Origin of the sequence: Streptomyces globisporus, from assembly GCF_003501885.1 — a bacterium.
Lineage (GTDB): Bacteria > Actinomycetota > Actinomycetes > Streptomycetales > Streptomycetaceae > Streptomyces > Streptomyces globisporus_D.
Window position 1 is genome coordinate 1 of the sequence record NZ_QWFA01000026.1, and the last position, 42,391, is coordinate 42,391.

The 42,391-nt window shown below is 72.8% G+C and carries 40 protein-coding genes and 1 pseudogene; 9 read left to right on the forward strand and 32 right to left on the reverse strand.

What is annotated here, in order from left to right:
* The 3 genes and pseudogenes from D3105_RS06715 to D3105_RS06725 form a co-directional block, all read right to left on the reverse strand.
* Positions 1-678, reverse strand: a pseudogene (locus tag D3105_RS06715) (helix-turn-helix transcriptional regulator); the annotation flags it as partial.
* A 53-nt stretch (positions 679-731) separates the two neighbouring features.
* The gene (locus tag D3105_RS06720; RefSeq protein WP_118900943.1) at positions 732-1,568 is read right to left on the reverse strand and encodes a transferase; all 837 of its coding nucleotides are present in this window, start codon (positions 1,566-1,568) and stop codon (positions 732-734) included.
* On the reverse strand, positions 1,565-2,848 hold the full coding sequence (locus tag D3105_RS06725) for a glycosyltransferase family 4 protein (RefSeq protein ID WP_118900945.1): 1,284 nt from the start codon (positions 2,846-2,848) through the stop codon (positions 1,565-1,567). The genes D3105_RS06720 and D3105_RS06725 overlap by 4 nt, the downstream gene beginning before the upstream one ends.
* A 505-nt stretch (positions 2,849-3,353) precedes the next feature.
* Here D3105_RS06725 and D3105_RS06730 point away from each other — a divergent pair.
* Both D3105_RS06730 and D3105_RS06735 read left to right on the forward strand, forming a co-directional pair.
* Positions 3,354-4,136 carry a hypothetical protein gene (locus tag D3105_RS06730; RefSeq protein WP_118900947.1) on the forward strand — a complete coding sequence of 261 codons (783 nt, stop codon included), beginning with the start codon at positions 3,354-3,356 and terminating at the stop codon, positions 4,134-4,136.
* Positions 4,137-4,273: 137 nt separating this feature from the next.
* The gene (locus tag D3105_RS06735; RefSeq protein WP_118901005.1) at positions 4,274-4,609 is read left to right on the forward strand and encodes a hypothetical protein; all 336 of its coding nucleotides are present in this window, start codon (positions 4,274-4,276) and stop codon (positions 4,607-4,609) included.
* Between the two features lie 82 nt (positions 4,610-4,691).
* On the opposite strand, the gene der is transcribed toward D3105_RS06735, so the two are convergent.
* The 5 genes from der to aroH form a co-directional block, all read right to left on the reverse strand.
* Positions 4,692-6,161, reverse strand: a complete 1,470-nt coding sequence (gene der / locus D3105_RS06740; RefSeq protein WP_118900949.1) for a ribosome biogenesis GTPase Der — start codon at positions 6,159-6,161, stop codon at positions 4,692-4,694.
* 78 nt (positions 6,162-6,239) lie between these two features.
* Positions 6,240-6,896 carry a lysophospholipid acyltransferase family protein gene (locus D3105_RS06745; RefSeq protein ID WP_118900951.1) on the reverse strand — a complete coding sequence of 219 codons (657 nt, stop codon included), beginning with the start codon at positions 6,894-6,896 and terminating at the stop codon, positions 6,240-6,242.
* Positions 6,893-7,588: a (d)CMP kinase gene (gene cmk / locus D3105_RS06750; protein WP_029181954.1), complete on the reverse strand. Its 696-nt coding sequence runs from the start codon at positions 7,586-7,588 to the stop codon at positions 6,893-6,895. Before cmk ends, D3105_RS06745 begins: the two co-directional genes overlap by 4 nt.
* 145 nt (positions 7,589-7,733) lie before the next feature.
* Positions 7,734-8,819 (reverse strand): prephenate dehydrogenase, encoded by a 1,086-nt coding sequence (locus D3105_RS06755; protein WP_118900953.1) that lies wholly within the window; start codon positions 8,817-8,819, stop codon positions 7,734-7,736.
* On the reverse strand, positions 8,816-9,178 hold the full coding sequence (aroH, locus tag D3105_RS06760; RefSeq protein WP_010056956.1) for a chorismate mutase: 363 nt from the start codon (positions 9,176-9,178) through the stop codon (positions 8,816-8,818). The genes D3105_RS06755 and aroH overlap by 4 nt, the downstream gene beginning before the upstream one ends.
* Positions 9,179-9,429: 251 nt before the next feature.
* Here aroH and D3105_RS06765 point away from each other — a divergent pair, with 251 nt between their 5' ends.
* Entirely contained in the window at positions 9,430-9,852 is a 423-nt protein-coding gene (locus tag D3105_RS06765) for a Rieske (2Fe-2S) protein (RefSeq protein ID WP_118900956.1), read from the forward strand.
* A gap of 55 nt (positions 9,853-9,907) precedes the next feature.
* Positions 9,908-10,603 (forward strand): nucleotidyltransferase domain-containing protein, encoded by a 696-nt coding sequence (locus D3105_RS06770; protein ID WP_118900958.1) that lies wholly within the window; start codon positions 9,908-9,910, stop codon positions 10,601-10,603.
* A gap of 78 nt (positions 10,604-10,681) precedes the next feature.
* Here D3105_RS06770 and D3105_RS06775 read toward each other — a convergent pair whose 3' ends face one another.
* The 14 genes from D3105_RS06775 to D3105_RS06840 all read right to left on the reverse strand — a co-directional run bounded on the left by D3105_RS06775 (position 10,682) and on the right by D3105_RS06840 (position 25,843).
* Positions 10,682-11,125: an SRPBCC family protein gene (locus D3105_RS06775; RefSeq protein WP_118900960.1), complete on the reverse strand. Its 444-nt coding sequence runs from the start codon at positions 11,123-11,125 to the stop codon at positions 10,682-10,684.
* Between the two features lie 62 nt (positions 11,126-11,187).
* Entirely contained in the window at positions 11,188-12,213 is a 1,026-nt protein-coding gene (locus D3105_RS06780; RefSeq protein ID WP_118900962.1) for an ADP-ribosylglycohydrolase family protein, read from the reverse strand.
* Complete coding sequence (locus tag D3105_RS06785) at positions 12,210-12,974, reverse strand: NUDIX hydrolase (RefSeq protein WP_118900964.1); 765 nt, start codon at positions 12,972-12,974, stop codon at positions 12,210-12,212. Before D3105_RS06785 ends, D3105_RS06780 begins: the two co-directional genes overlap by 4 nt.
* Positions 12,971-14,050: an AAA family ATPase gene (locus tag D3105_RS06790; RefSeq protein ID WP_118900966.1), complete on the reverse strand. Its 1,080-nt coding sequence runs from the start codon at positions 14,048-14,050 to the stop codon at positions 12,971-12,973. The genes D3105_RS06785 and D3105_RS06790 overlap by 4 nt, the downstream gene beginning before the upstream one ends.
* Positions 14,047-14,703, reverse strand: coding sequence for a nicotinamide riboside transporter PnuC (gene pnuC / locus D3105_RS06795; RefSeq protein WP_118900968.1), 657 nt, complete (start codon positions 14,701-14,703; stop codon positions 14,047-14,049). The genes D3105_RS06790 and pnuC overlap by 4 nt, the downstream gene beginning before the upstream one ends.
* 125 nt (positions 14,704-14,828) lie before the next feature.
* Positions 14,829-16,121, reverse strand: coding sequence for a pseudouridine synthase (locus tag D3105_RS06800; RefSeq protein ID WP_118900970.1), 1,293 nt, complete (start codon positions 16,119-16,121; stop codon positions 14,829-14,831).
* Positions 16,121-16,777: an SMC-Scp complex subunit ScpB gene (gene scpB / locus D3105_RS06805; RefSeq protein ID WP_118900972.1), complete on the reverse strand. Its 657-nt coding sequence runs from the start codon at positions 16,775-16,777 to the stop codon at positions 16,121-16,123. The genes D3105_RS06800 and scpB overlap by 1 nt, the downstream gene beginning before the upstream one ends.
* Positions 16,774-17,796 carry a segregation and condensation protein A gene (locus tag D3105_RS06810; protein ID WP_118900974.1) on the reverse strand — a complete coding sequence of 341 codons (1,023 nt, stop codon included), beginning with the start codon at positions 17,794-17,796 and terminating at the stop codon, positions 16,774-16,776. Before D3105_RS06810 ends, scpB begins: the two co-directional genes overlap by 4 nt.
* 66 nt (positions 17,797-17,862) lie before the next feature.
* The gene (locus D3105_RS06815; RefSeq protein WP_206272670.1) at positions 17,863-18,417 is read right to left on the reverse strand and encodes a hypothetical protein; all 555 of its coding nucleotides are present in this window, start codon (positions 18,415-18,417) and stop codon (positions 17,863-17,865) included.
* Entirely contained in the window at positions 18,414-19,532 is a 1,119-nt protein-coding gene (locus D3105_RS06820; RefSeq protein ID WP_010056937.1) for a ParA family protein, read from the reverse strand. The genes D3105_RS06815 and D3105_RS06820 overlap by 4 nt, the downstream gene beginning before the upstream one ends.
* 368 nt (positions 19,533-19,900) lie before the next feature.
* Positions 19,901-21,016, reverse strand: a complete 1,116-nt coding sequence (ald, locus tag D3105_RS06825; protein ID WP_118901007.1) for an alanine dehydrogenase — start codon at positions 21,014-21,016, stop codon at positions 19,901-19,903.
* A 143-nt stretch (positions 21,017-21,159) separates the two neighbouring features.
* Entirely contained in the window at positions 21,160-23,292 is a 2,133-nt protein-coding gene (locus D3105_RS06830; protein ID WP_118900978.1) for an ATP-binding protein, read from the reverse strand.
* Between the two features lie 178 nt (positions 23,293-23,470).
* The gene (locus D3105_RS06835; protein WP_118900980.1) at positions 23,471-24,097 is read right to left on the reverse strand and encodes an NUDIX domain-containing protein; all 627 of its coding nucleotides are present in this window, start codon (positions 24,095-24,097) and stop codon (positions 23,471-23,473) included.
* A 90-nt stretch (positions 24,098-24,187) separates the two neighbouring features.
* Positions 24,188-25,843, reverse strand: coding sequence for a CTP synthase (locus D3105_RS06840; RefSeq protein WP_093441571.1), 1,656 nt, complete (start codon positions 25,841-25,843; stop codon positions 24,188-24,190).
* Positions 25,844-26,260: 417 nt separating this feature from the next.
* Here D3105_RS06840 and D3105_RS06845 point away from each other — a divergent pair, with 417 nt between their 5' ends.
* The gene (locus D3105_RS06845) at positions 26,261-28,087 is read left to right on the forward strand and encodes a glycoside hydrolase family 15 protein (RefSeq protein ID WP_006123525.1); all 1,827 of its coding nucleotides are present in this window, start codon (positions 26,261-26,263) and stop codon (positions 28,085-28,087) included.
* A gap of 28 nt (positions 28,088-28,115) precedes the next feature.
* Here D3105_RS06845 and D3105_RS06850 read toward each other — a convergent pair whose 3' ends face one another.
* Positions 28,116-28,922 carry an aminotransferase class IV family protein gene (locus D3105_RS06850; protein ID WP_118900982.1) on the reverse strand — a complete coding sequence of 269 codons (807 nt, stop codon included), beginning with the start codon at positions 28,920-28,922 and terminating at the stop codon, positions 28,116-28,118.
* A gap of 58 nt (positions 28,923-28,980) precedes the next feature.
* On the opposite strand from D3105_RS06850, the gene D3105_RS06855 reads away from it, so the two are divergent.
* Positions 28,981-29,325, forward strand: coding sequence for a MerR family transcriptional regulator (locus D3105_RS06855; protein ID WP_118901009.1), 345 nt, complete (start codon positions 28,981-28,983; stop codon positions 29,323-29,325).
* Positions 29,326-29,449: 124 nt separating this feature from the next.
* The gene (locus D3105_RS06860) at positions 29,450-31,075 is read left to right on the forward strand and encodes a PucR family transcriptional regulator (protein WP_118900985.1); all 1,626 of its coding nucleotides are present in this window, start codon (positions 29,450-29,452) and stop codon (positions 31,073-31,075) included.
* Positions 31,076-31,146: 71 nt separating this feature from the next.
* Here D3105_RS06860 and D3105_RS06865 read toward each other — a convergent pair whose 3' ends face one another.
* The 5 genes from D3105_RS06865 to D3105_RS06885 all read right to left on the reverse strand — a co-directional run bounded on the left by D3105_RS06865 (position 31,147) and on the right by D3105_RS06885 (position 36,489).
* Positions 31,147-32,244 carry a glycosyltransferase family 4 protein gene (locus D3105_RS06865; protein WP_118900987.1) on the reverse strand — a complete coding sequence of 366 codons (1,098 nt, stop codon included), beginning with the start codon at positions 32,242-32,244 and terminating at the stop codon, positions 31,147-31,149.
* 286 nt (positions 32,245-32,530) lie between these two features.
* Positions 32,531-34,276 carry a DNA repair protein RecN gene (gene recN / locus D3105_RS06870; RefSeq protein ID WP_118900989.1) on the reverse strand — a complete coding sequence of 582 codons (1,746 nt, stop codon included), beginning with the start codon at positions 34,274-34,276 and terminating at the stop codon, positions 32,531-32,533.
* A gap of 95 nt (positions 34,277-34,371) precedes the next feature.
* Positions 34,372-35,277: an NAD kinase gene (locus D3105_RS06875; protein WP_118900991.1), complete on the reverse strand. Its 906-nt coding sequence runs from the start codon at positions 35,275-35,277 to the stop codon at positions 34,372-34,374.
* Between the two features lie 8 nt (positions 35,278-35,285).
* A complete protein-coding gene (locus tag D3105_RS06880) occupies positions 35,286-36,101 on the reverse strand; it encodes a TlyA family RNA methyltransferase (RefSeq protein WP_118900993.1) in 816 nt (271 codons plus the stop codon).
* Positions 36,102-36,108: 7 nt separating this feature from the next.
* Positions 36,109-36,489: a hypothetical protein gene (locus tag D3105_RS06885; protein ID WP_118900995.1), complete on the reverse strand. Its 381-nt coding sequence runs from the start codon at positions 36,487-36,489 to the stop codon at positions 36,109-36,111.
* A 42-nt stretch (positions 36,490-36,531) separates the two neighbouring features.
* Between D3105_RS06885 and D3105_RS06890 the strand changes: the two genes are divergently transcribed.
* Positions 36,532-36,879 (forward strand): SCP2 sterol-binding domain-containing protein, encoded by a 348-nt coding sequence (locus D3105_RS06890; protein ID WP_118900997.1) that lies wholly within the window; start codon positions 36,532-36,534, stop codon positions 36,877-36,879.
* Between the two features lie 33 nt (positions 36,880-36,912).
* Here D3105_RS06890 and D3105_RS06895 read toward each other — a convergent pair whose 3' ends face one another.
* Both D3105_RS06895 and D3105_RS06900 read right to left on the reverse strand, forming a co-directional pair.
* Complete coding sequence (locus D3105_RS06895) at positions 36,913-37,713, reverse strand: ABC transporter ATP-binding protein (RefSeq protein ID WP_118900999.1); 801 nt, start codon at positions 37,711-37,713, stop codon at positions 36,913-36,915.
* A gap of 175 nt (positions 37,714-37,888) precedes the next feature.
* Complete coding sequence (locus D3105_RS06900; RefSeq protein WP_118901001.1) at positions 37,889-38,920, reverse strand: HAD-IIA family hydrolase; 1,032 nt, start codon at positions 38,918-38,920, stop codon at positions 37,889-37,891.
* A 72-nt stretch (positions 38,921-38,992) separates the two neighbouring features.
* On the opposite strand from D3105_RS06900, the gene D3105_RS06905 reads away from it, so the two are divergent.
* On the forward strand, positions 38,993-40,273 hold the full coding sequence (locus D3105_RS06905) for a DUF1015 family protein (protein ID WP_118901003.1): 1,281 nt from the start codon (positions 38,993-38,995) through the stop codon (positions 40,271-40,273).
* Positions 40,274-40,344: 71 nt separating this feature from the next.
* Here D3105_RS06905 and D3105_RS35710 read toward each other — a convergent pair whose 3' ends face one another.
* Together D3105_RS35710 and D3105_RS35715 are read right to left on the reverse strand one after the other, a co-directional pair.
* A complete protein-coding gene (locus tag D3105_RS35710) occupies positions 40,345-41,040 on the reverse strand; it encodes a tetratricopeptide repeat protein (RefSeq protein ID WP_206272668.1) in 696 nt (231 codons plus the stop codon).
* Entirely contained in the window at positions 41,037-42,143 is a 1,107-nt protein-coding gene (locus tag D3105_RS35715) for a hypothetical protein (RefSeq protein WP_165890973.1), read from the reverse strand. The genes D3105_RS35710 and D3105_RS35715 overlap by 4 nt, the downstream gene beginning before the upstream one ends.
* Positions 42,144-42,391: the final 248 nt, after the last annotated feature.

The window sequence follows — 42,391 nt, forward strand, 5'->3', positions numbered from 1 at the left end:
AAGCGGGGGCCGTGGGGCGGGGTCGGGGTGATCCGGTCCGCCCGGAAGGTGCGCCAGTCCTCCCGCTCCAGGTCCCAGGCCACCAGATACCAGCGGCGCTCGGTGCAGACGAGCCGGTGCGGCTCGACGGTACGGCGCGAGGCCTCCCCGCTGTGGGTCCGGTAGGCGAACCGGAGCCGTTCGGCGTCCCGGCAGGCCGCGGCCAGCTCGGTGAGCAGACCGGGGTCGACCGCCGAGCCGTCCTGCCCGCGCAGCATCGGCACCGTGAACGCGCCGAGCGCGCCCACCCTGCGGCGCAGCCGGTTCGGCAGCACCTGTTCCAGCTTGGCCAGCGCGCGTACGGAGGACTCGCCGATGCCCTCGATGCCGTGTCCGGCGGCCGTGCGCAGGCCGACGGCGACCGCGACGGCCTCGTCGTCGTCCAGCAGCAGCGGCGGCAGCTCGGCGCCCGCCCCGAGCTGGTAGCCGCCGCCGGTACCCCTGGCGGCGTTCACCGGGTACGCCGCCGGTACCCCTGGCGGCGTTCACCGGGTAGCCCAGTTCGCGCAGCTTGTCGACGTCCCGGCGGACGGTGCGCGGGGTGACGCCGAGCCGGTCGGCCAGATCGGCGCCGGACCAGTCGCGGTGGGTCTGCAGCAGTGACAGCAGGCGCAGCAGGCGTGCCGAGGTCTCCAACATGGGGGCGAGTCTGCCAGGGCTTGCGGACAGCCCCCGTCCGCAAGCCTCCTGCCTCAGCGGTCCGCGGGTGCGGGCTCCAGGCGCAGGCAGAGGTCGTTGTCGGCGGTGTAGCAGGGAGTGGCGAGCACGCCGGGGGCCGCCGGGTGGCCCGGGTAGACGAACGACTTGTTCCGGGACCAGACGTCGTCGAGTATCCGGGAGATCCTGACGCCGTCCGCGCCCGCCGCCGGGACCAGCCACAGCTGCCAGAACTGCGCCTCGATCACCGGTCCGGCGGCAGGCGAGGCGTACGGCAGGGTGAACGCGAAGGACCCGGCCGGACCGTCCGGGTCCGGGGCGGTGAGCGGGACGCTGTGCACCCGCTCCGCCTCGCCCGGCAGCCGGGCCTCCACCGCGGCCCCCTCCCCCGCCTCGACGCCGTACAGCACGCCCTGGACCGTCATGCCGGCCGGGCCCGCGAAGACGTGGCCCGCCTCGGCGTGCGGGGCACGGACCCAGGAGCGCACGGCGAGCCGGCCGTCGAGGGTCGGGTAGGGAACCCGGGCGCTGACGCTCGCGGCCCCGGTGCCCGGGCAGCGGTCGACGAGGGCCCGCAGGTCGCGCAGCCCCGGTTCGACGACGGCCTCGGCGGGCTCGTCCCCGGGCTCCTCGACATAGGCGTCCCATCGGCCCTCGGCCAGTTCGGTGGCGGCCGGGAGCACCGCCCGCAGCCGCCCGGGCGCCGGCCTGCTGAGCGGTATGCGCACCGTGCCGCCGGGCTTCCTGCCCGCCGCGCCCCGGCGCCGCAGGAGCAGCACGGAGTCGGAGGCGGGGGCCGGGGCGGTCAGGTCGAAGGTGAGCGTTCCGGCGCGATCGGCGGCGCAGTCGGCCCGTACTGCGGTGGAGTTCATGAGGTCCTTCCCTTGCGGAGCACGTCGGCGGCCTTGTAGCGCAGGGCGTAGGCCCCGTCGAGGACGCTGCCCCGGGTGCGGTGCAGCGCGGTGCGCAGGGCGCCGTGCCCGTGCCCCTGGGAGCCGCGCGCGACGAGTTCGGTGAACAGGCGCTCGTGCTGCTCGGCGATCCGTGCGGGATCGAAGCGGGCCGAGGCCTTCAGCGCGGCCCCGCCCATCCGGTGGCGCAGCCCGTCGTCCTCGATCAGCTGGAGCAGGGCCGCGGCGACGGCGTCCGGGTCGCCGACCGGCACCAGGCGGCCGTCGACGCCGTCCTCGATGATCTCGGCCGGCCCGTGCGGGCAGTCGGTGGCGACGACCGGCAGTCCGCCGCGCATCGCCTCGACGATCGTCATGCCGAAGGACTCGCGCTCCGATGTGACGGCGGCGATCGACCCCTTGGGCCACTCGGCCTCCATCGGGTTGGCCGAACCCATCAGGAACACGTGGTTGTGCAGGCCGAGTTCGTCGATGAGGGTGCGCAGCGCCGCCTCTTCGTTCCCGGTCGCGTCCCCGCCGCCGTAGATGCGCAGCCGCCAGTCGGGGCGGGCCGCGGACACCTGGGCGAAGGCCCGCACCAGGTGGTCGTAGCGCTTGACCCGGTGCAGCCGGCCCGCCGCGACGACCCACTTCAGGCCGCCGTCCGCGGGCGGGCAGGAGGGCTCGGGGACGGCGTTGGGGATCGCCTCGATGCGTACGCCCGGGAGCTTCAGCCGGCTGCGGTAGTCGTCCGCGTCGGCGCGGGTGACGGTGGTGAGCGCGTCGAGCAGCGTGTAGCGGTGGGCGATCTCGCGGCGCAGCCGGTAGCCGTGGCTGTCCAGCGTCAGGTGCTCCTGCCCGACGCGCACCGGTCCGCGGCGGGTCTGCCGGCTGAGGTGCACGTTGAGTCCGGGGCGGGTGCCGACGACGACGTCCGCCTCGATGCCCTGGAGGTGGGCGGCGATCCGGGCGTCGGTGAGCCGGCTGTACTGCTTGTGCCTGCTGTCGCCGCGCGGGAACACGGTGGCGGGCCGGGCGTGTTCGGCTCTCTCGCCGTCGTAGGTCGCGCTCTTCTTCCGCAGGTCGACGAGGTGGCGCAGCGTCACGCCCTCGGGCGCGCCGAGGACGGGGGCGTCACGGTGCCGGAAGACGGACACGATCTCGACGTCGTGCTGCTCGGCGAGCGTACGGGCGAGCGTGAACGTCGTCCGGATCGTTCCTCCGATTCCGTAGGCATTGTGCAGAAGAAAAGAAATATGCATGGTGTCGCTGTTTCCCCTGTCGACCCGGCCTTGTCAAGACTGCCACTTCCCGGCGGATTCGTGCCCGAAATACGCCGGGAAATCCCGGAGCATCCGCGAGATGGCGCACGGGATCCCCGGTGCCGCCGCCGGACCCCCGCTGACCTGCGGGTTCCGGAAGCTGTCCATCCGTTTTCCTGCGGGCCCGGAAGTGGCGGGACCGCGATTGCGGACCCACCGGTGCGGTAAACCGGCGTCTACCCACCACCCGTTCGCCAATACTTTCCTCCGAGCTTGACGACGGAAAATGCCGGGAGGTTGCCCGCGCCCCGGTAAAAGTTCCGGGCGGGACGCGGGAGCCGCACGCCGGACGCGCGGGAGCCCTACGCCGAACAGTCGATGTACCGATGTGTCGACCCGGCCGCACTTCCGTGCACCCAGGTGCGTGACCCCGGCCACGGATCCCGCGTTGTCTCTTCATGAGCCGGGAACCACCCGGCCCACGCACCGAGTTCGAGGAGCCCCCGTGCCGCGCATGCTCGACGTCAGCCAGGACGTACGCGCCGAGATCGGCGACGACGAAGCCGACCGGCTGCTCGTCGGCGACAACGCCCCGGGCAGTTACGACTGCACCTCCTGCCGGACCCCCGGCGACTCCGACCAGGAACGCACCAGCACGGTGCTGTTCATCGGCGACGAGACCGCGGTCCTCGCGTTCGCCCACGCGACGTGCATCCCCTCGCAGGTCGTCAGGGTCGCGGAGGACCAACTCCAGGGCGCGGTGCGCAGTATCACCGGAAGCGAGCAGAAGGACACGGAGGGGCTCATGCCCGAACAGGCCGTCCTCGGCATCACCAGCGGACTCGTCCTCATCGAGGACGATCTGCGCCCGGCCCTGGTCGTCGAACCGACCGGCCCGGTCGCCCGGCCCGGCACCGACGGCAGCGGGGGCGACGAGTTCCTCCAGCTGCTGCTGGAGCAGGGCTTCCGCCCGGCCCCCGACATGAACCGGCTGCCGGAGGTCCTCCCGGGCTGGTCCGTGCTGCTGGCGGTGGGTCAGCTGCACGCCGTGCTGCAGCCGAGCGCCGGCGGCGGCAACCCGGTCGCCTGGTGGCAGGCCCACCAGCCGCTCCAGGTGACCGAAGGCTGGCGGGCGGCGGTCAACAAGTCGCAGACGGTCCTCGTCTTCGCCGCCCCGGCCGGCACCATCGGCCAGCAGCCGCGCGAGGACCTGCTCCGGGACGCCCTGGAAAAGGCCGCGGTCAACGGGCTCCTGGTCGCCGCCTCGATGCCGCTGGCCGGGACCTGATCATGTCCGGCCGGCTCGGCCACCCCCGCCGAACAGCGATTTCTCCGGCGGGGCCGCATCCGACGGGCCGTGAGGTCGTTGGCACCTACGTGCACTCATACGACTCCCCCCGCCAGCATCAGAGTCAGATCCCTGCCATGCGTCCCTCGCAGGATCCGTCGGGGGGCCTGTCCCCCACCCCGATCTACGACGCGCTGTACTCCGAGTACCGGCGCTCGTTCCGGGCGTTGCCGGGCGACCGGAGCGGCGAGGAGAATCTCTCCTTCTCGGCCTTCGGCGCCGGTCTCTTCGCCTCAAGGGCCCCGCTGAGCGGGCACTCCGCCTCCTCCTCGCACGGCGGACACCACGGCCAGAGCGGGAGCGGCGGGCAGAGCCAGCACACGACCGGCAGTCTCGGCTCCTGGCAGCGGGTCGGGCGGCATGCGGGGCGGCCCCGGCCCGCGGCCCTGCCGCCGGGGTCACGGGACTCCTGAAGCCCGGACGGGCACAGGTGGTACGACGAGGCCCTGGGCCGCTCTCGCGAGAGCGGCCCAGGGCCTCGTCGTGCGCCGGGTGCTACTTGTTGCGGCCGCGCTTCTCGCGGACCCGGACGGAGATGTGGATCGGGGTGCCCTCGAAGCCGAACTCCTCGCGCAGCCGGCGCTCGACGAAGCGGCGGTAGCCGTGCTCCAGGAAGCCGGAGGCGAAGAGCACGAAGCGCGGGGGCTTGGTGCCCGCCTGGGTGCCGAAGAGGATGCGGGGCTGCTTGCCGCCGCGGATCGGGTGCGGGTTGGAGGCGACGATCTCACCGAGGAAGGCGTTGAGCCGCCCGGTGGGAACGCGCGTCTCCCAGCCCTCCAGCGCGGTCTCGATGGCCGGGACCAGCTTCTCCATGTGGCGGCCGGTGACGGCGGAGACGTTGACGCGCGGGGCCCAGGCGATCTGCGCGAGCTCCGTCTCGATCTCGCGCTCCAGGTAGTAGCGGCGCTCCTCGTCGAGGGTGTCCCACTTGTTGAAGGCGACGACGATGGCGCGCCCGGCCTCCACGGCCATGGTGATGATGCGCTGGTCCTGGACGCTGATGGACTCGCTGGAGTCGATCAGGACGACGGCGACCTCGGCCTTCTCGACGGCGGCGGCCGTACGCAGCGAGGCGTAGTAGTCCGCGCCCTCCTGGAGGTGGACGCGGCGGCGGATACCGGCCGTGTCGATGAACTTCCAGGTGATGCCGCCGAGGTTGATCAGCTCGTCGACCGGGTCGCGGGTGGTGCCCGCCAGCTCGTTGACGACGACCCGGTCCTCGCCCGCGACCTTGTTCAGCAGGGAGGACTTGCCGACGTTCGGGCGGCCGATCAGGGCGATCCGGCGGGGCCCGCCGAGCGCCGTGCCGAACTTCTGGGCCGGGGCGTCGGGCAGGGCCTCCAGGACCGCGTCGAGCATGTCGCCGGTGCCGCGGCCGTGCAGCGAGGAGACCGGGTAGGGCTCGCCGAGGCCGAGGGACCACAGGGCGGTGGCGTCGGCCTCACCGCTCTGGCCGTCGACCTTGTTGGCGCAGAGGACGACGGGCTTGCCGGCCCGGCGCAGCAGCTTGACGACGGCCTCGTCGGTGTCGGTGGCGCCGACGGTGGAGTCGACGACGAAGACGACCGCGTCGGCCGTCTCGATGGCGTACTCGGCCTGGGCGGCGACGGAGGCGTCGAGGCCCAGCACGTCCTGCTCCCAGCCGCCGGTGTCGACGACCTTGAAGCGGCGGCCGGCCCATTCGGCCTCGTAGCTGACGCGGTCGCGGGTGACGCCGGGCTTGTCCTGCACGACGGCCTCGCGGCGGCCGATGATCCGGTTCACCAGGGTCGACTTGCCGACATTGGGGCGGCCGACGACGGCGAGCACGGGGAGCGGGCCGTGACCGGCCTCGCCGAGGGCGCCCTCGACCTCCTCGGGGTCGAAGCCCTCCTGCGCGGCGAGCTCCATGAACTCCGCGTACTCGGCATCGCCAAGTTCTCCGTGCTCGTGGCCCGAGCCGTCGGAGTGAATCTGGTCGTTCATGAAGTCCGTTCCTCTTTGCATCATCATCGATGGGCCACGATCAGCGCGGTCCACTACTCAAGTCAGGTCAAGTCTCGCCTATCGCCCGGTGAGGCGCTTGGCGCTTTCCAGGTGGGCGGTCAGCTTCGCCTGGATCCGCAGGGTCGCCTCGTCCAGCGCCCTGCGCGTACGCCGCCCGTCGCCTGCGCTCGCGTCGAACGCGTCGCCGAAGACGACGTCGACCCGGCTGCGCAGCGGGGGCAGCCCCCGTATCAACCGTCCGCGGCGCTCTGTGCTTCCCAGAACCGCCACGGGGACGATCGGGGCCCCGCCCCGTACCGCGAAGTAGGCGAGCCCGGCGCGCAGCGAGGCGAAGTCTCCTTCGCCCCGGGTGCCCTCCGGGAAGATCCCGAGGGCGCCGCCGTCCGCCAGTACGCCGAGGGCGTGGCTGATGGCCGTGCGGTCCACGGTCGTGCGGTCCACCTCGATCTGCCCGATTCCGTGCAGGAACGGGTCGAGGGGGCCGACGAACGCCTCCTTCTTGATCAGGAAGTGCACCGGCCGGGGTGCGGTGCCCATCAGCATCGGTCCGTCGATGTTGTGGGAGTGGTTCACCGCGAGGATGACGGGGCCGGCGGCGGGCACACGCCAGGCGCCGAGCACCCGGGGCTTCCACAGCCCGTACATCAGGCCGATGCCGATGGTGCGCCCGACGGCCGCTCCGCGCAGCGTGGGCGCGCCGGTGGCATCGCTCACGCGGCGACCCGCTTCCCCTCGACGAGGGTGACGACGCACTCGATGACCTGCTGGAGGGTCAGCTCGGTGGTGTCCACCTCGACGGCGTCGTCCGCCTTGGCGAGCGGGGAGGTCTTGCGGCCGGAGTCGGCGGCGTCCCGCTTGATCAGGGCCTCACGCGTGGCGGTCAGGTCGGAGCCCTTGACCTCGCCGCTGCGGCGGGCGGCGCGGGCCTCCGGGGAGGCGGTGAGGAAGATCTTGAGGTCGGCGTCGGGCAGCACGGTGGTGCCGATGTCCCGGCCCTCTACGACGATGCCGCCGGTGGCGGCCGCGGCGATGGAGCGCTGGAGCGCGGTGATGAGCGTGCGCACCTCGGGGACCGCGCTGACGGCGCTGACCTTGGAGGTGACCTCCTGGGTGCGGATCGGTCCCGAGGCGTCCTCGCCGTCGACGGTGATCGTCGGGGCGGCGGGGTCGGTGCCGGAGACGATCACGGGCTTGGCGGCGGCGGTGGCGATCTCCTCCGGGTTGCTCACGTCGATGCCGTTGGTCAGCATCCACCAGGTGATGGCCCGGTACTGCGCGCCCGTGTCCAGGTAGCTCAGACCGAGCGCGGCGGCGACGGCCTTGGAGGTGCTCGACTTGCCGGTGCCCGAGGGCCCGTCGATGGCGACGATCACGGAGGAGCGTGCGGTTTCCACGGTGGTGGACACCTTCCTGGTACACGGGGTGGGGACGGACGGGCCAGGGAACGGCCTCGTACCAGGTTACCGAGTGCGGGACGTGCCCTTGTACCCCGTACGGGGGAGGCGCCCGCCACCCTCGCTCGGGTGGCGGGCGCCCCGTGCGGTCCCGGGCTCAGCCGCGGATGGACCAGCCCCGTTCCTGGAGGGCCGCGCCGAGGACCGGGGCGGCGCTGGGTTCGACCATGATCTGGACGAGCCCCGCCTGCTGGCCGGTGGCGTGCTCGATGCGGACGTCCTCGATGTTGACCCCGGCGCGCCCGGCGTCGGCGAAGATGGCGGCCAGCTCGCCCGGCTTGTCGCCGATGAGGACGGCGACGGTCTCGTACGCGGTGGGGGCGGCGCCGTGCTTGCCGGGGACCCGGACGCGGCCGGCGTTGCCGCGCCGCAGGACGTCCTCGATGGCGTGGGTGCCCGCGCTCCGCCGGTCCGCGTCGGCGGAGCCGATCCCGCGCAGCGCGGTCACGGTCTCCTCCAGGTCGGCGGCGACCCCGGCGAGGACGTCGGCGACCGGGCCGGGGTTGGCCGAGAGGATCTCCACCCACATCCGGGGGTCGGATGCGGCGATCCGGGTGACGTCGCGGATGCCCTGGCCGCACAGGCGTACGGCGGTCTCGTCGGCCTCCTCCAGCCGGGCGGCGACCATCGACGAGATCAGCTGCGGGGTGTGCGAGACCAGGGCGACGGCCCGGTCGTGGGCGTCGGCGTCCATGACGACGGGGACGGCCCGGCACAGGGCGACCAGCTCCAGCGCGAGGTTGAGCACCTCGGTGTCGGTGTCCCGGGTCGGGGTGAGGACCCAGGGGCGCCCCTCGAAGAGGTCGGGGGTGGCGGCCAGCGGACCGGACCGCTCCTTGCCCGCCATCGGATGCGTACCGATGTACGGGGTGAGGTCGAGGCCGAGCGCCTCCAGCTCACGGCGCGGGCCGCCCTTGACGCTGGCGACGTCCAGGTAGCCGCGGGCCACCCCGTCGCGCATGGCGGTGGCGAGGACGGTGGCGGTGTGCGCGGGCGGCACGGCGACGACGGCGAGGTCGACCGGCCCGGCGGGCGGCTCCTCGGTCCCGGCGCCGAGGGCTGCGGCGGTGCGGGCCGACTCGGGGTCGTGGTCGACGAGGTGCACGTGGATGCCGCGGCCGGCCAGTGCGAGGGCGGCGGAGGTGCCGACGAGCCCGGTTCCGATGACGAGGGCGGTTCTCACTGGGCGATGTCCTTGCGCAGGGCGGCGGTGGCGCCGAGGTAGACGTGGCTGATCTCGGCGCGCGAGAGGTAGGTCTCGACATGCACGAGGATACGGACGACCCGGGGCATCGCCCCGTCGATGTCCAGCTCCTGGGCGCAGATCAGGGGTACGTCGACGATCCCGAGGCCGCGCGCGGCGGCGGCCGGGAAGTCGCTGCGCAGGTCCGGGGTGGCGGTGAACCAGATGCTGATCAGGTCGTCGGCGACGAGCTCGTTGCGTTCCAGGACGGCGGTCAACAGCTCCCCGACCCGCTCGTCCATGTGCCCGGCCTCGTCCCGCTCCAGCTGGACGGCGCCCCGGACCGCTCGTACCGCCACGTCGCACTCCTCGTTCTTCGCTGCTCTTCGGTGCCCGGGCCCGGCGCCTTCCGGCGGGACCCGCTGCTCTCCTCAGCGTAGATCGACTGCGGCGGAGCCGGTCACGGCGTTCCGTCCGTGAGACGGGCGGGTCGCAGCCGTCGGAGCACTGTCCGCCACCCGGTCGGGGGCACGGTCCGCCCGGTTGCTTCGCCTGGGGCCCCGCCGCCGCCACGATGGCCCCCACCCACCGCCACCGAAGGAGAGCCCTCATGAACGCACGGCGAAGGACGGTGCTGGCCGCGGGTGCGGCGGGCGCCGCCGCCCTGGCCACCGGCTGCGGATCCTCCGACGGGGACGGCGGCGACGCGAGCCCGACGCCGAGCGCGCCGGGGGACGCCACGGGTGGGGCGGAGCTGGCCGGGACCGGGGACATCCCGGTCGGCGGGGGCACCATCTTCAAGGAGCGGAAGATCGTGGTGACGCAGCCGACGGAGGGGGACTTCAAGGCGTTCTCCGCCGTCTGCACCCATGCGAGCTGTCTCGTCTCGACGGTGAGCGACGGCACCATCAACTGCCCGTGTCACGGAAGCAAGTTCAGCATCACGGACGCGGCGGTCGAGGCCGGACCGGCGACCCGGCCGCTGCCCGCCGAGGAGATCAGCGTCTCGGGCGGGGCGATCCGGCTGGGCTGACAGCGGACCCGAAATGCAAGGGACGCCGCGGCCCGCTCCCCGTACGCTCGCGGCCATGATCTCCGCCACCGACGAGGCACTCGTACGCGACCACACGGTCTACGCCTGTGTGATGGGTTCGCGCGCGTTCGGACTGGCCACGGAGGACAGCGACACGGACCGGCGGGGTGTGTTCCTGGCGCCCACCCCGCTCTTCTGGCGGTTCGAGAAGCCGCCGACGCATGTCGACGGCCCCGCGCCGGAGCAGTTCTCCTGGGAGCTGGAGCGCTTCTGCGAGCTGGCGCTCCGGGCCAACCCGAACGTGCTGGAGTGCCTGCACTCCCCGCTGGTGGAGTCCGTGGACGACACCGGCCGGGAGCTGCTGGCGCTGCGCGGGGCGTTCCTGTCGCGGCTCGCCCACGGCACGTTCGTCCGGTACGCGCTGGGCCAGCGGAGAAAGCTGGAGGCGGACGTACGGGTGCACGGCGCGCCGCGCTGGAAGCACGCGATGCATCTGCTGAGGCTGCTGGCGAGCAGCCGGGATCTGCTGCGTACGGGCGAGCTGCGCGTCGACGTCGGCGATGCGCGTCAGGAGCTGCTGGCGGTGAAGCGGGGCGAGGTGTCCTGGGTGGAGGTGGAGCGCCGGATGGACCGCCTCGGCGAGGAGAACGACGAGGCGGCTGCCCGGTCCTCGCTTCCGGCGGAGCCGGACCGGGCGGCCGTGGAGGACTTCCTCGTCCGGACCCGGCGGGCCTCGGCGGCGCGGGGCTAGGGGGATCCGCCGGACACCCCCTGGGGCACGCGAGCCCGGCCCGATCGGCCAACCACTCCCCCCGGGCCTCCGGCGGGCTCAGAGCGTGCGGGGACCGCCCGCCTCGGCCGTGAGCTCGGCCAGCTTCTGGAACTCGCCCAGGTCGTAGTTGGCCAGCGTGGAGTCGAGGTTGGTCAGCGCCCCGAGGCGCTCGACGAAGCCCTGCGGGTCGTACTCGATCTGCAGGGCGACACGGCTGGACGTGTCGTCGAGCCGGTGGAAGGTGACGACCCCCGCGTGGTGGACCCCTTCGGTCGTCTTCCAGGCGATGCGTTCCTCGGGGATCACCTCCGTCAGTTCGGCGACGAAGTTCTTGTCCGCGCCGGGCAGCGAGAGCTGCCAGGCGAAGCGCCGCTCGTCGATCGGATCGACGCGCTGTACATGGCTCAGGAACCGCGGCCACTGGGTGACGTCGCTCCACAGGGACCAGGTGACGGCCACCGGGGCCTTGATGTCGACGGTCTCGACGAGTGAGGAGGACACGGATACCACCAGACCTTCGTACGGGAACGGGTTCCGCCCTCTCGTACCCGGTCGCCCGCCGCTCAGGCGTCCCAGAGTGCCGCGAGGGACAGCAGGTCGCTGCGGTACTCGATGCGCTCGGACCACTCCTTGGGCCAGGCCGCCGCGCCCAGGTGCGCCCCGGCCAGCGCTCCGGTCAGGCAGGCGATGGAGTCGGAGTCGCCGCGGGTGCAGGCGGCCCGGCGCAGGGCGGTGACGGGCTCCTCGGGGAAGAGCAGGAAGCAGTGCAGGGCGGTGGCGAGGGCCTCCTCGGCGATCCAGCCGTCGCCGGTCCGCTCGCACGGGTCGGTCTCGGGCGAGGGGTCGCGCAGGGCGTCCCGGACGGTCTCCAGGGCCGCCAGGCACTCGTCCCAGCCGCGCTGGATGTACGCCTGCGGGGTGGCGTCGCCCGCGTGGTGCCAGAGGTTGCCGAGCCAGCGGGTGTGGTAGCGGCCCCGGTTCTCGACGGCGTAGCTGCGCAACTGGCCGATCAGACCGAGGGGTTCCGCGCCCTGGGCGAGCAGGAACACCGCACGGGCCAGCAGGTCGGAGGCGGCCAGGGCGGTGGGGTGGCCGTGGGTGAGGGCGGCCTGGAGTTGGGCGGCACCGGCCCGCTGCTCCTCGCTGAGGCCGGGGACCAGGCCGACGGGGGCGACCCGCATGTTGGCGCCGCAGCCCTTGGAGTGCGTTTGGCTGGCCTCCTGCCAGATCCGGGTGTGTTCGAGCAGCCGGCAGGCGGTGAGGCAGGTGTTGCCGGGGGCACGGTTGTTGTCCGGCGCGTGGTACCAGGCGATGAACTCGGCGCCGACCGGGCCCACCATCCGTTCGGGGGTGAGCAGTCCGCTGTCCGTGGCGGTACGGATGCCCCGGCCCAGCGCGATCGTCATCTGGGTGTCGTCGGAGACGACGGCGGGCTCCAGCAGTGGCATCTGCCGCCAGGGGCCGAACTTGGCGAGGATGGAGGGCACGTCGTTGAACTCGGTGGGGAAGCCGAGCGCGTCCCCGAGGGCGAGCCCGGTCAGGACGCCGGTCGCGGCCTGCTTGGTGAGGGGCGGGATGGCGAGGGTCATCGGTCGTGTCCTTCCGTTCCGGAGGAGGAGGCGTCGGTGCGCGGCGGGCGCAGGAGCGGCGGGTGCAGGGCGGTGGCGTCGCCCGCCCGGTAGAGGGCTGCGGGTTTGCCCCGGCCGCCGGTGCGGCGCGGCGGGCCGCCGACCGGCTGGACGAAGCCCGGCGCGCTCAGGACCTTGCGCCGGAAGTTGGGGCGGTCCAGCTCGACGCCCCAGACGGTCTCGTAGACCTGCTGGAGCTCGCCGAGGGTGAACTCCGCGGGGCAGAACGCGGTGGCCAGGCAGCTGTATTCGAGCTTGGCGCCGATCCGGTCACGGGCGTCGGCGAGGATCCGGTCGTGGTCGAAGGCCAGGGGCCCGACGGCGTCCGCGTCCCACCACCGGGCGCTCGCCGCGTCGCCGCCGCCGCGCGGTTCGGGGAGGTCCGGCAGGAGGGCGGCGTAGGCGACGGAGACGACCCGCATCCTCGGGTCGCGGTCCGGGTCGGTGTAAGTGCGCAGCTGTTCGAGGTGGAGGGCGCCGACGGTGCCGGGGCCGAGGCCCGTCTCCTCGGCCAGTTCGCGGCGGGCGGCGTCGCCCGCGGACTCACGGGGCAGCAGGAAGCCGCCGGGCAGCGCCCACCGGCCCCGGAAGGGCTCCTGGCCGCGTTCGACGAGCAGCACGTGCAGCCGGGCGTCACGGACGGTGAAGACCGCGAGGTCGACGGTGACCGCGAACGGGGCGTAGGCGTGCGGGTCGTAGCCCTCGGGGGCAGGGTTGCTCATCGTTTCTCCGGGAGAGGTGCGGCGAAGTCCCAGCCGGTGGCGAGGAGTTCGTCGACGGCGGCGACCGCGGCAGCGAGCCGCGTCCCGGGCGGTCCGGTCATCTCGATGAACCGGCGTCCGGTGCGGGTGAGTTCGGCGCGGAAACGGTCGGTCATCCAGGGCCGCAGCTCCTCGCCGTCGCGCAGTCCGTCGTCCTCGAAGGCGACGCCCTCGTGGTCGGTGAGCAGCCACAGGTGGTGGTCGGCCCGGTCGGCGATCTCCTCGACGAGGGGGTTGCGGCCGCCGACGTACCGCTCGTGCCAGACGGTGGTGGCGAAGGAGTCGGTGTCGCAGAAGAGCACCGGGGACCCGGCGCGGGCGGCGGCCTCCTCGCGCTCGTTCTGGGTCCGCGCGATGAGCGGGAAGTCGTCGGTGGTGAAGGTGACGTCCTCCCAGGCAGCCCCGGGCCATTGTCCGCGCAGCGCGGCGAGCTTGTCCTCGCTGCACTCGCGCCCGTACTCGGCGACGTACCCCGTACGTGCCCACACCCCGCCGCGCGCCCGGTAGTGGGCGGCGAGCGCCCGGGCGAGGGTGGTGGTGCCGGTGGACTCCGCGCCGAGGACGACGACACGGCGGGCGAGGCCGGCCCGTACGGGCGGCTGGAGGAAGTCCCAGCATCCGGCCGGGTCCGCGCGCACGGCGGTGCCGGAGACCGGGAAGAGGGTGCGGTCGGGGTCGACGAGCACGGAGTCCGCGCCGAAGCGGCGGCCCAGTTCCTCCCCGTACGCCTCCGAGGTGAAGACCGCGTCCACGCGCTCGGGCACGGCCGCCCTGAAGACGGCCATGTGCGCGTCCCAGACCGCCGGGTCATTGACATCCATGTGCGTGTCGTCGACCGCGCCCACCACCGTGACGTCCGGGTGCACCTCGCGCATCCAGGCGACCCGGTCCGCGAGGGGGACGGACTCCACGGAGGCGGCGCAGACCAGCACGGTCAGCCGTTCGCAGCGGTCCTGGGCGGTCCGGACGAGGTGGTGGTGGCCGGCGTGCGGCGGGTAGAACTTGCCGAGGACCAGGCCGTGTTCGTAGCGCTTCATACCGCGGCCGCCTCCGGGGTCCGGGCCTCGCGTGCGGTCAGGTCGCGGTGCCAGTTGCGCAGGCCGACCAGGCAGAGCGCGAGGAACCCGGCGTACAGCAGCGAGGTCAGATACAGCCCCTTGTGGGCGTAGAGCGGGATGTAGACCACGTCGGCGGCGATCCACAGCCACCAGGACTCCAGCCGCTTCCGGCACTGCCCGTACGTCGCCATCAGCGAGAGCGAGGTCGTCAGGGCGTCCCAGAACGGGACGGTGGAGTCGGTGGCCCGGGACAGCAGCAGCGTGATCGCGGCGGTCCCCACCACCCCCGCCGCGAGCAGCCAGGACCATTCGGTGCGGGTCGTCCTGCGCACCGGCAGGACCGAGGTCCCTGGTCCACCCCCGTGGGTCCAGGTCCACCAGCCGTACGCGGCGAGGGTGATGAAGACGATCTGGAGACCGGCGTCGGCGTACAGACCGGCCTGGGTGAACAGCAGGATGAAGAAGAGGTTGTTGGTGATGCCGATCGGCCAGTTGGCGATGTGCTGGCGGGCCACGAGCCAGACGCAGAGCGCCCCGCTGCCGAAGCCCAGCACCTCGGTCCAGCTGACCGGGGTGTCCAGGACCGTCACCAGGGGCTGCTGCAGGGGATCGAGTATCTCCGCGAGGCTCACGGGCCCGCCTCCTTCTTTATAGTCACTCTGACTATAAAGGCTGGACGGGGACAGCAAAAGGCCCGCGGCCGGTTCTGTTCGAACTTTCCGAACGGATACCGGCCGCGGGCCTTGGCGGGGAGCCTCTAGAGGCCGACCTCGCGCATCAGCATGCCGACCTCGGTGTTGGTGAGGCGGCGCAGCCAGCCGGACTTCTGGTCGCCCAGCGGGATCGGCCCGAAGGACGTCCGCACGAGCCGCTCGACCGGGAAGCCGGCCTCGGCCAGCATCCGGCGCACGATGTGCTTGCGGCCCTCGTGGAGGGTGACCTCGACCAGGTAGTTCTTGCCTGTGTTCTCGACGACGCGGAAGTGGTCGGCGCGGGCGTACCCGTCCTCCAGCTGGATGCCGTCCTTGAGCCGCTTGCCGAGATCGCGCGGCAGCGGGCCCTGGATGGCGGCCAGGTAGGTCTTCTTCACGCCGTACTTCGGGTGCGTGAGGCGGTGGGCCAGCTCACCGTGGTTGGTGAGCATGATGATGCCCTCCGTCTCGGTGTCGAGCCGGCCGACGTGGAACAGCCGCGTCTCGCGGTTGGTCACGTAGTCGCCGAGGCACTGGCGGCCGTCCGGGTCCTCCATCGAGGACACGACCCCGGCGGGCTTGTTCAGCGCGAAGAAGAGGTACGACTGGGCGGCGACGGTGAGACCGTCGACCTTGATCTCGTCCTTGTGCACGTCGACGCGCATGCCCTGCTCGACGACGATCTCGCCGTTGACCTCGACGCGGGCCTGCTCGATCAGCTCCTCGCACGCGCGGCGCGAGCCCATGCCGGCCCGGGCGAGGACCTTCTGCAGCCGCTCGCCCTCCTGCTCGGCGCCCGGGTGGGTCTTGGGGAGCTTGATGTCGGGCTTGTTCGCGTACCGGTCGCGGTTGCGCTGCTCGATCTTGGCGTCCAGCTCACGGGGGCGCGAAGGGCTGCCGCCTCGCCGGAAGCCGCCGCCGCTGCCGCCCTGCCCGGACTTCGGCCCGCCCTTGGCTCCCCCGCGGGCCGCCGCGCCCCGGCCCTTACGGGGGCCGTCCTGGCCGCCTCGGGCGCCGGGGGCGTCGTTGCCGACGTCGTAGCGGCGCTCCTCCGGGCGGGGGCGGCGGGGACGCTGGTCCTGCTGCTCGTCGCGTCCGCCCTGGAAGCCCTGACGGCCGCCCTGACCGCCGGAACGCCCGCCCTGGCCGCTGCCGCCGCGTCCGCCGCCGCCCTGACCGCCGGAGCGTCCGCCCGGGCCGCCGCCCTGACCCTGGCCCTGGCGGAAGGATCCGCCGCCGCTGCGGCCGCCCTGGCCGCGTCCGCCGCCGCCCTGACCGCCGGGACGACCGCCCTGGCCGCCGCTCCGGCCGCCCTGACCGCCGCTGCCGCTTCCGCTGTTCCTGCCACTGCTTCGCATCAAAATTCCGTCTTGTCGTCTGCGTGAGTATCCGGGGTGTCCGGTGCGTCCGGATCGAACGACGGCACACCCTCTAGCGTCTCAGCCTCGATCGCGTCCGCCTCCGGGAGGAAGGGCGCGAGCTCCGGGAGCTCGTCCAGGCCGCGCAGGCCCATTCGCTCCAGAAAGTAGTTCGTCGTCCTGTACAGGATCGCACCTGTTTCGGGTTCCGCGCCCGCCTCGGCCACCAGGCCCCTCTGGAGGAGGGTCCGCATGACCCCGTCGCAGTTGACTCCGCGCACCGCCGAGACCCGCGAGCGGCTCACCGGCTGCCGGTACGCGACCACCGCCAGGGTCTCCAGCGCGGCCTGGGTGAGCCGGGCGTGCTGGCCGTCCAGGACGAAGCCCTCCACGGCCGCCGCGTACTCGGGCCGGGTGGAGAACCGCCAGCCGCCCGCGACGAGCCGCAGGTCGAAGCCCCGGCGCTGCACGGTGTACTCGTCGGCCAGCTCCCGCAGCGCGTCCGCCACGGCCCTGCGGGGCCGCTGGAGCACCTTGGCGAGGTGGTCGACGGTGGCGGGCTCGTCGACGACCATCAGGACCGCCTCCAGGGCGGGCTTGAGGTCGAGCGAGGCGACCGCGCCCTCGTCCCGCTCCTGATCCGGCTGCTCGCTCATTCCCGTACGCCCTCCTCGTCCTTTCCGCCGTTCAGCTCCTGGTCGAACTCGTCCGTCACCACCGGCTCCGGGCCCTCCCCGCCGCACCAGGCCACCAGCAGGTCGCCCAGCGCCTCGTCCTGGTCCAGGGTGACGGCCTTCTCGCGGTACAGCTCCAGCAGGGCCAGGAACCGGGCCACCACGGTCAGGGTGTCCGGGGCGTCCTCGGTCAGCGTCCGGAAGCTGACCGCCTCCCCGGCCGCGCGCAGCCGCTCCACCACCAGGCCCGCCTGCTCCCGGACGCTGACCAGGGGGGCGTGGATGTGGTCCACGTACACCTGGGGCTTCGGCTTCGGCTGCATCGCCTTCACCGCGAGCTCCGCGAAGCCCTCGGGCCCGATGCTGATGACCACCTCGGGCAACAGCGCGGCGTGCTGGTCCTCCAGGCCGACCGTACGCGGGTGGCGGCGGGCCTCCGACTCCAGGCGACCCTGGAAGATCTCGGCGATCTGCTTGTACGCGCGGTACTGGAGCAGCCGCGCGAAGAGCAGGTCCCGCGCCTCCAGGAGCGCCAGGTCCGCCTCGTCCTCGACCTCGGCGGCGGGCAGCAGCCGGGCGGCCTTCAGGTCGAGGAGGGTGGCGGCGACGACGAGGAACTCGGTGGTCTGGTCGAGGTCCCAGTCGGGGCCCATGGCGCGGATGTACGCCATGAACTCGTCGGTGACCTTGGAGAGGGCGACCTCGGTCACATCCAGCTTGTGCTTGGAGATCAGCTGGAGGAGGAGATCGAAGGGGCCCTCGAAGTTCACGAGCCGGACGGTGAACCGCTTGCCGTCGCCCTCGGGCTCCGGCTCGGTCGCTTCGGGCCCTGGCTCCGGAGCTTCTTCGGCGGCTTCCGCGGGCTCCGGCTCGGCCTCCTGTACGGGCACGGGTACGACTTCCGGCTCCGATACGGCCTCCGGCCCCGGGAACGCCGCCACACCCGGTCCCCGGCCCAGGGCGCGGCGGCGCGGGGCTGCGGGGTCGTCGGGCGTGGGCATGGGGGTCCAGGGGTGGGGCGGCGGCGGTGACGGGTCCTGCGGGGCAGGCTACCCGCGCCGTGCCGCTCAGCGGCCGCGCAGCCGCCGTACGAGGATGCTCGCGTCGCCCCGGGACTCCAGGTCGGCGAGGACCACAGCCACCGCCTCGCGGACGATACGGCCGCGGTCGACGGCGAGGCCGTGTTCGCCGCGCAGGACGAGCCGGGCGTGTTCGAGGTCCATCAGCTCCTCGGCGGAGACGTAGACCGTGATCTTCTCGTCGTGGCGTTCCCGGCCGCTGGGGCGCCGGTTCGCGCCGCGTGCGCCGCCGCGCCGGCGCTGGGGCTGGACCGCCGGTTGCTGCTCGGCCGGCGCGGGGCGCTCACCGGCGGCCTTGGCGGACGGGGCTCGCTCGCCCTCGCCGCCACGGCCGCGCGAGTCGCCGCCGTCGGCGTCGGCCGCGGTGTGCTCCTCATGGTCGGTGGACGACGGGGCCGGGCCGGAGGGATCGCTCTCCCCGGCGGGCGCGGGCACCCGCGGCTCGCCGTTCGCCTTGCGCCGCCGCTCCGCGGGGGAGGACGGCTGGAGGCCCATCCCGCCTCCGGTGGTACGGAACAGTTCGTCGGCCCCCGGCAGACTCACTCGGCGTGACACCGGGCGAGCACCTCCCTGGCGAGCTGGCGATAGGCGGCGGCGCCGACCGAGTTGGAGGCGTAGGTGGTGATGGGCTCACCGGCGACCGTGGTCTCCGGGAAGCGGACCGTGCGCCCGATGACCGTGTGGTAGACGTGCTCGTCGAAGGCCTCGACGACACGCGCCAGGACCTCGCGGCTGTGCACCGTACGGGAGTCGTACATGGTGGCGAGGATGCCGTCGAGCTCCAGTTCCGGGTTGAGCCGCTCCTGGACCTTCTCGATGGTCTCGGTGAGCAGCGCCACCCCGCGCAGCGCGAAGAACTCGCACTCCAGCGGCACTATGACCTTGTGAGCGGCCGTCAGGGCGTTCACGGTGAGCAGGCCGAGCGAGGGCTGACAGTCGATCACGATGTAGTCGTAGTCGGCCATCAGCGGCTTCAGGGCGCGCTGGAGCGTGGACTCGCGGGCCACCTCGCTGACGAGCTGCACCTCGGCCGCGGAGAGGTCGATGTTGCTGGGCAGCAGGTCCATGTTGGGGACCGCTGTCTTGAGCAGGACGTCGTCGGCCGCCATGCCCCGCTCCATGAGCAGGTTGTAGACGGTGAGGTCCAGCTCCATCGGGTTGACCCCGAGGCCGACGGAGAGCGCGCCCTGCGGGTCGAAGTCGACGAGCAGGACCCGGCGTCCGTACTCCGCGAGTGCGGCGCCCAGGTTGATGGTCGACGTGGTCTTGCCGACGCCGCCCTTCTGGTTGCACATCGCGATGATCTTCGCGGGGCCGTGGTCGGTCAGGGGACCCGGGATCGGGAAGTACGGCAGGGGCCGTCCGGTCGGGCCGATGCGCTCGCGACGCTGACGCGCGGCGTCGGGCGCGAGGGTGGCCGCGTACTCCGGATCGGGTTCGTACTCGGCGTCGGGGTCGTAGAAGTGCCCCTCGGGCACCTCGGCGAAGTCGGCGAAGCGGTCGGTGTCCCGGCTGCTCTCGTTGCCGGCCGTGGCGTTCACGTGTGGGCCGTCCATCATCTGGGGGGCTGTCGTCATGTGCTGTTGGGTGGCGAAGGTGCGGACCGCGACGGAGCCGACAGCTTCGAGCCCGGTCGGGCTCAGACCCCGTACAGGCATCCCTGGTTGACCACCCCCAGGAGTAATTGTCGACTCATTCACAAGTCGTCTTACCTCCTTGGATGTGACCAGGAAACTTATCGATAGGTCAGCGTGGCACCATGCCGACGATTGGCGACTCTATGGCGTGTCACCGGTCCGCAGCAACACAATCCGCCGGACCCGGCCCGATGTGTCGGCAATCGAACGCCTCGCTGTCAAGGGTGCACAGCGACCAAGCCGCACATTTCACCGCTGCGCGAAACGGGTAAAGGGTTACGTTCGGCGCGAGTTGCGCAAGGGCCCCACAGGGCCCGATACGCGTCCGGCCGGACCTTGCGCGGCAAGGTCCGGCCGGAGTCCCGATGTTGACGAGGAGAGTTGACCCGTCAGCCGAGGAGCGTGCTCAGCTCGACGTGCGGGAGACCGTGCGCCTCGGCCACCTCACGGTAAACCACCTGTCCCTCATGGGTGTTGAGGCCCTTGGCCAGCGCGGCGTCACGGCGCAGGGCGTCGACCCAGCCACGGTTGGCGAGCTCCACGATGTAGGGAAGCGTCGCGTTGGTGAGCGCGTACGTGGAGGTGTTCGGGACCGCGCCGGGCATGTTGGCGACGCAGTAGAAGACCGAGTCGTGGACCAGGAAGGTCGGCTCCGCGTGGGTCGTCGGACGCGAGTCCTCGAAGCAGCCGCCCTGATCGATTGCAATGTCGACAAGTACACTTCCGGGCTTCATCTTGGCGACGAGCTCGTTGGTGACCAGCTTCGGGGCCTTGGCTCCGGGGATCAGTACGGCGCCGATGACGAGGTCGGCCTCGACGACGGCCTTCTCCAGCTCGAAGGCGTTGGAGACGACGGTCTTCACCTTGGTGCCGAAGATCTTGTCGGCCTCGCGGAGCTTGTTGATGTCGCGGTCGAGCAGCGTGACGTGGAAGCCGAGGCCCACGGCGATCTGGGTGGCGTTCCAGCCGGAGACACCGCCGCCGATGACGACGGCCTCGCCGGCGTGGGTGCCGGGGACACCGCCGGGGAGCACGCCGCGGCCGCCCACCGAGCGCATCAGGTGGTACGCACCGACCTGCGGGGCGAGGCGGCCCGCGACCTCGGACATCGGGGCGAGCAGCGGGAGCGCGCGGTTGGCGGTCTCGACCGTCTCGTAGGCGATGGCGGTGGTGCCGGAGGCCAGCAGCGCGTCGGTGCACTCGCGGGAGGCGGCGAGGTGCAGGTAGGTGAAGAGCGTCTGGTCCTTGCGGAGGCGGTGGTACTCCTCGGCAACCGGCTCCTTGACCTTGAGCAGCAGGTCGGCGGCGGCCCAGACCTCGTCGGCGGTGGCCAGGATCTGTGCACCGGCGGCGACGTACTCGGCGTCGGGGATGGACGAGCCGACGCCGGCGTCGTGCTCGATGACGACCTGGTGGCCGTGGCGGACGAGCTCATGCACTCCGGCGGGGGTGATCGCCACCCGGAACTCGTTGTTCTTGACTTCGCGGGGGATGCCGACCTTCACGTCGATCACGGTCCTTGGCTCGGAGGGTCATCCGGGCACAACGGTGCACACCCGGACATATACAGCATAAATGGAGACGCCACGGAGGAACGCGGCAGAGCCAGTCTAATGAAGGACTTCGCGCTGTCTAGCCTTACAAAGCCTTAATTTTCTGTCGAAGCACTACGGATTTCGTAGGCTGAGGCCTCCTCGCCCAGCAATCTATCGGCTGCGCCCCGGTGCAACCGGGCCGCCGCGGGATCCCCGAGCCGGTCCAGCGTGTCCGCCAGCCGCAGCTGGAGCGCGGCCTGAAGCCGCACGTCACCGGCGCGCCGGGCCAGCTCGACGGCCTCCCGGCAGGTCTGGAGCGAGTCGTGCGGCCGGCCCGCGTACTCCTGGACCCGAGCGGCCTCACTGAGCGAGCGCGCCTGGGCCGCCGGGTCGCCGAGCCTGCGGTGACCGGAGGCGGCGGCGCGCCAGTTCCGCAGCGCCTCGCCGTAGCGCCCGGCGTACGTGTGTACCGCACCGAGCCGTCCGTAGAGCCGGGCCTCGTCGGCCCGCTCCCCCTGGGTGAGCCGCTGGGAGAGCGCCCGGCCGTACCAGTCGGCGGCCCGGTGGTAGTCCCCCAGCTCCTCGTACGCGCCCCCTACGGATTCCATGGCGCGGCCGGTGGCGTACAGGTCCTTCGCGGCCTTTCCGGCGTCCAGCGCGGCCCGGTAGCGGGTCAGCGCCTCCCGGGTGCGGCCGGTGCGGGCGTCCAGGTCGGCGAGGTTCAGCAGGGCGGCCGCCTGTTCGCGGGGGAGCTCGCGGCGGAGCGCCACGTCCAGCACGAGACCGTGCAGCCCGTACAGCTCGGGGGCGGCCTCCTCCGTCCCCCGGTGCGCGGCCAGCGCCCGCACCAGGGCCGCCACCAGCCGTCGCGCCAGGGTGTCCAGCTCACCGTCGGCCACGGCGAGCCGGGCCGAGGCGAGCAGGGCGGGCTGGCGGCCCCGCAGCCAGGCGCCGGCCTCCTCGGCGTTCGGGAAGCGCAGCGAGCGGGGCAGTCCGGCGACCTTGCCGCGGGCAGTGGACCCCTCGGGCTCGGTGATCGCACGGCAGGCCTGGAGCCGGCGCACGGTCCGCTCCAGCATCCGGGCTCGGGCGAGCTGGATCTCGGCCGGGCGGTCCCGGTCCTCCAGAAGGGCCCGCAGCATCGGGGCGAGGCAGCCGGGCACCGCGTACTGGTGGTGGGCCGCATCGTCCGTCCGCAGCAGCCCGAGCTTCACGAAGTCGTCGAGGGTGGCGCGGGCGGCGGAGACCGAGCAGCCGGCCAGCGCGGAGGCGGTGTGGGCGTCGGCGAGTCCGGCGGGGGCGAGGGCCAGCAGGCGCAGTATCCGGGCGGCGGCCTGCGGCAGGGAGTCATGGACGAGACGGAAGGCGCGGGCCAGCGGGCGGGCGCCGACGGGCTGCTGCTCATCGGGGTCGGGCAGCTCGTGCAACTGCCCCGCGACATCGGCGACCGAGGTCATGGGGTGGGCGGCGAGCAGGCCGCCCATCAGGGCGAGCGCCGCGGGCTGTCCCCCGCACTCCTCGGCCAGCCGCTCCGCGGTGCGGGGGTCGACGGTGATGCGGACCTGGCCGATGGCGCGGGCGAGCAGCCGCACCGCCGCGCCCTTCTCCAGTCCGCCGAGGGTGCAGGGCCGTACGTCGGGGATGCCGGTCAGCGGCCCGGTCGCGGTGGCGAGGACCAGGCAGTCGGGGTTCTCCGGGAGCAGCGGGTCGACCTGTTCGGCATCGGCCGCGTCGTCGAGGACCAGGACGAGGCGGCGCCCGGCCAGGGCCCCCCGGACCAGCTCGGACAGCTCGTCCTGGTCGGCGCCGGGCGGGACCGCGATCCGGAGGAGGCCGAGGATCTCGCCGGCGGTGCGTTCGGTGGGGACCCTCTCGCCGTCGGGGTCGGTGAGGCCGACCCGGAGCACCCCGTCGGGGTAGTCGCCGGAGCCCGTACCGGCGACGGCCCAGGGCAGGGTGCCCGTGGCGGCCCGGGCTGCCCCGGCGGCGTCGGTTCCGGTGAGCGCCCCGGCCAGCTCCTCGGCGAGTGCGCTGCGGCCGGAGCCGGGGCGGCCGGCGATGAGCAGGACCCGGGCGCGGGGGGCCTTGCGGCCGGCCAGGGTGTCCAGTCCCGCGCGCTCGATGTCCGCCCGCAGATCCTTCAACTCCCGTTCGCGGCCGAAGAATCGGGGTGGGGCGGCGCCGGACGGCTCCTCGGCCCCCGGGGCCTTCGCCGGACCGCTGGTGTCCACCGCCTGATCGGTCACGAGCCACGCTCCACTTCGCTGCACGCGATGCCCGCCGGAACTCCGGTCGGGCGCGGTTCGAGCGTAGTTCAGCGGCGGGGACGATCCCTGCGGAGCGAGGCGGGACCTCCCCCGATATCCCCCGATCGGATCAGCATCTCGTATGACCGATCAGGGGCGGGCGGGACCGGACGGGCCGTCAGGCCTCGAAGGGCCGGGCCGGCCACGGCGCTTCGGCGGGGCGCAGTGAGTCGACGCCGTCGCCCGCGCGGACGGCGGTGAGCGCGAGCACCCCGACGACCAGGCAGTTGTTGTGCAGGTCCCCGGCGATGACCGAGCGGACCAGCTCGTCCAGCGGCACCCGGGCCTGCTCCATGTCGGCCTCTTCCTCCGCGACCGCGTACCGCTCGCCCTCCGCCTCGGAGAGGTCGCGGGCCAGGAAGATCCGCACGGCCTCGTCGCAGCCGCCGGGCGTGGTGTAGACGTCGGTCAGCACCCGCCAGTCCTCGGCCTTGACGTGCGCCTCCTCGTACAGCTCGCGCTGGGCGGCGTGCAGGGGGTTCTCGCCGGGGATGTCGAGCAGACCGGCCGGGATCTCCCACAGCCGGTGGCGTACCGGGTGGCGGTACTGGCGCAGCACGATGACCCGGTCCTCGTCGTCGATCGCGAGGACGGCGACGGAGCCCGGGTGGACCTGGTAGTCACGGCCGTGGACGGAACCGTCGGGCATCACCACCTGGTCGGTGCGGACGCTGGTCTTGTTGCCGGTGAAGGGAGTCACCGTCGCGGTGACCTGCCACTCCTCGGGCGTGTCCTGGATACCCACTGCGTCCTCCCACGTACCACGTACAAAACGAGAAACCGGGGCACGCATCCGTCAAGGATCCGTACCCCGGTCAACCGTAATGCCTCGGGACTACTCGGCCGCGCCGGTCTTGCGCGCGACGGCGGCCTTCACCAGACCCGCGAAGAGCGGGTGCGGGCGGGTCGGGCGCGAGCGCAGCTCCGGGTGCGCCTGGGTGGCGACCAGGTAGGGGTGCACCTCGCGCGGGTACTCGACGTACTCGACGAGCTTGTTGTCCGGGGAGGTGCCGGAGAAGACCAGTCCGGCCTTCTTCTCCAGCTCGGCGCGGTAGCCGTTGTTGACCTCGTAGCGGTGGCGGTGGCGCTCCTCGACGTACGGCTCGCCCGCGTACGCCTCGCGCACCACGGAGCCCTCGGCGAGCTTGGCCGGGTAGAGGCCGAGCCGCATGGTGCCGCCGAGGTCGCCCGCGCCCTCGACGTAGGCGAGCTGCTCCTCCATCGTCGAGATGACGGGGTGGGAGGTGGCGGCGTCGAACTCGGTGGAGTTGGCGTCGGGGATCTCGGCCAGGTTGCGCGCCGCCTCGATCACGATGCACTGGAGGCCGAGGCAGAGCCCGAGCAGCGGGACCTTGTTCTCACGGGCGAAGCGGATGGCTCCGACCTTGCCGTCGACCCCGCGCTCGCCGAAACCGCCCGGGATGCAGATCGCGTCCACGTCACCGAGGTGCTCGGCCGCTCCGGCGGCGGTGCGGCAGTCGTCGGAGGTGACCCACTTGACCTTGACCCGGGCCTTGTTGGCGAAGCCGCCGGCGCGGATCGCCTCGGTGACCGAGAGGTAGGCGTCGGGCAGGTCGATGTACTTGCCGACCAGGGCGACGGTGACCTCGTGGTCGGGGTTGTGGACCCGGTCCAGCAGGTCGTCCCAGGTCGTCCAGTCGACGTCGCGGAACGGCAGGTCGAGCTTGCGCACGACGTAGGCGTCCAGGCCCTCGGTGTGCAGGACCTTGGGGATGTCGTAGATCGACTTGGCGTCGATGGCGGCGACCACGGCGGCCTCGTCGACGTCGCACATCAGCGAGATCTTGCGCTTGATGGCGGTGGGGACCTCGCGGTCGGCGCGCAGCACGATGGCGTCCGGCTGGATGCCGATGTTGCGCAGGGCGGCGACCGAGTGCTGGGTGGGCTTGGTCTTCAGCTCGCCGGAGGGGCCGATGTAGGGCAGCAGCGAGATGTGCACGACGAAGACGTTGTCCCGGCCGACCTCGTGGCGGACCTGGCGGACGGTCTCCAGGAACGGCAGCGACTCGATGTCGCCGACCGTGCCGCCGACCTCGGTGATGACGACGTCGACGTCGTCGGTGGCCATGCGGCGGATGCGGTGCTTGATCTCGTTGGTGATGTGCGGGATGACCTGGACGGTGTCGCCCAGGTACTCGCCGCGCCGCTCCTTGGCGATGACCTGGGAGTAGACCTGGCCGGTCGTCACGTTGGCGGAGCCGTCGAGGTCGACGTCGAGGAAGCGCTCGTAGTGGCCGATGTCCAGGTCGGTCTCGGCGCCGTCGTTGGTGACGAACACCTCACCGTGCTGGAACGGGTTCATCGTGCCGGGGTCGACGTTGAGGTAGGGGTCGAGCTTCTGCATGGTGACCCGCAGGCCCCGTGCCTTGAGCAGGGCACCCAGGCTGGAGGCAGTCAGACCCTTGCCGAGGGAGGAGGCGACACCCCCGGTGACGAAGATGTGCTTGGTCGTCGTGGATGTGGGCTGCATAGCCAAAGGGGGCTCCCGTGGTCGCGATTCTGAGGTGCGAACGGCAGCCGAACCGGGGATTCCGGGGGTGCCGTCGCTGCGGTTCGGGGGCCTCGTCCGCTGTCAGAGACGACCACCGTCCACGGGCTACCAGGGTAACAGCGACGGGGGGAGGCTGCTTCCGGCCACACCCTGCACAAGGGCGTCACACCATCACCTCAGGCATTTCACGTCCCACCCGATCAGCTCAGAGATCTTGCGGGCACCGTCGCGCGGATCTTCGTGGTGCGTCGTATCCTGCTCAAACACTCGCTGCCGAGACGGCCGGGCGGCGGCACCACCCAGGCCGCCCACCGGTACAGGAACTCGTCGGATCTTCCCGGGTGAAAGACCCTACGACCCCCTTGACCCGCAGTAAGCGCCCTTTGACGGGGCGACATGGCCGTTCGACTGGAGACGCACGTGGCCGGGCGCATCGAGGATTACGCACTCATCGGAGACATGCAGACCGCAGCCCTGGTCTGCCGGGACGGCACAGCGGACTGGCTGTGCCTCCCCCGCTTCGACTCGCACGCCGTCTTCGCGGGGTTGCTGGGCACCGAGGAGCACGGCTTCTGGCGCCTGGGCCCCGCGAGAGCGGAGGGAACGGAACCGGCCTCCGCCGACCGGCGGCGCTACCGCGGTGACTCCCTCATCCTGGAATCGGAGTGGGACACACCGCGCGGCACCGTGCGGGTGACCGATTTCATGCCCCCGCGTGACGGAGCACCCCAGCTCATCCGGATCGTGGAGGGTGTCAGCGGCCGGGTGCCGATGCGCTCGGAACTGCGGATGCGGTTCAGCTACGGCCGGGTGACACCGTGGGTTCACAAGGTGGACAACCGTACGGTCGCGGTCGCAGGGCCCGACTCGGTCTGGTTGGACACCGAAGCGGAAACGTATGGCCAGAATCTGACCACGTACTCCGACTTCACGGTGGGCCCCGGCGACCGGGTGGCGTTCACGATCAGCTGGCAGCCCTCGCACCACGAGCCGCCCGCGCTCCCCGAGCCGGAGAACTCGCTGGAGGCGACGGAGAACTTCTGGCGCGAATGGGTCGAGCAGTGCACGTACCACGGGCCCTACCGGGAGGCGGTTGTCCGCTCCCTGATCACGCTCAAGGCCCTCACCTACGCCCCGACCGGCGGCATCGTCGCCGCGCCGACGACGTCGCTGCCCGAGGAGATCGGGGGCGTACGGAACTGGGACTACCGCTACACCTGGCTGCGGGACGCCGCGATCACCCTCTCCTCGCTGCTGCGCACCGGCTACCGGGAAGAGGCCCGCGCCTGGCGTGAATGGCTGCTGCGGGCGGTGGCGGGCGACCCGGAGAACCTCCAGATCATGTACGGCATCGCCGGTGAGCGCGAGCTCGGCGAGGCGGAGCTGGACTGGCTGCCCGGTTACGAGAACTCCACCCCGGTCCGCGTCGGCAACGGCGCCGCGAACCAGCTCCAGCTGGACGTGTACGGCGAGGTCACCGAGGCGCTGCACCTGGCGCACATGACGGGTCTGACCCGCAACGACTACGCCATGGGCCTCCAGCTGAAGCTGATCGAGTATCTGGAGAAGCACTGGGAGGAGCCCGACGAGGGCATCTGGGAGGTGCGTGGGCCGCGCCGCCACTTCGTGCACTCGAAGGTGATGGCGTGGGTCGCGGTCGACCGGACGATCAAGCTGGTCGAGTCCGGTGACGTCGAGGGCCCGCTGGAGCGGTGGTACGAGCTCCGCGACGACATCCACCGGGACGTCTGCGAGCGCGGCTACGACAAGGAGCGGAACACCTTCACCCAGTCCTACGGGTCGAAGGAGCTGGACGCCTCCCTGCTGCTCATCCCGCAGATGGGCTTCCTGCCCCCGGACGACAAGCGGGTCATCGGCACCATCGAGGCGATCCAGCGGGAGCTGTCCACGGAGGACGGCTTCATCCTGCGCTACCCCACCGAGGGCGAGGACGCGGGCGTCGACGGTCTGGAGGGCGACGAGGGCGCGTTCCTGGCCTGCTCGTTCTGGATGGCGGACGACCTCGCGATGATCGGCAGGGTCGACGAGGCGCGCCAGCTGTTCGAGAAGCTGCTGTCGCTCCGCAACGACCTGGGCCTGCTGGCCGAGGAGTGGGACTCGAACCTCCAGCGCCAGGTGGGGAACTTCCCGCAGGCGTTCAGCCACGTCCCGCTGATCGACACGGCCCTGCGGCTGACGGCGAGCGGCGCGTACGTGGGCTGAGGCGTCACCGGACCGCCCATCGCGCTCGTCAGGGCGCGGTGGGCGGTTCGGCTGTGTACGCCCGGTGGAGCGTCTGAAGGAAGTGCGGCGCGGCGGGCAGTTCGGTGGGACCGATGCGGTGGACGGGAATGCCGGGGGTCCAGGAGTTCATGACGGCCGCTCCGGCGAGGGCGGGCAGGTCGGCGGGGGTGACCGGGGCGACCCGCTGGCCGATGCCGAGCGCCTCCAGTTGTCTGCGGACGATGCCCAGCGTCGTACCGGTCAGGACCCGGGCCTCGGGCCACACCACCGTGTCGCCGTCCCAGAACACCAGGTTCCAGATGGTCGCCTCGCTGAAGCGGCCCTCCCGGTCCAGGAAGGCGGCGTCGTCGAAGCCGTCGGCGACGGCCTGCCGGAGCAGGTGCGTCTTGGCCACCTCGCCGACGTGCTTGACGTGCGGCAGGAACCGTTCGTGTTCCACCGCTGCCAGGGCGAGCGGTCCGGCGGGGCCGGAGGACGGCGGTCCGGTCCGCACCAGGAGGGTCGGGTCGCCGTCGGCCGCGGCGAACTCGCCTGCCGTGGAGAAGACCGTGGCCGTCAGGGACACGTCGGCCGGTCCCTCGTGCAGTGCCGTACGGAGGTGGGCGCGGACCACGTCGTCGGGCAGGGCGCGGCCGAACAGCTCCACCGACGCGAACCGCAGCCGCTCCAGGTGGAGGTCCAGGCCCCGGATCCGCCCGTCGCGGATCTGTGCGGCGGTGAAGTGGGCATGGCCCGAGAAGGCGAGCGGTCCCAGGTCGTCGGTGGTTGCCGGGCGGCCGTCGAGGTGCGCGATGTGCGGGGAATCTTCGTTCATGACTGGGACGTTAGAGCTTGACACCGGTGTCAAGGTCAAGCGTCGAGGGCGGGGATCCATGCTGATCGGGGAGTTGTCGCGACGGACGGGCGTCAGCGCACGGTCGTTGCGCTACTACGAGGCGCAGGGGCTGCTGGCGGCCCGGCGCGGGACGAACGGCTACCGCGCTTACGACGACGACGCCGTCCTCACCGTGGCGAAGATCCGCACGCTGCTGCGGGCCGGGCTGTCGACGGAGGTGATCCGTGAGGTGCTGCCGTGCGCCGGGGGCGAGCAGCAGGGGTTCGACTGGTGTGCGGAGCTGCGGGAGATCCTGGACGGGGAGCTGGCGGCGATGGACGAGCAGATCGACGCGTTGCGGCGCAGCCGGGGGGCGTTGGTGGGGTTGCTGGGCGAGCGGTGACGGCCCGACCACGGCATCCGGGCCTCCCCTGCCATGCGCACCCCGGGCCCCGGGGCGGTAGCGTCCTGATCAGGACGACCGCCCGGGGTACGGGCGTGGAACAAGGGGAAAGCGGGCCGGGTACGTGGAGAGCCACAGCGGAATCACCGTGCAGCGGGCGCTGGAGCTGCCGGGGCTGCGCGCCGGGCTCCCGGAGGTGGTGGCCGGCGCCGACCGGCTGAACCGTACGGTGCGCTGGGTGCACGCGGGCGAGGTCCCGAACATCGCCTCCCTCCTCAAGGGCGGCGAGCTGCTCCTGACGACCGGTCTCGGCCTGGGCGCCCGCCCAGCCGAACAGCGCGCCTTCGTCCGCCGCCTCGCCGACCGGGGCATCGCGGCCCTGGTGGTGGAGCTGGGCCCGCGCTTCGGCCGGCTGCCCGCCTCGATCGTGGACGCCGCCCGCGCGGCCGGTCTTCCGCTGGTCCAGCTGCACCGCGAGGTGCCGTTCGTCGCGGTGACAGAGGAGGTGCACACCGAGATCGTCAACGGGCACTACGCGCTGCTCCAGCAGGCGGAGGAGGTGCACCGGCGCGCCACCCGGGCGCTGCTCGACGGGGGCGGGGTGCCGCAGGTCCTCGGGATCCTCGCCGACTTCACCGCCAACCCGGTCTTCCTGGAGACGCCCGACGGTCAGCTCCTGTACGCGGCGTCCACCGGGACCGGCCCGGTCGGCGCGGACCCGCTCCAGGTCTGGGAGGGCATGCGCGGCGACCGGGCGGCCCGGGAGTCCCCGCCGACCGGTGCGCTGCTGGTGGACGTGCCCGGCGGCGGGCCCGAGACCGGTTCGGTACGGGCGCGGCTGGTGCTGCTGGCGGTGGCCGGGCCGCTGGCGACCGTGCACCGGATGGCGGCGGAGCGCGCGGCGGGCCTCCTGGCGGTCGTGCTGATGCAGGCCCGGCAGGAGGAGGAGCTGGCGGCCCGGGGCCGGGGCGACTTCCTGACCGACCTGGCGGAGGGCCGGATCGCCCCGGAGGACGCCCCCGCCCAGGCCCGGGTGCTCGGCTTCCGGCCCGGCGACACCCCGCTCCTGCCGGTGGTGATGCGGCTGGCCCCCGAGCTGTCCCCGTCGGGCAACTGGGCGCTGCTGGCACGTGCGGTCCTGGAGGAGCTGGCCTCGGTCGGCGTGCCGGTGCTGCTCGGTGTACGCCCCGTGGAAGGGCGGGTTCCGCTGCTGCTGGGGCTGCGGTCGGAGGGCGAACGGACGGCGGTCGCGGACCGGGTGGCGGCGGCGCTGAGGGCCGGCGTGGAGCGGGCCGGTCTCGACCGGGCCGGGTCGCAGCAGCCGGTGGTCGTGGTCGGCGTCGCGGGCGGCTGGGCGGCGGCGGGCGCAGGGCTGCGGCACGCGTCGGAGACGGCGACGGCCGCGCAGGGCCTCGACGACCGGCCCTGGTACGACGCCCGGCGGCTCGACATCGATCTGCTGCTGTGGCGGCTGCGGGACCATCCGGACCTGGCGGCGTTCGTGAACCGGGCGATCGGTCCGCTGCGCGAGCACGACCGCACCTCGCGCCCGCCGTTGCTGCCGACGCTCCAGGCGTATCTGGCGCACGCGGGCCGCAAGGCGGAGACCGCCCGCGAGCTGCACCTCAACCGCCAGACCCTCTACAACCGGCTGGCCCGGATCGGCGAGCTGCTGGGCACGGACCTGGACGACCCGCAGACGGTGCTGGCGCTGAGCCTGGCGCTACGGGCCCGGCGCCACACGACGTGACGGCGTCGGCCCACCGCCGCACGAGCTGACAGAACCGGCCCGCCGCCGCACCAAACGGAGCAGCACCGTGCTCAGCGGCCGCGCCCCGTCGCCAGCGGCTGCGCCAACTCGTCGTAGACGCTGAGCACATGGGCGATCGTGTCGTCCTCGGTGGGCCAGCCCGCCGCCTGCACCCGCCCGGCCTCGGCGAGCCGGGTCCGCGCCGCCGGGTCCCCGAGCAGCCCGACGACCGTACGGGCGAGGGCCTCGGCGTTACCGTACGGCACCAACTCAGCAGCGTCGCCGACCAGTTCGGGGACACCCCCGACCGCGGTGGCCACCAGCGGCACCCCGGACCTCAGCGCCTCCTGCGCCAGCGGGGAGCGGCCCTCCCACCGGCTCGGCAGCAGGGCCAGATCGGCGGCGGCGACCAACTCCCCCACTCCTTCCCGCGACCCGATGAGGGAGACGGGCAACTCCTCGTCCCTGATCCGACGTTGCAGGGACTCCCGATCGCGCCCCTCCCCCGCGATGACGAGCAGCGGCACGGGGTCCAGCCCCCGCCAGGCGCGGGCCGCGTCCAGCAGGGTGCCGAAGCCGTGCTGCGGCACGAGGCTGCCGACGGCCATCAGCAACGGCCGGTCCACCGCCCCCAGTTCGGCCCGCACCTTGCCCTCGTCGACGACTCCGTCCAGGTGGGCGGGCGGAACGGCGGCGGGGGCGAGCCGGGCATCGCGGGCGCCCCGCTCCCGGGCCCGGTCCACCAGGTCGGAGGAGGGGGCGAGGACCACGGCCGCCGCCCGTGCGGCGCGCCGTTCCAGGAGGTGCAGGATCTGGCGGCGGGCGCCTTCCGCGTACCGCCGGGTGTGCCAGGTCATCACCAGGGGCGCGGTGCGTCCGCTCAGCGCGAGGGCGGTGCGGGCTGCCGCGTGGAGTCCGTGGGCGTGGACGACGTCCGCCCCCGTGCAGGCGGCCCGCAACGCGGCGACGGCGGCCGGGTCGCTGCGCCGGGGCACCGGCAGGAAGCGGGCTCCGGTCGCCGCGAAGTCGTAGGCGCGGTCCACGGCGGCCGGTGCGCAGACGGTCACCTGGACCCCGCGCGCCACCAGCCCGGCGGCCAGCGAACCGACGTGCGCGCTGCTGCCCGCACTGCCGCCGCCCAGGACTTGGACCGTACGCAGCTGTGACACGTTGATTGGCTCCCCGGGGCTCCGGAGTCGGCGGTGAGTACAGCGCCAAGGATGCCAGCCCGTACGCACGTTCCGGGACCGCCGTAACGTTGCTGCCGCACCCACGGCGACAACCGACCACACCGCATCACCCTCACGGGTGAATCACGGGTGAATGATGGGACGCGGGGTTGCCGTCATCGGCGACGGAGGGGTGCAGGCGGGGGATTCCCCGCCCGCACCCGCACGATCACCGGAGCGCGCTACACCGGAGCGGGCCGCGCCGGACGGCACCACGCCCTGCCCCTCACCCGTCGGCGCGCGCCGTGGCGAGCAGCTCCTCGGCGTGGGCGCGGGCCGTCTCGGAGTCCTCCTGGCCCGCCAGCATCCGGGACAGCTCCCGGACCCGGTCCTCGCCCTCCAGGACGGTGACACCGCTCCGGGTCACCGAACCGTCCACGGTCTTCTCGACCAGCAGCTGCCGGTCGGCGAAGGCCGCGACCTGCGGCAGGTGGGTCACCACGACCACCTGCGCGGACTTGGCGAGCTTGGCGAGCCGGCGGCCGACCTCGACGGCCGCCTTGCCGCCGACGCCCGCGTCGACCTCGTCGAAGAGATACGTGGGTACGGGGTCGGAACCCGCGAAGACGACCTCGACCGCGAGCATCACCCGGGACAGCTCACCGCCCGACGCTCCCTTGGCGATCGGCCGGGGCTGGGCGCCCGGGTGCGGGGCGAGGAGCAGTTCCACCTCGTCGGCACCCGAAGGGCCGTAGAGGACGCTCCGCCCGCCGATGTCGATACCGGACGCCTCGTCCGCCGCCTCGGTCTGCCGGATGGCGAAGGAGACCCGGGCGTGCGGCATGGCGAGCGAGGCCAGCTCCTCGGTCACCGCCTCGGCGAACCGGGCGGCGGCCTCCGTACGCGCGTCGGTCAAGGCCTGCCCGAGCACGGAGAGTTCGGCCCGCAGCGCATCGCGCTCGGCGGTCAGCTCGCCGATCCGCTCGTCGTCGCCCTCCAGCTCGGTGAGCCGGCCCGCACCCTCCTGGGCCCAGGCCAGCACGGCCGCGATGTCCTCGCCGTACTTCCGGGTCAGGGCGGTCAGCGCGGCCCGGCGCTCCTCCACGACGGCCAGCCGCACCGGGTCGGCGTCGAGCTGATCGGCGTACCCGGCCAGCTCGCCGGAGACATCGGCGAGCAGGATCGAGATCTCCCCCACCCGGTCCGCCAGCGCGGCCAGCGCCGGGTCGTGGGCCCGGACCCCGTCCAGGGCCTGCCCGGCTGCGGCGACCACGGTGGTGGCGTCGACGCTCTCCGGGTCCTCCGGATTCCCCGCCAGCGCGGTGTGCGCGAGGGAGGCGGCGGAGGCGAGGGCCTCGGCGTGCCCGAGCCGCTCCGCCTCGGCGGCCAGCTCGACGTCCTCCCCCGGCATCGGCTCGACGGCGGCGACCTCGTTCAGCCCGAAGCGCAGCAGATCCGCCTCCTGGGCCCGCTCCCGGGCCCGGGTGGTCAGCTCGTCGAGCTCCGTGGCGACGGCGCGCAGCCGCCGGTAGGCCGCCGCGTACTTGGCGTGCGGGACCTCCACGCCGTCCCCGGCGTACCGGTCCAGCGCGCCCCGCTGCCGGGCGGGCTTGAGCAGGCCCTGCTGGTCGGTCTGGCCGTGCACGGCGACGAGGTCGTCCGCCAGCTCGGTCAGGACCCCCACCGGCACGGATCTGCCGCCGAGGTGGGCCCGTGAGCGCCCTTCGGCCGAAACGGTACGGCTGATGAGCAGCGCACCGTCGTCGAGTTCCGCCCCGGCCTCCTCGGCCCGCAGCGCCGCCGCGTCGCCCTCGGACACGGTGATCCGGCCCTCGACGACCGCGGCCTTGGCCCCGACCCGTACGAGAGCGGGGTCCGCGCGCCCGCCGAGCAGCAGCCCGAGGCTCGTGACGACCATGGTCTTGCCCGCGCCGGTCTCACCCGTGACCGCGGTGAAACCGGGTGACAGCTCCACCACCGCGTCGTCGATGACTCCGAGCGACCGTATCCGCATCTCCTCCAACACGGACATGACCTTACGAGGTCCCGGGCCGGGTGCGCGACGGCCCCCGCTCCCGGATTCACTCTCCCGGGTAGGACGGGGGCCACGAGCCCTGCCGGTGACCGTCAGTGGGGCGCGCCCCGCCACCCCGAGACGGGCAGTGCGAACTTCGCCACCAGACGGTCGGTGAACGAGGCCTGGTGCAGCCGCGCCAGCCGTACGGGCACCGCGCCGCGCCGCACCTCGACCCGGGCACCGGCGGGCAGCTCCACGGTCCGCCGGCCGTCGCACCACAGCACCCCGTGCGGGGTGTGCGGCTGGACCTCGACCGCGAGCACGGAGGTGGGCGAGGTCACCAGGGGCTTGGCGAACAGCGCGTGGGCGCTGATCGGGACCATCAGCAGCGCCTCGACCTCGGGCCAGACGACGGGCCCGCCCGCCGAGAAGGCGTACGCCGTCGAACCGGTCGGAGTCGCGCAGACGATCCCGTCGCAGCCGAACCCGGTGACGGGACGGCCGTCGATCTCCAGGACGACTTCGAGCATCCGCTCGGGCGACACCTTCTGCACCGCCGCCTCGTTGAGCGCCCAGTCGCTGTGCACGACATCGCCGTTGCTGTGCACGAGGACGTCGATCGTCATGCGTTCCTCGACCTCGTAGTCGCGGGTGACGACCCGGGAGACCACCTTGTCGAGGTCGTCGCGCTCGGCCTCGGCGAGGAAGCCGACGCGTCCGAGGTTGACGCCGAGCATCGGCACCCCGGAGGCGCGGGAGAACTCCGCGCCGCGCAGCAGGGTGCCGTCCCCGCCGAGGACGATCAGCAGCTCGCAGCCGTCCACGGCGGAGGGGCTGGTGTCGGTGACCGTCTCCACGGCGTCCGGCAGCGGCAGATCGGCCGCCTCGGCCGCCGAGACGCGTACACCGAGACCGTTGCGCAGCAGCCCCTCCACGACGAGCTCCGCACTGCGGATCGCGGCCGGGCGGCCGGTGTGCGCCAGAAGGAAGACTGTTCGTGCCGTATCGGTCGTCACATTCGTCGTCAACGGGGCCCCTCCGCCACTGCACGGTCGACATCCGCGGGATCCAGCTCGGGTGCGCCGGCCCGCAGCCACAGAAAGTACTCGACGTTGCCCGAAGGACCGGGCAGCGGACTGGCCGTCACCGCGCGGACGCCGAGCCCGAGCTCCCAGGCCCGCCGTGCCACTTCCCGTACGGCTTCGGCGCGCAGCTCCGGGCTCCGCACCACTCCGCCGCTGCCGAGCCGCTCCTTGCCCACCTCGAACTGCGGCTTGACCATGAGGACCAGGTCCGCGTCGGGCGCGGCGCAGCGGGCGAGGGCGGGCAGCACGAGGCCCAGCGGAATGAAGGACAGATCCCCCACCACCAGGTCGACCGCCTCTCCGTCGATGTCCTCCAAGGTCAACTCCCGTACGTTGGTACGGTCCTTGACGACGACCCGTTCATCGGACTGCAGCGACCAGGCGAGCTGCCCGTAGCCGACGTCCACGGCGACGACCTGCCGGGCCCCGGCCCGCAGCAGCACATCGGTGAACCCGCCGGTGGAGGCCCCGGCATCCAGCGCCCGCCGCCCTTCCACCGTCAGCCCGAGCGGCACGAAGGCGGCGAGCGCCCCGGCCAGCTTGTGCCCGCCGCGCGAGACGTAGTCCGGGTCGTCGTCGTCCTGGGTGACGACGATCGCGGCGGCCGTCTCGACCTGGGTGGCGGGTTTGGTCGCGGTGGTCCGGCCGACGGTGACGCGCCCCGCGGCGATCAGCTGGCTCGCGTGCTCGCGCGAGCGGGCGAGCTTGCGGCGTACCAGCTCGGCGTCGAGGCGGCGACGTGCCACTCCTGCCACGTTCGGTTCAGCTCCTGTTGTCGTGACGCGTGTCGTGCGTGCGGTGCGTGTCGTGCGGGCGGTGCGTGTCGTGCGGGCGCTGCGAAGGCGTGGGTACGGGACCGGGTACGGCGGCCGGACGGGCGTCCAGCGAGGTCAGCTCGGCCCGCAGCCCACGGTGTACATCCTCGTACACCTCGATGTGCCCGTCCGCCGGGAGGTGGTCGGCGTCGGCGAGCCGCTCCAGCCGGGCGTCCACCGCCGCGTGGCCGGTGGGGGTGCGCACGACCCCGAGGGGCGCGGGCCCGGCGGGCTCGAAGGAGGGCGCCGCGGCGTCCGACTCCCCGCCCGCCGGCTCATCGGGCGTGCTCACGGGCGGTGTCCCCGCCTCGGGCGTCCAGTCACTCATGCCGAAACGCTACCGCGACCGGCCGGTGTACCGTCGAGCACGATGGCGACCATGGCGGAGTGCCGCAGCGCACTCGACAGACTTTCCGACAACCTCGCAGCCGCCGAGGGCGACGTGCGCAGCGCGGCTGCCCTCGACCGCTCGCTGAGCTGTCACATCAAGGATCTCGACATCACGTTCACCGGCCGGCTGGCCGATGGCCGGATCCGGGTGGCGGACACGGTGGAGGGACCGCCCGGGGAGAAGGCCGAGATCAGGCTCGCGATGACGGGCGACGACCTGGTGGCCCTGGTGGACGGCGACCTGAACTTCGCGAAGGCGTGGGCCTCGGGCCGCGTACGCCTGGAAGCGGGCTTCAGGGACCTGCTGAAACTGAGGTCCTTGCTGTAATCAAGCCCGCCCGGCGATTGAGGACAAAGCCTTTCAGGCGGCAACCTTCCGCGCCTTGCGCGCGGCCGGCACGACGAGCGGCGTCCCCGTCTCCGGATCGTCGATCACCTGGCACCGCATCCCGAACACCCGCTCCACCAGCTCCGCGTCGACGACGTCCGAGGGAGCCCCCTCGGCGACGATCGCCCCGTCCCGCATCGCGATGAGATGCGTGGCGTACCGCGCGGCGTGGTTCAGATCGTGGAGCACGGCGACCAGGGTGCGCCCCTGCGTCTCGTGCAGTTCGGCGCAGAGGTCCAGCACGTCGATCTGGTGCTGGATGTCCAGGTACGTCGTCGGCTCGTCGAGCAGCAGCAGCGGCGTCTGCTGGGCCAGCGCCATCGCGATCCAGACCCGCTGACGCTGACCGCCGGACAGCTCGTCGACATAGCGCTCGGCCAGCTCGGCCACCCCGGTGGACTCCATCGACTCGTTCACCACCCGCTCGTCCTCCGGCGACCACTGCCGCAGCAGCCCCTGGTGGGGGTAGCGGCCGCGGGCGACGAGGTCGGCGACGGTGATCCCGTCGGGGGCTATGGAGGACTGCGGCAGCAGCCCCAGCGTCCGGGCGACCTTCTTCGCGGGCAGCTGGTGGATGGTCTGCCCGTCCAGCAGCACCTGCCCCCGGCTCGGCTTCAGCATCCGGGCGAGGGCCCGCAGCAGCGTCGACTTGCCGCAGGCGTTGGGCCCGACGATCACGGTGAAGGAGTTGTCGGGAATCTCGACCGAGAGGCTTTCGGTGATGACCCGCTGGTCGTAGCCGAGGGTCACCGATTCCGCGGTGAGGCGCTGCATGGTCGTACTCCCGGAGTCGGTGAGGTGAAGCGGTACGGCGCGGGGCACGGGCGGACCACCGAGCGGCACCAGGTTAGGTTAACCTATCTTCCTCTGTGCGCCACAGGTCCCGGTGGCCGCCCCGCACGCCCAACACCCTCACGGGCAAGGGGCGTCGGACGGCACCGGGGGCGGTTCAGAGCTGGAGCCCGGCGATGGCCTTCCCCGCCTCGAGCTCGCACACACCCGCCCCGGCGAACGCCCAGGCCGCCGCGCAGAGCGCCCGCAGCCCGTCGATCGCGTCGCCTTCCCCGTCCAGGGCCAACGCGTCCCCGCGCACAGCGGCCGTCCATCCCCCGCAGCGGTACGCGTCCCCGTCCGACGTCACCTCGGGCTGCCCGGTCAGAAGGCCCCGCAGGTCCCGGTCGACATAGGTCGGCCGGTGCTCCGGCGGGGCGGCGAGGAGCTGCGCCGCGTCGGTCACCCCGGTCAGCACGAGCAGCGAGTCCACGCCCCCGTTGAACGCCCCCTCGATGTCCGTGTCCAGCCGGTCCCCGACGACGATCGGCCGCTTCGCCCCGGTCCGCAGCACGGTCTCGCGGTGCATCGGCGGCAGCGGCTTCCCCGCCACCTGCGGCTCGGCCCCGGTGGCGATCCGTACGACCTCGACCGCGGCCCCGTTGCCGGGCGCGATGCCCCGGGCGCTCGGGATGGTCAGGTCGGTGTTGGACGCGAACCACGGCAGCCCGCGCCGGATCGCGTAGCTCGCCTCGGCGAACCGTCCCCACGTCATGTCCGGCCCGCCGTACCCCTGGACCACGGCGGCCGGGTCGTCGTCCGCCGACTCCACCGGCTCAAGACCGCGCTCCCGCAACGCGACCCGCAGCCCTTCACCGCCGATCGCCAGGACCCTTGCCCCGGGCGGCAGTTGGTCGGCCACCAGCCGGGCGACGGCCTGGGCGGAGGTGATCACGTCGGAGGGTTCGGCGGGCACACCCAACTCCGTCAGATGCTCCGCCACCGCGTCCGGCGTCCGCAGGGCGTTGTTGGTGACGTACGCGAGGTGCATGCCCCCGGCCCGCGCGGCGGCCAGCGAGTCCACGGCGTGGGCGATGGCCTCGCCGCCCGCGTACACCACCCCGTCGAGGTCGAGGAGAGCCGTGTCGTACGCCTCGCTCAGCGCCGTGGCGCTCCCCGACGGCCGAACGCTGTCCTGCTGGTGGCTCATATGACTCGCTCCTCTTCACTCTGCGTCTGCCCCGATCATCGCGTATGCCCCAGACACACATACGATGCCCTGATGAACACTTCAGGTCCCGTCGACCAGGGGCTGCGGCTGATCCCGTTCCGCGGACTGCGTTACGTCCCCGAGCGGGTCGGCAGCCTTGCCGCCGTGACCTCGCCCCCGTACGACGTGGTCGTCCGGCCGGACGGGCTGCACCACCTGGAGTCCGCGGATCCGCACAACATCGTGCGCCTCATCCTCCCCCAGGCCGACACGGCCCGGGACCGGCACCGGCAGGCGGCCGACACGCTGGACCGCTGGCTGGCCGAGGGGGTCATCGCCCCGGACCCGGACCCGGTGCTGTACGTCTACGAGCAGCGCAACGACGAGATCCTCCAGCGGGGCCTGATCGGCGCCCTGGCCCTCTCCCCCGCCGCCGAGGGCATCGTGCTGCCCCACGAGGGCGTCATGGCCGACGTCGTCGCGGACCGCGCGGAGCTGATGCGTACCACCGGGGCCCATCTGGAGCCGCTGCTGCTGACGTACCGCGGCGACGGGGGTACGCCGACGGGGGTGGGCGCGGTGATCGACCGCACGGTCCTGCGGGAACCGCTGCTCGCCACGACGACGGAGGACGGCTTCCGGCACCGGTTGTGGGCCGTGACGGACGCGTCGGACCGGCGCGAGATCGAGACGGACCTCGCCCGGCACCAGGCGCTCATCGCGGACGGACACCACCGCTGGGCCACCTACCTCCGGCTCCAGCAGGAACAGAGCGCCCCGGGCCCCTGGGACTACGGCCTGGTCCTCCTCGTCGACACGGCCCGCCACCCGCTCCAGGTCCGCGCCATCCACCGGCTCCTGCGCGGGCTGCCGGTCTCCCGGGCCCTGAAGGCGCTCACCGGCCACTTCCGCGTCCAGCAGGTCGAAGGGCCGCTCCCCCGGGCCCTCGGCGCCCTGGCCGAGGCGGCGGCCGCCGGCAACGCGTTCCTCCTCGCCGGCGACGGAGGCTTCCACCTGGTGGACCGCCCCGACCCGGCCCTGCTGGCCCGCACCGTCCGGGCGGACCGCCCCGACGCCTGGCGCACCCTGGACGCGACGGTCCTGCACTCGGCGCTGCTCGACGAGGTGTGGCGGATCCCGGACGCACCCGAGCACATCGGCTACATCCATGACACGGCGGCAGCCGTCGAACAGGCGGAACGCCTCGACGCCACGGCGGTCCTGATGCATCCCGTACGCGAAGAGGTCGTCCGGGACCTGGCCCGGCAGGGCGTGACGATGCCCCGCAAGTCGACGTCGTTCGGCCCGAAGCCGGCCACGGGCCTGGTCATACGGAGCCTCGCCCTCGACTGACCACCCACTGACGGAAGAAAAAGAAGGGGCGGCACTCCGACCGGAGTGCCGCCCCTTCTTCTCATCAGCTGTCAGTCCCTGGTGGAACCGTCCGCGGGGCCGTCCTCGTCACGAGGCGCGGCCTCATCGGCCGCGTCCGCCTCGTCGTCACCGAGGACGTCGACGAACTCCACACCGTCCAGCTCGGCGAGCCGGTCCGACGCGTCCGTAGCACCGTCCTTGTCGGCCTCCAGCGCCTTCCCGAACCACTCCCGGGCCTCGTCCTCTCGCCCGGCCTCCAGCAGGGCGTCCGCGTACGCGTACCGCAGACGCGGGGTCCACGGCTGCACGGAGCTGGACGCCAGCTCGGGGCTCTGGAGCGTCACGATGGCGGCGTCGATCTGGCCCATGTCGCGTCGGGCCCCGGCGGCCACGAGCCGCATCTCGACCTGCCCGGCCTTGTCCAGCTTCTGCACCTCGGGCTCGCCGGCCATGGCCATCGCCCGCTCGGGCCTCCCGAGCCCGCGCTCGCAGTCCGCCATGACGGGCCACAGCTCCACGGACCCGGTCATCCGCCGGGCCGCCCGGAACTCGGCGAGCGCCTCGGCGTACTTCTGCGTCGCGTACGCCGCGAACCCGGCCGCCTCACGGACCGCGGCGACGCGGGACGCGAGCCGGAGGGCGATGCGGGAGTACGCGTACGCCTCCTCGGGGTCCTCGTCGATCAGCCGGGCGACCATGACGAGGTTGCGTGCGACATCCTCGGCAAGGGTCTTCGGCAGGCTCATGAGCTCCTGGCGGACGTCCTTGTCGATCTCGTCGCCCGTGACGTCGTCCGGAATCGGCAGCCGCTTGATCGGCTCGCGGTCGCGGTCACGGTCATCGCGGCGGAATCCACCACGGTCCCGGTCGTCACGCTGGCCACCGCGGTATCCACCGCGGTCGTCGCGCCGGAACCCGCCACCACGGTTGTCGTCGCGACGGAAGCCGCCACCGCGGCTGTCGTCCCGACGGAAGCCGCCGCCGGAACCGCCCCGGTCCCGGTCGCGGTCGTCGCGACGGAAGCCGCCGCCGGAGGGCCGGTCATCGTCGCGACGGGGGCCGCGCGGACGGTCGTCCCGCCGGTCGAAACCACCACTGGGACGGCTCCCCCGGTACCCGCCACGGTCGTCATCACGACGGGGCCCACGATCCCGGTCCCGGTCGCGGTCGTCACGACGGAAGCCACTGCCGGAGGGCCGGTCTTCGTCACGACGGGGGCCGCGCGGACGGTCATCCCGCCGATCGAAGCCACCGCCACGATTGTCGTCTCGACGGAACCCACCGCCGGAGCCACCGCCCCGGTTGTCGTCACGACGGAACCCACCAGAAGGCCGGTTGTCGTCGCGACGGAAGCCGCCGCCGGAGGGCCGGTCGTCGTCACGGCGAGGGCCGCGCGGACGGTCATCCCGCCGGTCGAAACCACCGCCACGATTGTCGTCACGACGGAAACCGCCGCCGGAGCCACCGCCACGATTGTCGTCGCGACGGAAGCCGCCGCCGGAGGGCCGGTCATCGTCACGGCGAGGGCCGCGCGGACGGTCGTCCCGCCGGTCGAAACCACCACTGGGACGGTCGCCTCGGTACCCGCCACGGTCGTCATCACGACGGGGCCCACGATCCCGGTCCCGGTCGTCACGACGGAAACCGCCACCGGAAGGCCGGTTGTCGTCCCGACGGAACCCACCGCCGGAACCGCCGCCACGGTTGTCGTCACGGCGGAAGCCGCCACCGGTCGGCCGGCTGTCGTCACGGCGCGGGCCGCGGTCGCGGTCGCGATCCCGATCGTCGCGGCGGAAGCCGCCACGGTCGTTGTCGCGTCGAGGTGCGCCGGAACCGGACCGGTCGTCACGACCACCGCGGTAACCGCCCCTGTCACCGCCGTCCCGGCGACGCGGCTCGCGCTCCGGACGGTCGTCGGGAGAGTTGGTGGACATGGGTGTGACTCCTGTCTTCGGGTACCACAGACATTCTCGCGCAGCCGACCAGCCGACGCGCTTCGGGAAAAACAAAAGGACCCCTGGTCCCAGCGTGAACGCTGGGACCAGGGGTCCTTGAAAGATTGTTCGGCGGCGTCCTACTCTCCCACAGGGTCCCCCC

Bases quoted from the DNA above. Each gene is read 5' to 3' on its own strand.
- D3105_RS06720 (WP_118900943.1), bottom strand. From the start codon at position 1,568: ATGAACTCCACCGCAGTACGGGCCGACTGCGCCGCCGATCGCGCCGGA.
- D3105_RS06725 (WP_118900945.1), bottom strand. From the start codon at position 2,848: ATGCATATTTCTTTTCTTCTGCACAATGCCTACGGAATCGGAGGAACG.
- D3105_RS06735 (WP_118901005.1), top strand. From the start codon at position 4,274: ATGCGTCCCTCGCAGGATCCGTCGGGGGGCCTGTCCCCCACCCCGATC.
- der (WP_118900949.1), bottom strand. From the start codon at position 6,161: ATGAACGACCAGATTCACTCCGACGGCTCGGGCCACGAGCACGGAGAA.
- D3105_RS06765 (WP_118900956.1), top strand. From the start codon at position 9,430: ATGAACGCACGGCGAAGGACGGTGCTGGCCGCGGGTGCGGCGGGCGCC.
- D3105_RS06770 (WP_118900958.1), top strand. From the start codon at position 9,908: ATGATCTCCGCCACCGACGAGGCACTCGTACGCGACCACACGGTCTAC.
- D3105_RS06780 (WP_118900962.1), bottom strand. From the start codon at position 12,213: ATGACCCTCGCCATCCCGCCCCTCACCAAGCAGGCCGCGACCGGCGTC.
- D3105_RS06785 (WP_118900964.1), bottom strand. From the start codon at position 12,974: ATGAGCAACCCTGCCCCCGAGGGCTACGACCCGCACGCCTACGCCCCG.
- D3105_RS06790 (WP_118900966.1), bottom strand. From the start codon at position 14,050: ATGAAGCGCTACGAACACGGCCTGGTCCTCGGCAAGTTCTACCCGCCG.
- D3105_RS06800 (WP_118900970.1), bottom strand. From the start codon at position 16,121: ATGCGAAGCAGTGGCAGGAACAGCGGAAGCGGCAGCGGCGGTCAGGGC.
- scpB (WP_118900972.1), bottom strand. From the start codon at position 16,777: ATGAGCGAGCAGCCGGATCAGGAGCGGGACGAGGGCGCGGTCGCCTCG.
- D3105_RS06810 (WP_118900974.1), bottom strand. From the start codon at position 17,796: ATGCCCACGCCCGACGACCCCGCAGCCCCGCGCCGCCGCGCCCTGGGC.
- D3105_RS06820 (WP_010056937.1), bottom strand. From the start codon at position 19,532: ATGCCTGTACGGGGTCTGAGCCCGACCGGGCTCGAAGCTGTCGGCTCC.
- D3105_RS06840 (WP_093441571.1), bottom strand. From the start codon at position 25,843: ATGCAGCCCACATCCACGACGACCAAGCACATCTTCGTCACCGGGGGT.
- D3105_RS06845 (WP_006123525.1), top strand. From the start codon at position 26,261: ATGGCCGTTCGACTGGAGACGCACGTGGCCGGGCGCATCGAGGATTAC.
- D3105_RS06850 (WP_118900982.1), bottom strand. From the start codon at position 28,922: ATGAACGAAGATTCCCCGCACATCGCGCACCTCGACGGCCGCCCGGCA.
- D3105_RS06855 (WP_118901009.1), top strand. From the start codon at position 28,981: ATGCTGATCGGGGAGTTGTCGCGACGGACGGGCGTCAGCGCACGGTCG.
- recN (WP_118900989.1), bottom strand. From the start codon at position 34,276: ATGTCCGTGTTGGAGGAGATGCGGATACGGTCGCTCGGAGTCATCGAC.
- D3105_RS06885 (WP_118900995.1), bottom strand. From the start codon at position 36,489: ATGAGTGACTGGACGCCCGAGGCGGGGACACCGCCCGTGAGCACGCCC.
- D3105_RS06890 (WP_118900997.1), top strand. From the start codon at position 36,532: ATGGCGACCATGGCGGAGTGCCGCAGCGCACTCGACAGACTTTCCGAC.
- D3105_RS06895 (WP_118900999.1), bottom strand. From the start codon at position 37,713: ATGCAGCGCCTCACCGCGGAATCGGTGACCCTCGGCTACGACCAGCGG.
- D3105_RS06900 (WP_118901001.1), bottom strand. From the start codon at position 38,920: ATGAGCCACCAGCAGGACAGCGTTCGGCCGTCGGGGAGCGCCACGGCG.
- D3105_RS06905 (WP_118901003.1), top strand. From the start codon at position 38,993: ATGAACACTTCAGGTCCCGTCGACCAGGGGCTGCGGCTGATCCCGTTC.
- D3105_RS35710 (WP_206272668.1), bottom strand. From the start codon at position 41,040: ATGAGCCTGCCGAAGACCCTTGCCGAGGATGTCGCACGCAACCTCGTC.